This is a genomic window from Anaerostipes stercorihominis, assembly GCF_057535655.1.
The window spans coordinates 57,672-115,342 of record NZ_BAAJCL010000005.1 but is presented as its reverse complement, the minus strand read 5'-3'; the positions used below and the strand labels follow the sequence as shown (position 1 = coordinate 115,342).

Sequence of the window (57,671 nt, the reverse complement as noted above, 5' to 3'; positions counted from 1 at the left end):
GTTTCAGATATTTCCCCAATACGATGCAGGGCAATTTCAAAAGAAGGATACAACGATGATTGTAAGCAGAGGATTGGGAAATCATTCAGTGAAAATTCGTCTGCTGAATCAGCCCGAGATCTCCTGTATTACATTAAAGAAGAAGGAGAGAAAGCATGGCTCTTGATATTAAACTGAATATATTTGAGGGACCACTGGATCTTTTGATGCATCTGATTGAAAAGAATAAAGTTGATATCTATGATATTCCGATTTCCGAAATTACAGAGCAATATTTAGAGTATATTCGAGCAATGGAAAAAGAAGATTTGGATATTATGAGTGATTTTCTTGTGATGGCGGCGACACTTCTGAAAATTAAGGCCAAGATGCTTCTTCCGGCGCCGGAGGAAGAGAAAGAAGAGGGAGATCCAAGAGAGGAACTGGTTCGCAGGCTCATTGAATATAAGGTCTTTAAATATGCTTCCGGAAAACTCAAGGAGAGAGAGCGGGAAGCTATGAAAAGCTTTTTCAGATCATCGGATCTTCCGGATGAGGTTCTGGCATATCGTGAGGAGATAGATCCAATGGAAATCCTTGGCGATGTAACTCTTTCTCAGCTCAGTGAAGTTTTTTCTTTTGTGATGCGCAAACGTCAGGATAAACTGGATCCGATTCGCAGCCAATTCGGGGAAATCAGGCAGGAAGAAATTAAATTAGAAGATAAGATGACGGAAATTGCGAACTATATAAAAGAAAAAAAGTCAGTTAGTTTTCGGATTCTTTTGGAAACGCAAAGGACAAAGGAGTCGGTCATAGTCTCCTTTTTATCAATTCTTGAATTGATGAAAATGGGTCGGGTTCGGGCAATGCAGACCGACATTGGCGAGGATATTTTAATACAGGCACTGGAGTAATGCATATGAAACAAAAACAGGCAATGATTGAAGGGATTTTATTTTCTATGGGCGGAAGTGTCACAAAAAGACAGTTAATGGAAGCTTTAGAAATTGAAGAAGACCTTTTAGTATATTTAATTGATCAATTGAAGCGCGAATACAAAAGAGAAGAAAGAGGTATTCAGCTTTTGGAACTGGACGGCGCATATCAGCTTTGTACAAAGCCGGAGTTTTACGGATCGTTGATTCGGATCGTTAATCATCCGAAGAAACCGAAGCTTACAGACGTGATGCTTGAGACTCTTTCGATTATCGCTTACAAACAACCGGTGACAAAGCAGGAGATTGAAGCGATTCGAGGCGTGAAGTGTGATCATCCGGTAAATAAACTTTTAGAATATCATTTGATTTGTGAAGCAGGGCGGTTAGACGCTGTGGGTCGTCCGATTTTATTTCGCACGACAGAAGATTTTTTACGCTGCTTTGGAGTAGAATCTATCAAAGATCTTCCAGTTGTCGAAGAAAATCAAGTGGAAGATTTTAAAATGGAAGCTCAGGAAGAAATAAAATATGTACTTGACGAGTTTAATACAGCAGAAGAGATGGAGGAATCGTAGTATGGGAAAAATGACAGGAAATGAATTTTTAGTAAAAGCGCTGCAGGAGGAAGGTGTAGAGAAGCTTTTTGGCTATCCGGGGGCCTGCGTCATTGATATTTTTGATGAGATTTACAAGCAGGACCAAGTGGAGCTGGTTCTTCCCAGACACGAACAGGGATTGATTCATGCGGCAGACGGATATGCTCGTTCCACCGGAAAAGTTGGAGTCTGTCTTGCTACCAGCGGTCCCGGTGCAACAAATCTGGTTACCGGAATTGCAACGGCAAATTATGACAGCGTGCCGCTTGTGTGTTTTACAGGGCAGGTTGCAACGAATTTGATTGGCAATGATACATTTCAGGAAGTAGATATTGTAGGAGTTACAAGAAATATTGCTAAATTTGTGATTGTTGTGAGAAAAAGAGAAGATTTAAACCGCCTAATCAAGGAGGCGTTTTATATTGCCAGAACCGGAAAACCGGGACCGGTTCTTTTGGATTTGCCAAAGGATGTTATGGCGGAGCTTGGAAGTGATGAATATCCGGAAGAAGTTAACATTCGAGGATATAAACCAAATACAAAAGTACATCATGGGCAGATTTTGCGTGCAATGAACATGATGTATGAGGCAAAAAAGCCCTTATTCTTAATTGGCGGAGGCGCTAAGATTTCCGGGGCTTTTGAAGAAATGACGAAATTAATGGAAACTGTTCAAATTCCGGTGGTTACAACGATTATGGGCAGGGGGATTGTGCCGACAAATCATCCGCTATATTTTGGAAATATTGGGATGCATGGAAATTACGCCGCAAATGAGGCAGTAAACAGCAGTGATCTGCTGATTTCCATCGGTACGAGATTTAATGATCGAATTACCGGAAAATTGGGAACTTTTGCGGCAAAGGCAAAAATTATTCATATTGATATTGATACTGCGGCAATTTCTAAAAATGTCAATGTGGATGTTCCGCTGGTGGGCGATGCAAAGGAAGCCATTTCTTTGATGCTTTCTTTGGCAGAAAATGAAGGGCGATGCAGGACTCAAGACTGGTTGGAGCTGCTGAACCGGTGGCATGAAGAAAAACCTATTATAATGGAAGAAAAGGATAAATTGGTGCCGAAACAAATTATTGATGCTATCAATGATTTTTATGATGAACCGATTGTTACTACAGATGTCGGTCAAAATCAGATGTGGACCACACAATTTCTGGAGCTTTACGGGAAACGCCAAATGCTGACCTCCGGAGGGCTGGGAACGATGGGATATGGATTTCCGGCAGCAATCGGAGCGGCAATTGGGAACCCGAATCGTGATGTCATCTGTGTGGCAGGAGATGGGGGATTTCAAATGAACTCTCAGGAAATTGCCACAGCAGTGATACAGGAGCTGCCGATTACCGTGTGTATTTTAAACAATGGTTATCTGGGAATGGTAAGACAATGGCAGGATCTGTTCTATGACAAAAAATATGCGGGAACCTGTTTGCGTAGAAGAAAAAGCTGTGAGCATCATTGTGATGGAGATTTTTCAAAATGTCCGCCATATACACCGGATTTTGTAAAATTAGCAGAGAGCTATGGAGCACAGGGAATTCGTGTTTTCAAAAAAGAAGAGATTTTTTCAGCTTTTGAGAAAGCGAGAAGGAAGAAGGATGGACCAACCATCATTGAATTTGTGATTGAAGACGAAGAACTTGTGATGCCAATGGTAAAACCAAATGGATCAATAACAGATTTGATTTTGGAACGATAGGAGGAGAGAGACATGGAAAATCATATGGAAAGAAGATGGCTGTCTTTGTTTGTGGAAAATCGTGCGGGGGTTCTTGCCAGAATTTCCGGATTGTTTTCGGGAAAAGCCTATAATATACATAGTCTTACCGTGGGTGAGACAGAAGATCCGACGATGTCTCGTATGACAATCTGTATTGATGCGGATGAAAAAACTTTTGAGCAGGTAAAGAAGCAATTAAACCGAAGTGTGGAAGTCATAAAAGTGATTGATTATACGGATACCTCGATCCGCACAAAAGAGATTATGTTTATAAAGGTAAAAAGTCTCAATGAAAAACAAATGGCGGAGATTTTTCAAATGGCGGAGGTTTTTCGCTTTTTAATTAAAGATATGGGAAAAGACAGTCTTTTAATAGAAGCAATCCGTACAGAGACAAAGAATGATTCTATTTTAAAGGTGTTCAAGGAACGATATACTAACATTGAGGTTGTCCGCGGCGGACCGGTGGCAATCGACTGCATTAGCATGCAGGATCGCTGAGGATTGTTTCGATACAGTTTTAAATTTCAGGAAGAAAAAAATTGGGAATGATTTTTTTCTTCCTTTTTTAATATGCAGGAAGATTCTTACGATTCCCTATAGTTCGATAAAGGGAAAGAATGCCTTCCGTAGAAGGCAGAACAGCCTTCAAATAATATATATGGAGAATATAAATATACTTATTTTATAAAAATTGTTATTTTTTTCACGAAAATATCTTCGGTTTTTTTAAAAAAATGCCGAAAAGTTATCAATTCTGTTTTCTGCGGTTATGAATACAAAGACATTGTGTTAAAAAAAATACAATTTGAGCGATGTATTGTATACACTAAAAAACTACGTATTTATGCGGGTTGTGGCGTTTTAAAAAAAACAAGGATCTTCTTTTTGGAAATTATGAATTGAAAAAAAGAAAAGATTGTGATACTATTAACATATCGGCGGATAAAGAGAACCGATGACTAAAAATTTAGAATAATATGGAGGAAAATTGATATGGCAAAGAAAGTAGTTATTGCAGGTGCATGCCGTACAGCGATCGGAAAAATGGGCGGAGGATTAAGCACAACTCCGGCAGCAGATTTAGGGTCCATTGTAATTAAAGAAGCACTGAACAGAGCAGGAGTTCCGGCAGATCAGGTTGACCATGTATATATGGGTTGTGTTATTCAGGCTGGCTTAGGACAGAACGTAGCTCGTCAGGCTTCCATTAATGCAGGACTTCCAATTGAAGTTCCGGCAGTAACAGTAAACGTTGTATGTGGTTCCGGTCTTAATTGTGTTAACATGGCTGCACAGATGATTCAGGCAGGCGATGCTGACATCGTAGTTGCAGGTGGTATGGAAAACATGTCAATGGCTCCATTTGCATTACCAAACGCACGTTTCGGATATCGTATGAATAACGGAACATTGGTAGATACCATGGTAAATGATGCATTAACAGATGCATTCAATCATTACCATATGATGATTACAGCAGAGAACGTTGCTGAGCAGTGGAATCTGACTCGTGAAGAATTAGATGAATTTGCAGCAAGATCTCAGCAAAAAGCAGTTGCAGCTCAGGAAGCTGGAACATTTAAAGAAGAAATCGTTCCTGTAGAAGTAAAACAGAGAAAGAAAACAGTAGTCGTTGATACAGATGAGGGACCAAGAGCCGGAACAACAGCAGAGTCTTTGGCCGGATTAAGATGCTGCTCAGGAAAAGAAGGCGGAGTTGTAACAGCAGGAAATGCTTCTGGAATCAATGATGGTGCAGCGGCAGTTGTTGTTATGAGCGAAGAGAAAGCAAAAGAATTAGGAGTGACACCGATGGCTTCTTATGTTACAGGAGCTCTTGGAGGAGTTGATCCTAAGATCATGGGAGTCGGACCTGTTGCCTCTACAACAAAAGCATTAGCAAAAGCAAATCTTACAATCGATGACATGGATTTAATTGAAGCTAACGAAGCTTTCGCAGCACAGTCTGTAGCAGTGGCAAGAGATTTGAAATTCGATATGGATAAAGTCAATGTAAACGGCGGAGCTATTGCTCTGGGACATCCGGTAGGTGCTTCAGGATGCCGAATCCTTGTTACGTTGCTCCATGAGATGCAGAGAAGAGACGCGAAGAAAGGTCTTGCAACTCTTTGCATCGGTGGTGGAATGGGCTGCACAACAATTGTTGAGAGAGACTAGGAAACGGAGTATTTTTGTGAAAGGAGAATTCTTTTATGGAATTCATTACATATGAACAGGATGGTTTTGTAGGTGTTGTTACAATCAATCGTCCCAAAGCTTTAAACGCATTAAACAGTGACGTATTGAAAGAAATTGAAGCGGCATTTGACGCGATTGATTTAAATGAGACAAGAGCTGTTGTATTGACAGGAGCCGGAGATAAATCCTTTGTTGCAGGTGCTGATATCGGAGAAATGAGCACATTGACAAAAGAAGAAGGAGAAGCTTTCGGTAAAGTTGGAAACGATGTATTCCGTAAGATTGAAACATTCCCTATTCCTGTTATTGCAGCAATCAACGGATTTGCTTTGGGCGGAGGATGTGAAATCTCCATGAGCTGTGACATTAGACTTTGCTCAGAAAATGCGATTTTCGGACAGCCGGAGGTTGGTCTGGGAATTACTCCTGGATTCGGAGGAACACAGAGACTTGCACGTATTGTCGGTGTGGGAAAAGCAAAAGAGATGATCTATACAGCTTTTAATATTAAGGCAGAGGAAGCTTTGAGAATCGGTCTTGTCAATGCGGTTTATCCTCAGGACGAACTGCTTGCGGCAGCAAAGAAGATGGCGGCAAAAATTGCGTCAAATGCACCGATTGCAGTTCGTGCATCAAAGAAGGCGATCAACGATGGTCTTCAGGTTGATATGGACCAGGCTATTGTAATTGAAGAAAAAGCGTTTGGAAGCTGCTTTGAGACAGAAGATCAGAGAGCGGGAATGGGAAACTTCCTTGAAAAAGATAAAGCGAAGAAACTGAAAGTAGTTCCGTTCCAAAACAAATAAGAGTCAGTCATTGATTTCCTGTATGCAGGAACTTCTGCATACAGGGTTACATTATTAATATTTTATCAGGAGGAAATATCATGAAAGTTGGAGTTATCGGCGCTGGAACAATGGGCAGCGGAATTGCACAGGCATTTGCTCAAACAGAAGGATTTGAAGTATGTCTTTGCGACATTAATGAAGAATTTGCAGCAAATGGAAAAGCAAAAATTGCAAAAGGCCTTGAAAAACGTGTTGCAAGAGGAAAGATGGAGCAGGCGGCTGCAGATGCAATTCTTTCTAAGATCACAACAGGTGTGAAAGATATTTGTACAGATTGCGACCTGATCATTGAGGCAGCAATCGAAAATATGGAAATTAAAAAACAGACATTTAAAGAATTGCAGGAAATCTGTAAAGCAGATGCTATTTTTGCAACCAATACTTCTTCTCTGTCAATTACAGAAATCGGTGCAGGACTGGATCGTCCGATGATTGGTATGCATTTCTTCAATCCGGCTCCGGTTATGAAGCTTGTGGAAGTTATTGCAGGAATCAATACACCAAAAGAAACGGTTGAAAAGATCAAAGAAATCTCTGAAGCAATCGGTAAAGTGCCGGTACAGGTAGAGGAAGGCGCAGGATTTGTAGTAAACAGAGTCTTAATTCCGATGATTAATGAGGCTGTTGGAATTTATGCAGATGGAGTTGCATCTGTAGAAGGTATTGATACAGCTATGAAATTAGGTGCAAATCATCCGATGGGACCATTAGCTCTGGGAGACCTGATTGGTTTGGATGTATGTCTTGCAATTATGGAAGTTCTTTACAATGAATTTGGAGATACAAAATATCGTCCGCATCCATTATTAAGAAAAATGGTTCGTGGCGGATTATTAGGTCAGAAGACTGGTAAAGGATTCTACGATTACAGCAAATAAGAAAAGAGCTTTTCTTCTGTATTCGCGGAATGGTGAGCTGCGGATACAGAAGATCACTTTATAGAAATCAATATGGAGGAATAAAGAATGGATTTCACATTAAGTAAGAAACACGAGATGGCAAGAACTCTTTTCAAAGAGTTTGCTGAAAATGAAGTAAAGCCTCTTGCACAGGACGTGGATGAAAATGAACAGTTCCCGGTAGAGACTGTGGAAAAGATGGCAAAAGCAGGATTCTTAGGTATTCCGGTTCCGAAAGAACTTGGCGGACAGGGATGCGATCCGTTAACATACGTTATGTGTGTTGAAGAATTATCAAAAGTTTGTGGAACAACAGGTGTTATTGTATCTGCACATACTTCTCTGTGCATTGATCCGATTCAGACTTTTGGTACAAAAGAACAGAAAGAAAAGTATATCCCGGATTTAGCTTCAGGAAAAAAATTGGGAGCTTTCGGTCTTACTGAGCCGGGTGCAGGTACAGACGCACAGGGACAGCAGACAAAGGCTGTATTAGATGGAGATGAATGGGTATTAAACGGATCTAAGTGCTTTATCACAAATGGTAGCTACGCAGACGTTTATATCGTAATCGCTGTAACAGGTATTGTTGAAAAACGCGGAAGAAAAATGAAAGAAATTTCTGCGTTCATCGTGGAAAAAGGAACTCCAGGTTTCACATTTGGAACAAAAGAAAAGAAAATGGGTATCCGCGGATCAGCTACATATGAATTAATTTTCGAAGACTGCCGTATTCCAAAAGAAAATCTGTTAGGAAAGCAGGGAAAAGGTTTCGGTATTGCAATGCATACTCTTGATGGAGGTCGTATTGGTATCGCTTCTCAGGCTCTTGGACTTGCAGAAGGTGCATTAGAAAGAACAATCGAATATGTTAAAGAAAGAAAACAGTTCGGACGTACAATCGGACAGTTCCAGAATACACAGTTCCAGTTAGCTGATATGGCAACTAAAGTAGAAGCTGCAAAACAGTTGGTATATAAAGCAGCAATGGCAAAAGCTACACAGAAGGTTTACAGTGTAGAAGCAGCAATGGCAAAATTATATGCGGCAGAAGTTGCTATGGAAGTGACAACAAAAGCTGTTCAGTTACATGGTGGTTACGGATACATCAGAGAATACGATGTAGAACGTATGATGCGCGATGCTAAGATCACAGAAATCTACGAAGGAACATCTGAAGTTCAGCGTATGGTTATTTCTGGAAGCTTATTGAAATAAGGGAGGTACTTACCGTGAAAATAGTTGTTTGTGTAAAACAGGTACCAGATACAAAAGGCGGAGTTAAATTTAATCCGGATGGTACATTAGACAGAGGTGCAATGCTTACAATCATGAATCCAGATGATAAAGCTGGACTGGAAGCGGCACTTAGATTAAAAGATGAATATGGGGCAGAGGTTACCGTTGTAACAATGGGACTTCCAAAGGCAGATGAAGTGCTTCGTGAAGCGATGGCAATGGGTGCAGACAAGGGTGTGCTTGTAACAGACCGCGTCTTAGGAGGAGCTGACACATGGGCAACTTCTACAACTCTTGCAGGAGCAATCAGAAACCTTGAGTATGATCTGATCATTACAGGCCGTCAGGCAATTGATGGAGATACAGCTCAGGTTGGACCTCAGATTTCTGAGCATTTGGATATTCCGGTGATCTCTTATGCAGAGGACATTAAGATTGACGGGGACAGTGTCATTGTTCAGCGTCAGTATGAAGATAGATACCACATCGTAAAGGCAAAAATGCCTTGCTTAGTTACTGCTTTAGCAGAGTTAAATGAGCCAAGATATATGACACCGGGCGGAATCTTTGATGCATATGATGCGGAAGTAACAACATGGGGAAGAAAAGACCTCAAAGATGTTGATGATTCTAACCTTGGTCTTGCGGGATCTCCGACAAAGATCGCAAAAGCATCTGATAAAGTAAGAAAAGGTGCTGGGGAAAAAGTTACACTTGACCCAGAAGAGTCAGTACAATATATCATGGATAAATTAGCTGAAAAACATGTAATTTAGTGAAAAGGAAAAGTGGTGAATAAAATGGGTTTAGAAGAATATAGAGGCGTATACGTCTTTGCACAGCAGGTAGATAACGAATTAAGCGGCATCGCATTCGAATTACTTGGAAAAGCAAAAGACTTAGCAAAAGACTTAGATACAGACGTAACTGCTGTTCTGATTGGTTCAGATGTCAAAGGACTGGCAGATGATCTTGCAGTATATGGTGCAGACAAAGTTATCGTTGTAGATGATCCTGAATTGAAGGATTATAGAACAGAGCCATATACACATGCGTTAGCATCTGTAATCAATGAATACAAACCGGAAATCATGTTAGTTGGAGCAACTGCAATCGGTCGTGATCTTGGACCTCGTGTTTCTGCACGTGTTCAGACAGGATTAACAGCTGATTGTACAGTTCTTGAAATTGGTGATTTCCCATTAAATCCGATTCCGGGAAGAGAGCAGAAACACAATCAGTTACTAATGACACGTCCTGCTTTCGGTGGAAACACAATCGCGACAATTGCTTGTCCGGACAATCGTCCTCAGATGGCAACTGTACGTCCTGGTGTTATGCAGAAGATTGATCCAATCGAAGGTGCAAAGGCTGAGGTGATTGAGTTTAATCCAGGATTTACTCCGGATAACAAATATGTTGAAATTATGGAAATCGTTAAGTCTGTAACGGAAACAGTTGATATTATGGATGCTAAGATTCTTGTATCCGGTGGACGTGGCGTTGGAGAAGAAGGATTTGGAATGTTAAAAGAATTAGCGGAAGTTCTCGGAGGAGAAGTCAGCTGTTCTCGTGCTGTTGTAGATAATGGATGGCAGCCAAGAGATATTCAGGTTGGACAGACAGGAAAAACAGTACGTCCGAACGTTTACTTTGCAATTGGTATTTCCGGTGCAATTCAGCATGTTGCAGGTATGGAAGAATCTGATATCATTATTGCAATCAATAAAGATGAAACTGCTCCGATTTTTGATGTAGCAGATTATGGAATTGTTGGAGATTTGAATAAAATTGTTCCAGCTTTAACAGAAAAATTAAGAGCCGTTGTGAAATAAGCAGCTTTTAAGATAAGAATTTAATCCATAAAAATCCCATGGTAAGCACTATGGGATTTTTTTCTAAAAAAGGTTGACATAGGAAAAAGAATATAGTATCATTTAACATGTAAGTAAACTTCATAATATTCATCGGGCAAACCTGTTGAAAGACAGGGACGCAAAGCCAGAAGGGTCTAAGGTTCATAAGAACTATGACAGCCGGTTGCCGCATTATTTTCAATGTGATATGGATATACTCTATATCTGTAAGAAGCAATCGTTGACAGGAGAAATTCTGTGAGCGGTTTTTTTATTTCAATGACATAATAGGACTGACGGAGGGTTTCTTGGAATTAGGGACTTCAAGAAAGATTGAAAGAAATAAAAGTAAGTTTTAGAAAAACTCCGGCGCGAATCGTCCGCTGAGTATGAAGAAAAAGATTTCCACGATTCCCAATCTTATGAAGGGGTTCTTAAGAGCATGAATCAAAGGGGTCTGTGATATTGCAGATCTGTGGAAAACGTACGGGGATTTTTTATATGTAGAAGCCATATGGGATTAGGGAACCTTGGCTTCTTTTTTTGTGTGATATGGGAAAATTCTCACTTTCCTATATCATAAAAACACTCCTCAGGATGAGACAGTGGAAGAAAACTTGTCTGATTTGTTCTGCTTAAGAATGCCTTGAAAATGCTTTTTTTTGTTGTTAAAATGGGAAAGAGAAAAATATGATGGAAAAAGGAGAATGAAATGTTAAAGATACAGCGGGATGATATTATCATTCGAAAGGGTATTTTACATATTTTAGACAGTCACACAGGATATCTTGGATTGTCCAATCAGTTGTTGGAAATGGGACCGGATTTAATGGAATTCGTAAGAGGGCATATTTTTAAAATTTTGGAAAGTGATGATGCGAAAAAATGTCAGTTTGACGGAAGCGTCTCGCCGATTTTAAGCTTGCTGGAAAGTATGGAGGAACCGGATGATGAAAGCTTTATTGATGCTACCCGGACTTTGGCAGAGAACTTATTTGATATTATGTGCGACAGTGTGACGATCCCTGCGGCGGATTTGCTTTGTGTTACGTTTCAGATACAAAGCGTTGTTCATCTGGCTTTGTTAAAAATGAATTATAAGGTTACGTATGTCCATCGTCAGGAGGAAGAAGAAGCCAATGATATTGTGAAGCAAAGGGTAATGCCGACGGATTCTGCGAAGCTGACCGAAGCGATGATTGTTGATTTAACAGAGTATAAAATTCAATTGGTGGAAAAGAAATATGAGATGCTAAATGGGGATAAAATCAACTACTTATCAGAACGGTTCCTGCAGTGCTATGCAGATTTGGCACCAAAAAAGAAGTTTCAGATTCTCAATAAGGTGATCAATGACATCAGCAATCATTATCCAGAGGACGGAATGGCAAAGCGGCTGGAGCTGAAAAGTCGTTTACGGGAGGAGTTTTCCCAAAACCAGGCATTTAAGATCAATGAAATCGGAGATAAACTATTTGGAGATCATCAGGGGAAAAAGCAGGAATTTGATGAGAAGATTGAGCGATATGATATGCAATATGATACGTTTACGGTAGCAAAAGAAAATACAGTACGAAAATTGGAATATCAATGGCTGGAGACGGACACCGGAATTGAGATTAAAATTCCGATGGAGGAATATAATACGAAACAGAATGTAGAGATTATTGAGGAACCGGACGGTGGAAGTACAATTATTATTAAAAATATAGATCAGGTAAAAATACGATAAAAAGACCTTCTCTGATGCGTTGTCAGAGAAGGTCTTTTTTTGCAGTTATGTAGATATTATTTATTAGATCTTCTCCAAATATGTGCGGCTTCTGCATCCTTGATCAACTGATCTCTGAAATCAGGATGAGCAATTTGAATTAATGCTTCTGCGCGCTCCCAGGTGGAAAGTCCTTTCATATTTGCCATACCGTATTCTGTAACGATATAGTGGGCGTTGGCACGAGTATCAGTGACAATGGATCCGTTATGGAGTGTTGGAAGAATTCTTGAGAATGTTTCTCCTTTTTTATTGGTAAAGGTAGAAGACAGACATACGAAACTTTTTCCGCCGTTGGATAGATAAGCGCCCATCACAAAATCCAACTGTCCGCCGGCACCGCTGATCTGACGAATACCTGAAGATTCGGAACTGATTTGTCCATAAAGGTCAACGTCAACAGCATTGTTGATAGAGATAAAGTTATCCAGTGATGAGATTGTGGCAATGCTGTTTGTGTAGTCCACCGGCGCGCTCATACATTCCGGATTATTGTCGAGATAATCGTATAATTTTTTTGTCCCGGCAGCAAAAGCATAGGTTTGACGATACCGGTCAATGGTTTTGTTTGCGCCTGTAATTTTTCCTGCTTTTGCGATATCAACAAAAGCATCCACATACATTTCGGTGTGGACACCAAGATTTTCTAAGTCAGATTCTGCAATTAGAGATCCTACGGCATTTGGCATTCCACCGATTCCAAGTTGAAGACATGCACCATTTGGAATCTGGTCAACGATCAGTTTTGCAACGGCTTTGTCTACATCCGTTGCCGGACCGCCTCCGCCTAATTCTGCAATGGAAGGATTTTCGCCTTCAACAATCATATCAACTTTAGAAATATGAATTCCTTCTTCAAATCCGCCGAGACAACGAGGCATATTTTCGTTAACTTCTACAATCACGCAATCTGCCTTTTCAAGCATAGCAGCGGTATGCGAAGCACTTGGTCCAAAATTAAAGAAACCGTGTTCGTCCATTGGCGCAACCTGCATCATTGCAACATTCGTTCTTGGAAGGCAACTACGATAATAGCTTGGCAGTTCAGAATAGCGGATTGGAGCATAGAAAGAAAATCCTTCGTTGATCCATTTTCTTTCCAGCCCGCTCATGTGCCATGAATTCCATGTAAAGTGATCAGCAGGGTTTTCAATCTGGGTAATTTCCAGCGGCCACATAATAATACCGCCGTGAATCTGGATATTTTCAAGTTCCGGCATACGTTTTGCCAACGCCTTATCCAGTGCAACTGGAGTTGTAACGCACCAGCCATATTCCAGACGATCCCCAGATTTGATAACTTTGACTGCTTCGTCAGCCGTGGTTAATTTTTTCTGGTAGTCTTGAGTGAATGACATAATAAGTCCTCCTAATTTGATAATTATTTTTAGTTAACACACTAAATACATTTTATCATTCTACAGCCAGAAAGACAAGGGGAATGTTAAAAAATTATCAATCTATTTATGTAAAATAGAAAAAGAATAGGTAAAATATGGATTAAGAAAAATACAAAAAAAGTGTAGTTATTTTAACTAATGTGTATTATAATAGGGAATTGTATCTAGGAGGTATTTAGGCAAATGGAAAAGAAAAAATTAACATGGAAACATGGGGCGGGGATTGCTGCAGGCATTCTAATTGCAGGTTACTGTTTGGCAGCATTCTATTTCAGTCATAGGTTTGTATATGGGACAAAAATAAATGGAGTGAATGTTTCCGGAAAGACAGCGAATGAAGTGGTGGAGATTTTCAATAAAAAAGCAGAAAATTATTCCCTGATGATCAAAGAACGTAAGAATCAGCGAGAGGTTTTAACGAATCGTCAGATCCAGGCAGCGTTTGAAGGCGCAGAAGAAATTCAGAAAATTAAAGAAAATCAAAATTCATTTTTATGGTTCAAAGGTTTTTTTGGCGGAGAGTTATATGATGATGTAACGATGTATTCTTATAATGAAAAAACTTATAGCGCTGCTTATAAACAACTAAATGCTGTGAATCGGAAAAAAATGATTCAGCGCGTCAATGCAAAACCGGTTTATAAAGACGGGAAATTTGTAATTCAGAAGGAAGAAGAAGGAACTCAGCTGGATACGCAGCGAACAGCAAAAAAAATAGAGGAATATGTAAAAAACGGAATTTCTGAAATTTCTCTGGAAAAGGAAAACTGTTACTATGACCCGGAATATAAAAGCAAGGATCAGAAAGTCATTGATTTGACAAAAAAAATGAATGATTCTTTGAAGGGAAGTATTACATATAAATTTGGTAAAAGAACCGTTGTGCTTGATAAAAATACATATTGTAAATGGTATAAGATTAAAAAAGACTATTCCGGTTATACCGTAGATAAGGATGCTTTGGAAAACTGGGTTTTGAAATTTATCTATAAATATAATACTCAGTATGGATGGCATAAATTTAAGACTCACGATGGACGAATCAAAAAGATTTATGGCGGTCCGTATGGCTGGCGGATCAGTAAAGACAAGGAAGAAGCCGCAGTGATGAAGATGATTGCCGAAGGAACGAAGGAAACCAGAGAGCCTTATTGGAGACAAAAAGGAAAAGTATACGATGGTGTCAACGGTGATATCGGGGATACTTATTTTGAAGTTGATATGGGAGCACAGTCTGTGTATTATTATAAAAACGGGAAGTTGAAATTCAGTACATCCTGTGTCACTGGAAAAATGACTGCAGATCGCAAGACGCCGGAGTGTGTGGCATATATTATGTATAAGCAGCCAACTGCAACGTTAAATGGACAGGGCTACAGTTCTCCGGTAAAATATTGGATGCCGTTTGTGGGAAATGTAGGATTTCATTCTGCATCGTGGAGAAGCTCCTTTGGAGGAAGTGAATATATTTCCAATGGTTCTCATGGATGTATTAATCTTCCGGAATCATCTGCTGCAATTCTCTACAAATATGCCAAACCGGGGGATCCCGTCGTAACTTATTATTAGGAATCGAAAAGATGCGGATAACGATCACAGAGTGGATTCATAAAGTATTAGAGTCTTTTATAAACGAAGGAGATCATTGCATTGACGCTACCATGGGAAAAGGCGGTGACACGGTCTTCTTATGTAAAAAAGTTGGTGTCGCAGGAAAAGTTTGGGCTTTTGATATTCAAAAAGAGGCATTGGAGCGGACAAAAGCGAAACTGGCAAAGCATGAGCTTTCGGCAGAGCTTATTTTAGACGGACATGAAAAGATCGGAACATATTTTCGGGAAGGAACCATTTCCTGTATTATGTTTAATCTGGGATATCTTCCGGGCGGAGATCATAGTCTGGCTACGAGACCGGAAACTACGATCCGGGCAGTTGAGGAGAGTCTTAACTTATTGAAACCCGGTGGTGTTCTGAGCATTTGTATCTATAGCGGCAAAGATAGTGGCTTTGAAGAGCGGGATCGAGTGCTGGACTATTTGCAGACATTAGATGATAAAAAGTATTTTATCATCCGTCAGGACTTTATCAATAAGGGGAATCATCCGCCGATGCCGGTTTTTCTCATAAAGTTATAGACATAAAGAAATTATTTTTTTCATATACTCATAGAGTACGCAGTGATAAGAATATGGCGGAAGGATGGGGAAATGATGAGAAAAATAATTTCTTTTCTTTTATTGTTGGGAAGTTTACTGGGAACTTGCGTAAATACAGAAGCAGAGGAATTAAAGTTATATGGGAAAGCGGCTATTTTAATGGAAGCAGAATCAGGGAAAGTTTTGTATAAAAAATCAGAAAAGACCATAATGCCCAATGCCAGTACTACAAAAATTATGACCTGTCTTTATGTTTTAGAGCATTGTCGGTTGGATGATATTGCAAAGGCATCCAAGAAAGCAGCTTCCCAGCCGCAGGTCCGTCTGGGCGTTCGAGAGGGAGAATCTTATCGTGTTCGAGATCTTCTCTATGGACTGATGTTAGAATCTTATAATGATTGTGCTGTTGTTTTGGCAGAGCATGCAGAGGGGTCCGTGGAACAATTTGAGAAAAAAGTAAATGCTCAGGCAAAGAAATTGGGGGCAGAAAACACACATTTTGTTACGCCCAACGGATTGGATGGAACAGACTCCAGGGGGGCGCATGGGACAACTGCTTATGATCTGGCAAAGCTTATGAGTCAATGCATCAAAAATAAAAATTTTTTGGAGATTACACAGACACAAACGTATTCTTTTCATGATGTGTCCGGTAAGCGAAGTTTTACATGCAGGAATCACAATGCGCTGTTATCTTCTATGGAGGGTGCTGTTTCAGGAAAAACCGGATACACATCGAAAGCAGGATATTGTTATGTAGGAGCCGTAGAGCGAAATGATATGAAATTTATCGTGGTAACTCTGGCAAGCGGATGGCCGCCTCATAAAACATATAAGTGGGCGGATGTGAGAACTCTGGTAGATTACGGAACAAAGAATTATGAGCGAAGAGAAATTTTGGCGGATACCAGTAAAATAACTGGCGTTTCGGTAGAAAATGGGGTCTTGCCCAAGATTTCTCTCGAAGTGAAAAACAGAAAAGTGAAAATCCTTTTGAAAAAAGGCGATCAGGTGAAGATAAAATGCAGTCTGCCCGACCATATACAGGCGCCTGTAAAAAAAGATCAAAAAGTGGGAGAAATCCGTTTTATGATCGGTGACACATGTGCGGCAGCGCTGCCGATTCGATCAAAGGATGCTGTAGTGAAAAAAGACTTTTGGTGGTACTTGGGGGGAACCATCAAAGAATTTATTTTAGAGAGTACATAAAATCGAAAGATGCATAACTTTGTTTTTCGGGAAATTTATGATATGATGAAACCAGTCAAAAAAATTTGTAATAAAATCAAAGGAGAAGGGAAATGTTATTTTTAGAATATCCAAAATGCAGTACATGTAAGAAAGCAAAAAAATGGCTGGATGAGCATCAGATCTCTTATGAGGATCGTCATATCGTAGAAGAAAATCCGAAAGCAGAGGAATTAAAAGCATGGCACGAAAAAAGCGGACTGCCGTTGAAAAGATTTTTTAATACCAGTGGAATGAAATATAGGGAGCTTCAATTAAAAGATCGTTTGCCGCAAATGACGGAGGAAGAACAGTATCAGTTATTGGCGACAGACGGAATGTTGGTAAAACGTCCTTTGGTAATCGGGGATGATTTTGTTCTGGTCGGGTTTAAAGAACAGGAATGGAAGGAGACATTATAAATGGAAAGAAAAAATGCATGGACAACCTATGAGGAAGCAAACCTAAGGCAGCTGAATATGCTGGCTGAAGATTATAAAAGATTTTTATCCAATGGGAAAACAGAAAGGGAATGTGTTTCCTTCTCTGTGGAGCTGGCTGAAAAAGCGGGGTATGAGAATTTGGAAGATAAGATTGCTTCGGGTACTACGTTAAAAACAGGAGATAAGGTTTATCGGACCTGGATGGATAAAACCATCGTATTGTTTCAGATTGGACAGGAACCGCTGGAGAAAGGAATGAATATTTTAGGGGCGCATATTGATTCCCCAAGATTGGATCTAAAACAAAATCCTTTGTATGAGGACACAGAATTTGCACTTTTGGATACACATTATTATGGAGGTGTGAAAAAATATCAGTGGGTCACGCTGCCAATGGCGCTTCATGGGGTTGTTTTTAAAAAGGATGGTACCAAAGTGACGATCAACATTGGAGAAAAAGAGGAAGATCCGGTGGTTGGAATTACGGACCTTTTGATTCATTTATCTGCAAAACAGATGGAGAAAAAGGGAAGCGTCGTTGTAGAAGGTGAAAATCTGGATGTATTAATTGGAAGCAAGCCGTTAAAAGGAGAAGAGAAGGACGCTGTCAAAAAACAAATATTGGAACTGCTTTTGAAAGAATATGCCTTGGAAGAAGAAGACTTTTTATCGGCAGAGATTGAGGTTGTTCCGGCGGGAAAAGCAAGAGACTTCGGGTTGGACCGGAGTATGATTATATCTTACGGACAGGATGACAGAGTTTGTGCCTATACTTCCCTGGCGGCAATGCTCAATGTAGAGCAGCCCAAAAGAACTTCCTGCTGTATCCTTGTGGATAAAGAGGAAATCGGGAGTGTGGGAGCAACGGGAATGCAGTCTAAATTTTTTGAAAATACAGTAGCAGAACTCCTTGCATTAACAGGGGATTACAGCGAGCTGGTTTTAAGAAGAGCACTGCAGAATTCCTATATGCTGTCATCTGATGTCAGTGCTGCGTTTGATCCCAACTATCCAAGTGTTATGGAAAAGAAAAATGCAGCTTATTTTGGGAAAGGTCTGGTCTTGAATAAATACACAGGCGCTAGAGGAAAGTCGGGCTCTAATGATGCGAATCCGGAATATATTGCAAAGCTTCGGAGAATTTTTGATGACCATCAGGTGGCATTTCAGACAGCGGAGCTGGGAAAAGTTGATGCAGGAGGAGGCGGAACCATTGCATATATTCCGGCTGCTTACAGTATGAATGTAATTGACTGTGGAGTGGCGGTTTTAAGTATGCATGCGCCGTGGGAGATTACGAGTAAATCTGATTTGTATGAAGTAGAAAAAGGTTACGAAGTATTTTTAAAAAACTGTGAATAGTACGCAAAAAACCATAGGAGATTTTAAGTTTCCTATGGTTTTATTTGTAAGAACGATGTATTTTGGATATCTAGTTTATTTTGGAGGAATAATTTCAATCCAGTAGCCATCGGGATCCTGAATAAAATAGATTCCCATATCTGGATTTTCAAAGCAGATACATCCCATTTTCTGATGAAGTTTATAAGCCTGATCAAAATCCTTGGCAGTGAGAGCTAAATGAAATTCTTCATCTCCCAGATTGTAAGGTTCTTTCTGATCACGCATCCATGTCAGCTCCAGAAGAAAGTCCGTGCTTCCGTCTCCGAGATAAACGATTTTAAAGCTTCCATCGGAGGAATCCTTTTCTCGAACGATGTCAAGATTCAAGGCTTCTTTGTAGAATTTTAAGCTTTTTTCCAAGTTTAATACATTAAAATTAAAATGGTTAAATTGAAACATAGAAACTCCTTTACAAAATTATTAAGATTTTTTTAAATCTATCATATCACAAATTTAATTATTTACAAGTTGAAAATGGGAAGATATAATAAATAAGAAGTAAATCAAGGAAGGGGAAATCATGAAAAGAGCATTATTAAGATGTAAGAAATTATGCGCAGCCGTATTGATGTTTGTTATGGTATTTGGAGTATTATTTGCAGCTCCGAAGGCTGTGCAGGCGGCAAATACAAAATATTGGATTAAAGTAAATAAGCAGGCAAATGTTGCTACAGTCTATCAATTAAAAGGGGGAAAATATAAACCGATCAAAGCGTTCCTGGTCTCCTGCGGAGGATCCAATACTCCGTCCGGTACATATTATACACCGGCGAAATATCGCTGGCACACGTTACAGGGACCGAGTTATGGACAGTATTGTACAAGAATTCATGGCGGAATTTTATTCCATTCTGTGTGGTATTACGCTCCGAATAATAAGGCAAGCCAGTCTACCGTTCAGTTTAATAAGCTCGGAACAACAGCGTCCCATGGCTGTGTTCGGTTGTCTGTGGCAGATGCAAAATGGATTTACGATAATTGCAGCCTCGGTACCAAAGTAACAATTTACAGCAGTAAAAATCCGGGACCTCTGGGGAAACCAAAAGGAATTAAAGTTTCTACATCCAGAAGGATGTACTGGGATCCGACAGATCCTGATAAGAAAAATCCATATCGCAGGAAAAAAGCGAAGATTACAGTATCTTCTAAGAAGAAGAGAACCGTAGAATATGGAAAATCTTACAATATAAAGTCAGGAGTTACAGCAAAGGATCAGATTACAAAGAAGAGTTTGACAAAAAAAATCAAGTATTCTGTGACAAAGTATCGGAAAGGAAAATACAGAAAAGCAAAATTCAGCACAAAATCGCTTGGAACCTATCGCATTAAGTATTCTGTGAAATCCTCGCTCGGAGCAACAACAACGAAACAGAGCACAGTCAGAGTGGTTGATACATTAGCTCCGACGATTCAGGCGAAGAATCGAACTGTCAAGATCTATTCTTCCAATGCAGTGTCCGGGGTTACAGCAAAGATGAGAAGCGGAACCAGCAGAACCAGTGCTGTAACTGTCAAGATAAAAGCACCGGGAGCGAAAACTTATGTCACATACTCCTATGCCAAGGCAAAAGCTTATAAGTTTACAAAATCAGGAAAGTATTCTGTTCAGTATATTGTAAAGAATAAGAATAAACCATATCGTTCTGCCAAGAAGACCGTTACAATTACTGTTTTAGGAAATGCACAGATCCATAACAGTAAAGTGACTGTGGAAAACGGAAGTTCAGATGCAGATATTCTGAAGGCAGTCCGCAATGCGGTCACGGTGAATGATAACGGAACGGTGATTAAGGGAACCGATACTGCCAAGGTTCAAGTAACATTAGTGAAGGGAGCTGACAACAAGGTCACAGGTGCGTCCGTTTCCTATAAGGGAAAAAATGGGGTGACCGTGAAAAAGACAGTTGCAGTGGAATTAAGACAGCCGGCAGTTACAACAGAAACAAAAAAGATTACGACAGAGCAGCCTGCTTCTGTGCAGCAGGAGACCACACAGCAGACTGTGGAAGAGTAAACAATTTCATTTCAATATGTAAATCATATGATACAAAGGGGGATGTAGTTTTTCAGCTGCATTCTCTTTTTATATGATAAGAAGCAGTGAATATAATTTACAGAGGGCGTTTTGTTTCATTTTCTGTGGTCTGGAGTTGACACTTTTTGTCAGTGTGATAAAATAAATAAGATTAGAAATTTAATCATATACACTCTGTAAGGAGCGGGAGAGAATTTGTGGGAAAGTGATCTGTATTGCAGTCAAAGTCTTCTGTGAAACTTTACAGGTGGGTCATGAATAGATGAATACGACCAGGAGGAGAGAAAATTATGGCAACACCTTATAATCATAAGGCAATTGAGCAAAAGTGGAGAAAACATTGGGAGGAACACCCGGTAAATGTAAACGATGGGAAGAAACCAAAGTATTACTGTCTGGATATGTTTCCGTACCCGTCAGGAAGCGGACTTCATGTGGGACATTGGAGAGGATATGTGATCAGTGATGTGTGGAGCCGATATAAACTGCTCAATGGATATTACATCATTCATCCGATGGGATGGGACGCTTTCGGACTTCCGGCAGAAAACTATGCCATTAAGATGGGAACTCATCCGAGAATCTCAACGGAAGCCAATATTAAAAATATTAAACGTCAGATCAATGAAATCTCGGCAATTTATGACTGGGATATGGAAGTGAATACAACAGATCCTGAATTTTACAAATGGACACAGTGGATTTTTGTAAAGATGTTTAAAAAGGGTCTGGCATATGAAAAGCAAATGCCAATTAATTGGTGTCCTTCCTGCAAGACGGGACTTGCCAATGAAGAAGTGGTCAATGGAAAGTGTGAGCGCTGCGGAGCAGATGTCACGAAGAAAAACCTGCGTCAGTGGATGCTGAAAATTACAGCTTATGCAGATCGTTTGTTAGAAGATCTTGAAAAACTTGACTGGCCGGAAAAAGTAAAGAAAATGCAGGCGGAATGGATCGGAAAGAGCCATGGTGCGGAAGTTGATTTTAAAGTTGACGGAAAAGACGAGAAGCTTACTGTGTATACTACTCGTCCGGATACACTGCATGGCGCGACATTTATGGTACTGGCTCCGGAACATAGGCTTGCCAAGGATCTTGCAACCGATGAGACAAAAGAGGCTGTGGAACAGTATATTTATCAGGCTTCGTTAAAATCATCGGTTGACCGTATGCAGGATAAGGAAAAGACCGGAGTATTTACAGGAAGTTATGCAGTAAATCCGATCAATGGGAAAAAAGTGCCGATCTGGCTGTCTGATTACGTTTTAGCTGATTATGGTACAGGAGCGATTATGTGCGTGCCGGCTCATGATGATCGTGATTTTGAATTCGCAAAGAAATTTAATATTCCGATCGTTCAGGTCATTGCAAAAGACGGCAAAGAAATCGAACATATGGAGGAAGCTTACACGGAGGCTTCCGGAATCATGATTAATTCCGGAGAGTGGAATGGAAGAGAATCCGGAGAATTGAAAGAAGCGGCGCCGGAAATCATTGAGAAAATGGGCGTTGGAAGAAAGACAACCAACTATAAATTGCGAGACTGGGTTTTCAGCCGTCAGCGCTACTGGGGAGAGCCGATTCCAATCGTTCACTGTCCGGACTGCGGGGCTGTTCCGGTACCGGAGGAAGAACTGCCGCTTACCTTACCGGAGGTTGAAAAATATGAACCCACAGGAACCGGAGAATCTCCGTTGGCAGACATCGAAGAGTGGGTAAATTGTAAGTGCCCGGTCTGCGGAAAGCCGGCGAAACGTGAGACGAATACAATGCCGCAGTGGGCAGGCTCCTCATGGTATTTCTTAAGATATATTGACAGCAAAAATAAAGAGGAATTGGTATCCAGAGAGAAAGCAGATCAATACCTTCCGGTTGACATGTATATCGGAGGTGTAGAGCATGCGGTCTTACATCTTCTGTATTCTCGATTCTATACGAAATTCCTGTGTGATATTGGAGTTGTGGACTTTGATGAGCCATTTCATAAGCTGTTTAATCAGGGAATGATTACCGGAAAAAACGGTATCAAAATGAGCAAATCCAAAGGAAATGTTGTTTCCCCGGATGATTTGGTAAGAGATTACGGATGTGATTCTCTCCGAATGTATGAATTATTTGTAGGACCTCCGGAACTGGATGCAGAATGGGATGAAAGAGGCATTGACGGAGTTTACCGATTCCTCACAAAATTCTTCAAGCTGGTAATCGATCAGAAGGATGCAAAAGTGAAGGAAACAAAAGAACTCTTAAAAGAACGTCATAAACTGATTTATGACATTACAACACGTCTGGATAATTTCAGTTTAAATACTGTGGTGAGTGGTTTTATGGAACATACCAATACGCTGACAGCTATGGCAAAGAAAGATGGCGTGGACCGAGCGACATTGGAAGCTGCGGTGATCTTGTTAGCGCCGTTTGCGCCTCACATTGCGGAAGAACTTTGGGAAACCTTAGGGCATGAGGACAGTGTCTTTGCACAGGCTTGGCCGGTTTATGATAAAGAAGCCATGAAGGAAGATGAAATTGAGCTGGTAGTTCAGATTAATGGAAAGGTGAAAGGCAAACTGATTGTCGGAGCAGAAGAAGCCAAAGAATCTGTTCTTGCCAAAGCGAAAGAAGTATTGGGAGATAAATTATCCGGAACCATTGTAAAAGAAATCTATGTTCCGGGAAGAATTGTAAATATTGTGCAGAAATAGGCAGTGCAGATAACGGAAAAGATGAACTTATCCTGTTTACAGGAATAAGGACATCTTTTTTGTTATCTATAGGGCGCATGCCAATCAAGCGAAATGCAGCAAAGTGGAATCGAGCTTGTGAGCACAGCCGCAGCAAGAAAGTGCTTGGACATATTTCAAGAAGCCATGAAAGGAATAGCGCAGATCGTAGAGATATTGTCTGCGTTATTTTTATGAGGAACGATGTAAATACTTACAAATTATGGTATTATGAGAATGTAAACAAATGGGAAGTTTTGGAGGTCAAAGTATGAAATTATTTGATAAGTTTAAGAAAAAAGAAAAAGTATTAAAACAAGATACCAATCAAATTGAAAAGTAAGGTTGCTGGATTTGCACCTAAAAAATATATGGTGCATTTTGAAAAAGATAATAAAGATGTTTCGCCACAGCTGATGATTACAAATTGTACAAAAATTAAGAAACCTATTATGGATGATATTTCTAGAAGTCAGTTGTGGAATTGTCCGAATGGTAACGATGTGCTTGATTTGTGTAAATATCAGGTTATTGCAACAGATATGTTGGCAGCAGATTTAGATTACAAGGGAAGAGCTGAAATGTTAGTGAATTATATTGATGCTTTGGTTGAGCTATATCCGACTTGTAAGGCAGTTGTTTTCGAGACATCGAAAAAGATGCTTATGAGAGAAGATATTATAAATTGTAAAATGCCGAAAGAAATGCGTTTTATCTATTATGCTGTAAATGTCAGGGTCTTGAATATACAGGGAACAGATGATATGATTGTTGATTCATTGGGTATGAGCACATTGTCTTTACCAGATTTGCAGTATCATTTTCATGGAATGGATCCTGATGGATCAAGATGTACAATGGAATGTTCAATATGAAAATTCGTTGATACAGCCTGCCAGAGAAGTAATAGATATTAATATGCAAGAGTATGCTGCAGGCAATAGATAGCTGCGGAATGCCCAGAATACAACTTGGAAGTTGAGGAAAAGAAAGAATGGAAGATAAAAAGATATTGCTTGATAATATTGATAAAATTCATACAACCGAAATGGGAATTGATAGAATTAAAAGAAACCTAAAAATAGATACAGCAGATGTTGTTGAGTATTGCAAAAATAAGGTATTAGATAAAAATTGCAATATATACAAACAGGGTAAAAATTGGTATTGCGAGGTTGAAAATATCAAAATTACCATCAATTCATATAGCTATACAATCATTACAGCACATATTGTTAAGTAATTTTCAGTTTGTGTAACAGGAAAATTAGAAGTTGTGGAGGTGTATTTAATGAAATTGGCAGATTTATCAACGGGACCAGATTGGATTGTATGGATTATTTTTATAATATTGGCTATACTTTCCATTGTTTTAATTTCTGGACATGGGAGTTGGCTTATTTCTGGATACAATACGGCTTCAAAAGAGGAAAAGTCAAAATATAATGAAAAAAAACTATGTCGAACAATGGGAATAGGAATGTCCATTATAGCAATTCTTCTTTTGATTATGGAGTTGTTGGAAAATATTTTACCAGCGTTTTTTATATATGTTTCACTGGGGATTATTTTGGTTGATGTCGTGGTAATTATCATCTTAGGAAACACAATATGCAAAAAGTGACAAATTCCCAGTTGTAGCGGACAGTTTTTGATAGGATTGTCTGTTTTTCCTTATTGATTATAATTGATAGCAGTGTGGTATAAATGGCTGAAATACCAATGCGAAAGGGCTTGAAAAGAAAATAGGGTACCGATATAATAAAAATTGAGTGCTTCAAGGTTGGAAGAGAATTTTTTCGTATAGAAGGAGGTCGTGTGGATGGAATTCAGTGAGGAAAGATTACGGCAGCAGATGAAATTTTGCAGGGAAATTGACAAAGAGAAGTTTATAAAACGTCAGACCTATTGTACGGACGCAAAAACGAAGGAAAATGATGCAGAGCATGCATGGCACATGGCAGTTATGACGTTGATTTTAGCAGAATATTCCAACGAAAAGATTGATGTTCTAAAAACCATTGCGATGCTCTTAATTCATGATTTAGTGGAAATTGACGCCGGAGATACTTATGCATATGATGAAGAAGCAAAGAGAACGCAGGCTGAGCGGGAAAAGCAGGCAGCGGATCATTTGTTTTATCTTCTGCCGCAAGATCAGGCCGAAAAATTATATCAGCTTTGGATAGAATTTGAGGAGGAAAAAACACCGGAAGCAAGGTTTGCCCATACCATGGATAATTTTCAGCCGGTGATGCTCAATGCAGCCACCGATGGAAAAGCGTGGGAGGAGCGAAAGATTCATCTTTCTCAGGTACTACAGAGAAATGAAAATACAGCGCATGGATCAGAGGTTTTATGGAATTATTGTTACAAAAATTTTATAGAACCTAATGTGAGGGCAGGAAAACTAAAAAATGATGGATGTTTTTTGTGATGGACAAGAAAGGCGTGAAAGAATGTATACGTTTGAAAGCAGAATTCGATACAGCGAGACAAATCAAAGAGGACAATTAGCAATTGCGCATCTGGTAGATTATTTTCAGGATTGCAGTGTATTTCAGTCAGAGGAACTGGGACTGGGAGTGGAATATTTGGCGTCGAAGAAAAGGGCGTGGATGCTCAATGCCTGGCAGATCGTAATAGAGCGGTTGCCTCAGGAAGGTGAGTCAGTGACAGTAGGTACATGGGCTTCAGGGTTTCAGAGATTTCATGGCACCAGAAATTTTATTATGGATGCAGAAGATGGCGAGCGGCTTGCATATGCCAATTCCATTTGGGTGTATCTGGATACAAGTTCAGGAAGGCCATCAAAGCCGGGAGAAGAAGAAATTTTGCGATATCATCAGGAGGAACCGCTTCTTATGGAGTATCGTCCCAGAAAAATCAGACTCCCTAAAATTTGGGAGGAACGGGAACCTATTCGAGTGAAAAAGGGGTGGATTGACAGCAATACTCATGTCAATAATAGTCAGTATGTGAAAGCTGCATTGGATGAACTTCCCGATGGAATCGAGATTGGTCAGGTTCGGGTAGAATATCAGTGTCAGGCAAAAGAAGGAGAGGTTTTATATCCGAGAGCTGCCAGAGAGGAAGGACGGAGGGTGATAGCCCTGTGCAGCAAAGAGAAGAAGCCCTATGCGATAGTGGAAATAGAGGAAAAAAACAGATAACAGAGTACGAGACGGAAAGGAAGAGCCCATGAAAAAACGTAAGATTGTAATTTTAGGAGCCGGACATGTGGGAAGCCACTGCGCACTGAGCCTGATGTTTCAGGGATTAGCGAAAGAAATTGTTTTGATTGATCAGGACCATCAAAAGGCGACAAGTCAGGCATTGGATTTGGACGATATGGGAGGATATCTTTCTGCGAAAACGATTGTGCGTGCCGGGACATACGAAGATCTTAAAGATGCTGCAATTTTGGTGAATGCCGTTGGCAGAAGCCGCCGACCGGGTGAGACGAGACTGGATATGTTTGAAGATTCTGTAAAGCGTCTTATGGATATTATTCCCAAAATTCAAAATACAAATTTTCAGGGAATTCTGATTAGTATTACAAATCCGGCGGATGTGGTCGGAGAACTGCTCCGGAAAAAACTTGGATTGGATCGATCCAGATGCTTTAGTACCGGAACCAGCTTAGACAGCCTGCGTATAAAGCGCATTTTAGAAGAAAAAACCGGATACAGCAGACGTTCGATTGAGGCTTTTTGCATGGGAGAGCACGGAGATTCTCAGATGGTGCCGTTGTCTCATGTGCGGATCGGAGGAACATCCTTTGATTCATTGCAGAAGGAACATCCGGAGACGTTGGGAGACATAACTCTTTTGCAATTGCAGCAAGAAGTTCGGGAAGCAGGAATGACGGTAATTGAGGGAAAAAAAAGCACGGAATTCGGAATCGGAATTGCATTGAGTGAAATTGTAAAAAGTATCTTTTTCGATGAAAAAAGGGTATTTCCTTTATCTGTACATTTAGAAGGAGAGTACGGACAAAATAAGGTTGCGGCAGGAGTTCCGGCGGTGGTAGGAGAACAGGGAATAGAAGAGATCCTCCAAATCGAGTTGGAAAAAGAGGAAATGGAAGAATTTATATCTTCCTGTCATGTGATTCGGGGATATTTGGAACGGGCAGAAGAATTATACTGTATCGAGCAAAATGTATCTGACCGATAAGATGGTGTGTCAGAGCATGTTTGATTTGGAAAAGAGCAATTTGGATCAGTGGCGCCATACTGAAAGCAGTGTGGCGCCATCTTATGACTTCATAGTACAAAGTTACATGATCATACCCCGGAGCATATCGACTCTCTGTTGTTCTTCGGAGCTCATGCCATCTTTTAAAGCGTCTATGATGATGGAAGTTTCCTCATTTGTAAAACTAAGCCCTTGTTCTGATAATCGGCTGGAAGCCGCCATCAGATCGGGAAGAATCGTTTCTAAAGACTTTCCCTGACATTGGCTCACTAATAATTCCATAATTTCTAATTTTTTTGGATTGATGGAGGTTAATCCGGGATGATTTTTCCAGGTTTGATCCATAAGAACTCCTTTATTTATTTAAAATTTGATTTAGCTGATTCATAAAGTCAGAATTTGGTGCAGAGGCTGTCTTTTGATTTTGCGACATAAAGAGAGGCATGAGTTTTGAAAAAGTATCATTTTCTGTACCGGACGGCATAGATGATACTGCTTCAGGGTTGGAGTTAACGAAGTTTTGATAATTTTGATAGAGCTTCATCATTTGTGTCATCTGAAGAATCTGATCAATTTGCGAGGCTGTTTCTTTTGGAGCTCGAAGTTTCATGGCATTTAAGAGCATTTCCATGGACGCATGGTCCTGATCCAGACCGCAGGCAGACAATGTCTGCTCATTGTCAAAATCTTTGGCAATTTTAGTGAGCTCTGTCAGTTTAATATACATTGCAGCAGTTTTTTTTAAAACAGGAGGGAGATACGGAAGAGCATCTTCTAACATGTTGGAAGAGTCATCGCGAAAAAAGTTTTCCCATGAATTATGATTTTGTTCCATTTTGTCACAACCTTTGGATTTATTCTCATATCCTATAGTATTAGGAGGTGAAACAAAATATGAATGAAATTTTTGTGGAAGAGGAAAATACGGTTTATGAGATTGACGCAGAGTGCTTGCGCATGAAAGAACAGCAGAAGAAACAAGAGATGCAGAAAACAATGAAGGATGGTTATAAAGCACAGGAGTTTTGTGGAAACAGTTCATTGCTTTGGGCTGTGTGCATTTTATGTATTTTGAAATAAGATGTTTGACAAATAACGGAAAACAGTAAACAACAATCGTTTTTTCTATCATAATCACCGGAAGTGCCAGAAGGCACATTCCGGGATTGTAAGCGATCATCAAGGTTTCGGGCAAGCCCGGACTTTGGTTTATTGCTATTGCAAAAAGGTGCCATAGAAAAATCTATGACACCTGAGGAACATTGTAAATTCAGATGATTAACATCCGCATCCGTTTCCACCGCCGAATCCGCCATTTCCACAGCAGCTAAACAGGATGATGAGCCAGATCAGACTCTCACATCCGTTTCCGCAGCCAAATCCGTCTCCTCCTCCGCAGCAGCAGAGAAGTACTAAAAGAATCAGACAGTTGTTTCCTCCAAATAATGATGAACCACAAGAATTTCCGCAGCTTGTTGCAGCTAAATCGCTCATGTTAAACCCTCCTAAATTTTCTTTACAGTGTATAATATTCGATGATGGAAAAGATGTGAATCCCAACGTAAAAAAATTTAGAAAAAAGATATTTTTTCATTTTTCTGCGGTTTGTGGTATAATTCGTTAAAGAAGAAAGAAGGTAGAAAAATGCAGGAAATAAATTGTGAAGAAATTTTAAAAAAAGTACATGCCTTTCCGTCAATGGTTCACTGTATTACCAATTATGTGACGGTGAATGATGTTGCCAATATAATTTTGGCATCCGGAGGCTCACCGATTATGGCAGATGATGAAGAAGAGGTGGAAGAAATTACGAGTATCTGCACATCGCTGGTTTTAAATATAGGAACATTAAACCACAGAACGATTCAATCTATGATTCTTGCGGGGAAAAAGGCCAATCGGTTAGGCCATCCGGTGGTGTTTGATCCGGTGGGAGTCGGAGCATCTGAATTTCGTACAAAGACTGCAAAAAAGCTGCTTCAGGAGGTTCGATTTTCGGTGATTCGGGGAAACGCTTCTGAAATGAAAACGCTGTGCGCAGAGAGTGCAACCACAATGGGGGTAGATGCAGATGAAGCAGATACAATAACGGAAGAACACATGGATGATGTTTTGAGTATGGCAAAAATGTTTTCGGAAAAAACGGGTGCTGTGATTGTGATCACCGGAGCCATTGATCTAATTGTTGACTCAAAGCGTTCCTATGCGGTTTATAATGGGGACCCGGCAATGTCGCGGATTACAGGAACCGGATGTATGCTGGATGGGGTAATTGCAAGTTTTATCGGATCGAATCCAGAGCAAATTTTAGAGGCAGCTGTAACGGCAGTTGCCGCAATGGGACTATGTGGCGAGTATGCAAAACAAAAATCTAAGGGAACCTCATCTATGAGGATGTCTCTGATTGATGCAATGAGTTGTTTGAATGCAGAATGGATGAAAAGAGGAAGTAAAATTGAAAGTAAATAAAGAGGCGATGCAGTTATATGCTGTGACAGATAGGGCATGGACAGGAAAACAGACATTGGTGGAACAGGTGGAAGAAGCGTTAAAAGGTGGAATTACGTTCCTTCAGTTAAGAGAAAAAGAACTATCAGAAGAAGAATTTCTGGAGGAAGCAAGAGAAATGAAAGCCTTGGCGAGTCAATATCAAGTTCCGTTTGTTATTAATGATAATTTGGAAATCGCAAAGTTATCGGATGCCGATGGAGTGCATCTTGGTCAGGATGATCTTCCGGTGGAGGAAGCGCGCAGAATGATTGGAGAGGAGAAGATCATCGGAGTATCGGCTCATACGGTGGAAGAAGCCAGGACTGCACAGCAGAAAGGTGCAGATTATCTTGGAGTCGGAGCAGTTTGCCGTACGGCAACAAAATCAGATGCCACGATAGTTTCCTATGAAGAAATCCAAAAGATTTGCGATGCGGTATCCATTCCAGTGGTTGCCATTGGCGGAATTCATCAGGAGAATATCAAAGATCTGAAAGGAACTCATGTGGATGGAGTTGCGGTTGTTTCAGCAATTTTTGGCGCGGAAGACGTGAAAGAAGCATCGAAAGAACTGTTGAAGCGTTCCAAAGAAATGACAGCATCGAAATAGGAGCTTCAAAATTAGAATTGCATTATTTTGAAACCGTGTTATACTAGAAAACGGTATGAGAGAGTCAAAAGATAATTAGGAGGAAAATACCAATGATGAATTTCATTGCCGGCGGAGTATTGCCGATGACGGCGTTTCTTGGTGTCATTTTTGCATTTGCATTTACATGTATTCTCACTTCGGTGCTGCATGATTATCTGCCAAAGGATATCGGACGGGAGTTTGCACATAATGGAAAACTTTCGGCAGGAAAGCCAAGGGGCGCAGGAATTATTTTTATTTCAGTTTTTACTGCCGCTGCGTTTTTGTTTGGAGAATTATCCGTAGAAATGGTAATTTATCTGATTCTTGTATTTGTGGAAATGCTGACAGGATTCATGGATGATGCGGCAGAGGAACCATGGGGAGAATATAAAAAAGGAATCTTAGACTTTTTGGTTGCAGCAGTTGCTGCAGTGAATTATATGCATTTTAATTCGACTCGGATTGAGATTGCAACCCTTGGAATTAAAATAAATATTCATCCGGTCCTGTTTTTTATTTTAACTATCATCCTTGTCTGGGCCGCAATCAATGTGACTAATTGTTCCGATGGTGTGGACGGACTTTCCGGAACTTTAACCATCATTACGTTAATGACGATTTACGTTATTGATCAGGTGAAGACAAGCGGAGAAAACTTTTCTTACGTCATTTTACTGTTTGTTGTCTGTATTTTAGGATACCTGTGGTATAATGCAACGCCGAGCCGTCTGATGATGGGGGATGCAGGATCTCGTGCGATGGGAATTTTCATTGCGATTGCGGTGCTGAAGACGGGAAGTCCTTTTCTGTTTTTGCCAGCGGCATTTGTGCTGATTGCTGACGGAGGTCTGGGGTTAATCAAGGTAGCATTGCTGCGGTTTTTGAAAATTCACATTTTCAAAAATACAACAATGCCGCTGCATGATCATGTGAGAAAGAAGATTGGCTGGTCCAATACACAGACAGTTTTTCGGTTTGCGATTATTCAGATCGTAATTTCCATTGCCGCGGTATATTTATTGCTGATTTAGAAAAATGGAAAAGACAGATTTCAGTGAAGGGATTTAAGATCCACGGATATTGAAGTCTGTCTTTTTTTCTTTTCTAAAGTCATAGATTATGATATAATTACTAGAAAAAGTATTGCAGGAGGACAGAGACATGATTCAGTTATTTTCAGAAGGTGCATATCTTGTCAACGGCACAACCTTGATCAAAGAATCTGAAAAAGAACAGCTTCATACGTTGGTCGGAGAAATTGCGACAAAAGAAGAAGCAGCAAAAAATACCATTGCTTATGGAATTTTAAAGGAACATAATACATCTGGGAATATGGAGAAACTTCAAATTAAATTTGATAAATTAACGTCCCATGATATTACATTTGTAGGAATTATACAAACAGCCAGAGCATCAGGAATTGAAAAGTTTCCGGTGCCTTATGTGCTGACTAACTGCCATAATAGTCTATGTGCGGTGGGCGGAACCATCAATGAAGACGACCATATGTTTGGGCTAACTGCGGCTAAGAAATATGGGGGAGTGTACGTACCTCCGCATCAGGCAGTGATTCACCAGTTTGCCAGAGAGATGCTGGCGGGCGGCGGAAAGATGATTCTTGGTTCTGACAGCCATACGCGTTACGGCGCACTGGGAACGATGGCAATGGGAGAAGGCGGTCCGGAGCTTGTAAAACAGCTTCTTAACAGAACCTATGACATTAACATGCCGGAAGTTGTGGGAATTTATCTGAAAGGAAAACCGGCAAAAGGTGTCGGACCTCAGGATGTAGCGTTGGCGATTATCGGTGCAGTTTTTGAAAAAGGCTACGTAAATAATAAGGTAATGGAATTTGTAGGACCGGGAGTTTCTAATTTAAGTGCAGATTTTCGGATCGGTGTGGATGTCATGACCACAGAGACAACCTGTCTGTCTTCTATTTGGAGGACCGACGACGCCATCAAAGAATTTTATGAGATTCATGGACGAGTGGAAGAGTATCAAGAATTAAATCCCGGAGCGGTTACATATTATGATGGAATTGTGGAGGTGGATTTAGATCAGATCAAACCGATGATTGCGATGCCGTTCCACCCAAGCAATACCTATACCATCGAAGAAGTAAATGAGAATTTAGAGGACATTCTTGCGGATGTTGAGAAGCGCGCCCTGGTCAGCCTTGATGGTGCGGTTGACTATTCGCTAAAAGATAAAGTGCGCAATGGAAAATTGTATGTAGATCAGGGAATTATTGCCGGATGCGCCGGAGGAGGTTATGAAAATATTTGCGAGGCGGCGAATATCTTAAAAGGCGCAAGCATCGGAGCAGATGAATTTACCCTAAGTGTATATCCGGCAAGTACGCCGATTTATATGGAGCTTGTGAAGAATGGAGCGGTGGCAGATCTTATGGCGACCGGAGCCATTGTGAAAACAGCCTTCTGCGGTCCGTGTTTTGGCGCCGGGGATACTCCTGCTAACCATGCGTTTAGTATTCGTCACTCTACAAGAAATTTCCCGAACCGTGAGGGATCCAAGCTTCAGAGCGGACAGATTTCTTCCGTGGCATTAATGGATGCCCGCTCTATTGCGGCAACAGCGGCAAGGAAAGGTTATTTGACCCCGGCAACAGATGTGGAAGCCAGTGATTTTGTTCCGAAGTATCATTTTGATAAGTCCATTTACGAAAATCGTGTTTTTGATAGCAAAGGGGTTGCGGATTCATCCGTAGAACTTCAATTTGGACCAAATATCAAAGACTGGCCGGAGATGTCTGCGCTTCCGGAAAATATGCTGCTTAAGGTAGTATCCGAAATTCATGATCCAGTCACAACCACAGACGAATTAATTCCGTCTGGAGAAACTTCTTCTTATCGTTCTAATCCACTGGGATTGGCTGAATTTACTCTTTCAAGAAAAGATCCGGCATATGTCGGACTTGCAAAAGAAGTTCAAAAAGCGCAGAAAGCGATCGAATCCGGTGTGTGTCCGATGGAAGTTTTGCCAGAGGTGAAAGATATTTTAGAAACCGTCAGAGAACAATATCCTCAGACTGGAGAAGGCAATTTAGGCATTGGAAGTACAATTTTTGCAGTGAAGCCGGGTGATGGCTCTGCGCGTGAGCAGGCGGCATCCTGTCAGAAAGTGCTTGGAGGATGGGCCAATATTGCCAACGAGTATGCGACAAAGAGGTATCGTTCAAATTTAATTAACTGGGGAATGCTTCCGTTTACAATTGGAAAAGGAGAGCTTCCGTTTAAGAATTTAGATTATATTTTTATCCCGGATGTGAAAAAGGCAGTGGAGGACAAGCTGCATGAAATTCCGGCATACGTTGTCAATGAAGATATGCGTCCTATCACCCTGATTTTAGGCGATTTGACAGATGATGAGAGAGAGATTATTCTCAAAGGATGTTTGATAAACTATTATAGAGATTAAGGAGTAAACACAAATGACAGGTACATTTTGGGCAATTCTTCCGCCGGTGATTGCCATTGTTTTAGCATTGATAACCAAGGAGGTTTATCTGTCACTGATGGTTGGAATTGTATCAGGTGCACTGATGTTCCATGGATTTCACCCGATCAAAGCTATGGATACGATTTTTGAGATTATGGGAGAGAAGATCGGAGGAAATTGTGATATTTTAATATTTTTAGTTCTTTTGGGAATCCTGGTGGCTCTGATTACAAAATCAGGAGCCTCCAGGGCATACGGCAAATGGGCGGCTCAGGCGATCCGGACAAAGCGTCAGGCATTATTTGCAACGGTATGTTTGGGAGTTGTTATTTTCGTGGATGATTATTTCAATTGTCTGACCGTCGGAACTGTCATGCGCCCTGTGACAGACAAATATAAAGTTACAAGAGCAAAGCTTGCATATGTAATTGACGCCACCGCAGCTCCGGTCTGCATTATTGCGCCAATTTCCAGTTGGGCAGCAGCTGTGGGATCATCCCTTCCGGCAGGAAGCAATATTGACGGATTTACACTGTTTTTAAATGCAATTCCATTTAATTATTACGCGCTTCTGACTCTTGTGTTTTTGACTTTTTTGATTATAACAAATATTGATTTTTCAAAGATGAGGCAATATGAAAAAGAAACGTTTTTGGCAGAGCAAAAAGAACAGGATCATGAGGACGTGCCGATCGTAGGGCATGGGCAGGTCAAAGATTTGATTTTGCCGATTTTCTTTTTGATTGTTTCCTGCATTGGCTTTATGCTTTATACAGGAGGTTTTTTTAACGGTGCAGGGATTGCAGAGGCATTTGCAAATTGTTCCAGTGCAAGAAGTCTGGTGCTGGGGTCTTTTCTGACTTTGATTTTTACGTTTCTATTGTATATTCCAAGAAAGATTCTTGCGTTTGTTGATTTTTGCGGAAGTTTTGCACAGGGATTTAAGGCGATGACATCCGCAATTATGATTTTGTGCCTTGCATGGTCCCTCTCCGGAATTTGCGGTGAGGAATATTTAAATATTCAGGGCTTCGTAAGGGATGCAGTGGGAGGAAGTACGATGGCAGTGATTGTGATGCCGATCTTATTCTTTGTGATCTCTTTGGGCCTTGCTTTTGCTACGGGAACTTCATGGGGGACGTTCGGAATTCTGATTCCTATTTCTGTAACGGTTTTAAGTGGAGATTATATGATGATGTCTGTCTGTGTCGGTGCAATTCTGGCAGGTGCAGTCTGCGGTGACCATATATCTCCGATTTCAGATACAACGATTCTTTCTTCTGCGGGAGCACAGTGCAGACATATTGACCATGTTGCAACGCAGATGCCATATGCAATGATTGTAGCAGCCTGTGCAAGTGCAGGTTATATTGCGGCAGGCCTGACCTCCAATGGATATTTGGGACTTCTGACAGCAGCTGTTGTGCTTGCGGCAGCGATGACAGTGATTGTAGTATTAGAAAAGCGGAGATGATAGAATGGAAGAGCTTTTGATGTGTAAAAAATCAGAAATGGCAATGAGAGAAATTCGCAGAGTAATTCTTGGGAAAGATTTGACGATTCGTCAGGTGATGACAGCCATTCTTGCCGGAGGTCATATTTTGATTGAAGATATTCCCGGTGTAGGAAAGACAACCCTTGCGTTGGCGTTTTCCCGGGTTCTGGGCTTAGAGTACCAAAGAATTCAATTTACGCCGGATGTTATGCCGACAGATATTGCGGGATTTTCTGTTTACCGGCAGGAGACAGGAAGGTTTGAGTATCAAAAAGGCGCGGCAATGACCAATCTTTTGCTGGCAGATGAGATAAACCGGACATCACCGAAGACTCAGGCGGCGCTTCTGGAAGCGATGGAAGAGGGGAAAATCACAGTGGATGGTGAAACCAGAGAGCTTCCGAAGCCTTATATTGTAATTGCAACACAGAATCCTCTGGGGTCGATCGGAACACATTCTCTTCCGGAATCTCAGCTGGATCGTTTTATGATTCAAATCTCTCTGGGGTATCCTGATCGGGAAAGTGAGGTGGCAATGCTGCGGCAGGGCAGTGTTAATGTCACGATTGATGAGATTCGGGAACAGATTTCCATGGAAGAGCTTCTGACGATCCGCCAAGAAGTAGAAACAATTTTTGTTCATGAGGATATTTTAAGGTACATTGTAGAGATTGCAAATCGAACAAGAACTGCCAAGGATTTGGAGCTTGGCATCAGTCCGAGAGGGACGATCGCGCTTTTGCAGATGGCAAAGGCCAATGCCTATCTCTCCAATCGCAATTACGTTATTCCTGAAGATGTAAAAGAAGTGTTTTTGGCTACAATCGGACATCGCGTGATCAAAAGCAAGGAAGCGCGAATTCAGAAAAAAAACAGAAAAGAAATTCTGAGAGGAATTTTGAGAACCGTTCCGCTGCCGAAGGGAAATCAGAAAGGTTAGATATGTATTTTTTTGTTATTGTACTGGGAATTGTTTATTGGGTCATTTACGGGAATTGGATTGGAGGATGCCTTTCGGCATCCTTATTTCTTATTCTTTTGTTTTCTGTTTATTGCTGCAGAAAAGAAAAGGACCAGGTAGATATGATGATGGAAACTGAGGAGCAAATCATTACGGAAGGAGAAGCAATTCGGCTGTATTTTAAGGTTTCCGGCGTACAATTTATGAATTCCAGATCTTTTGAACTGGATTACACGGTGGAATCTATGCTTCGAGGGAAAAAGAAGAGAAAGACAATGCGGTTTGCGTTCGGAAAGCAAGAACCGGAGGTTGTCTTTGTAAAGAACATGAAGCTGTGTGACGGATACCGAATACGGGTTACAACGCTTCGTTGGAAGGATTTAACCGGACTCTATCAGCAAAAAAAAGAGATGCAAAAGGAAGTTCAGATTCTTGTTATGCCCAAGAGATTTTCCATGGAGACAATGAGTAAAAAACTGACAGAACAAAAGCTGTGTGAACAGGGATTTGAATACGATGGAATCCGACCGTACCGGGAAGGGGATAGAATTTCCAGGATTCATTGGAAACTGTATGCCGGAAAAGGAGATCTTCTTGTTCGCAAGGAGGAGGAAGATTGGAATCCGACAGAAATATGTGTTGAGATATCGGGATTGAAAGAAAAGGATATTTCCAGCTATTTTTCGGCGTTTTATTCTGTTTCGGGATTTTTGCTGGATGAAGGAATTTCACAGAAAATTTATTTTGGAAACAGCTGTTTTCAATTATCACATATGGAACAGTATGAAGAGCTGTTTACAAAAATATTTCAGGAAGATCTGAAATATCCGGTATCAAAGAGCCATCCGGAGGCATTAAAGATTGATATCGGAGATGGAAAACAGGCAATGGAAGATTATTTATATGATATGGAGATAGAATGATAGGCGTTAAGAAGAAAGTAATAGAATATCTGATGCTGGCACTGATTTTTGCATCTGTAATTCAGAGTATTTTTGCTGGATTCCAGATTCGCCAGTACCACGTGGTTTTGGTATTCATAAGCGCTGCGATTCTTTTGAGCAGCTGTATTTTGATGGATTGGACCAAGTGGACGTTTGTGGGGTATGGAATCATCTGCGCGATCTTTTGGCTGGCAGGGAAAACAGAACTGATGAATGGATTTCGAGTCATAAGCAATAAGATGGCAGATGCAATTAACCAGAGTATGGACTTGGGTTTTTATTATTATGTGTCAGTGAATTTTGAACATAGCCGGAGAGACAGCGTTCTGGCGATTTTATTTTTCTTTTTTGCAGCAGGGATTTTGCTTGGCCTCCTTCGGTATAAACCACTTCTTTTGTTTTTGGTAACCGGAATATTTGAATGTGCGGTTTTGATACTTGCCCCGTATGGGATTTCTTCTGCTTTTTTTGCTTTTTTAGGAGCCTGGATGGCATATTTCGGACTGAGAAAGAAAAAAATGTATTTCGGCTTCAGCTTGGCGGCATTTTTTTTGCTGGCGGCAATCCCTTTATATTTTTATGACCAAATACAGACGCCAGAGGATACATGGATCAAAAGAGAAGCATTGATACAGGTGCGGCAAATCACACAGGGAGAAGAATACAGTGCGGCGGGTGGAATTGGAAATGGCGAGATTGGAAGAGTGGGGCAAGTTTCTCCGTCCGGTACAAAGCTGTTTCAAGTTTATGCCCAGGAGAAAGGAACTCTTTATTTAAAAGGTTATACCAGCGGAAATTATAAGAATGGAATTTGGAAAGCATCAAAAGAAGAACCTTTGATTTATGGAGGGGAAGCCGCGTTGGATCTTCCGTTTTTATTTCCGGATCTTCGGCTGGACGAGTTGGTAACACCGAAGAAGCGGTGGTTTTTGAATGATCAGGATCTGTCAATTCATTATCAGAAAAAGCAGGATCAAAATCTTTTAATGCCGTATTTTTCGGAAATAAATGGAGTCGAAGGAGTTGCAGCCGGGGATACCAATCTTGTGAGAAATGGACAGAGTTTGGATGTTCAGGTTCATTATTATCCAATGAACAATGTACAGAAAATGCTAAAACTTGATGGATTGGTATCGGAAAAACTGCTTTTGGGACAGCAGGAGACGCCTTTAGAGGAAAATTATTTTCGGGCAATGGAGGAATATCAGTCGTACATTGAGGAGCGGTATTTACAAGTGCCAAAAGACATCAAACATTTCCTCGAAAAAAAGGGTCCGAAACGAAAGAACGGGGCATCTCTTGCAGAAATTTCCTCAGGAATCATTCGATATTTCAAGACGCAATATTCTTATACATATCGTCCGGGACTGACTCCGGAGGGAAAGGACCCGGTATTATATTTTTTGGAAGAACAAAAAAAGGGGTTTTGTACACAATTCGCATCAGCTGCAGTTTTTCTGTTTCGCGAAGCGGGAGTTCCGGCAAGGTATGTGGAGGGATATAAGATTCAAAGCAGTCAGTGGGAGGAAGGAGTGGCTCAGGCAACAGATTACGACGCACATGCATGGGCAGAAGTATATGTAAAAAACGTGGGGTGGGTCCCGGTGGATGTATCCGGTGAGACATCCGGACTTCAGGGATACAAAAAAGTTCAGAGAATGGAAAAGAAACAGAATTTAAAACAGAATCGGGAAAATGTTGTAACAAATGTAAGAAATTTTGTGTTTCTTCTTGCGGGAGCAGGAATGGTTGGATGTGCGGTCTATATTATAAAAATGTTACGAAAAAAACAACAATGGAAACTTTGGAATAATCGAGAAAAAGTTTTATACTATAAAACACTTATAAAGAAATATGACAGCAACTGGGAGAATTCTCCGAAAAATAAGGAAACTGCTGATCGAATTGCATTTGAAATTATTAGAAAAGCGGAATATAGTTCTTTTGATCTGGAGGATCGGGAGGTGAATCTGGTGAAAAGGCGTTTAGACGTGTTAAGGAGAAAAAACAAAAATGTTACAAAAATATTAAACAGAATGAAATAATTTTAAATAATTATTGACAAATATGTATTTGTGGTGTAGAATGTTAAAAGATCAAAGATAGAAATGAAATAAATAATAGAATTGATAATTAACAGGAGACATTATGAAACAGGTAATTGTAAGACTATTCGTATGTATGTTGGTAGCAGGAGCAGCATTTACAATGACGGTACATACAAAAACATCAGAAGTTCAGGCGGCAGGCAAAGGACAGAAAGTTGTAAGATATGCAAAGAAGTTTGTAGGTAATAAGTATCGTTACGGCGGAACAAGTCTCACAAGAGGAGCAGATTGTTCAGGTTTTACAATGGGCGTATATAAGAGATTTGGAAAGAGACTTCCACATTCTTCCAGAGCTCAGAGAAGGTATGGAAAAAAAGTAAAAAATCTGAAAAAAGCAAAAGCAGGAGATTTAATTTGCTACAGTGGTCATGTGGCTATTTATATGGGAAACAATAAAATTGTTCATGCAAGTAATTCAGCCCCGTATCCAAGAGGCGGAATTAAAATTTCCAATAACGCGAAATATCGTAAAATTATTACGATTCGGAGAATTGTAAAATAAAAAATTCGGAAGCATTTCAAGAGGGAAATGCTTCTTTTTTTATGACAGCGATGAGCCAAAGTCCGGGCCTGCCCGAGATCCTGGTGATCGCTTACAATCCCGGAATGTGCCTTTTGGCACTTCCGGTGATTACATGATCAAGGTAAGTCGTTATTACCCTGCGGGATACGTAGAGAAAAAACTGATGAGGAGGGTAGATGAATATGGAACTTCGGGTACTGGAATATTATCTGATGGTGGCAAGAGAAGAAAATATAACAAAAGCGGCGGCATTGCTTTACAATTACTCAGCTAATTTTATCCAGACAACTAGTGCAGATGGAAGAGGCATCAGTTTTTATCGCCGTTGATGAAATGTTTTATAGAATTTTTGAGAAATGCTGAAAAGGCTATGAGTCGGTTCAAAAGAATTTTATTGCTGGGAGTATTTGGGGTGGCTGTCATTTTGTCAGGCTGTCAAAATCAGGAGTCGGATGAAAAAAACAAAGCAGATCATCAGGAAACAAAGAATAAAAAAGAGTCCATGGAAAAGACGAAAAAAGATCGGAGGAAGAAGATGAGAATTCAAATAGAATCCAACGGCAAAAGAACGGTGTTTGAATTAAATAACAGTCGGGCGGCAGGACATTTAGCAAGCCCCCCCCCAGTGGAAATCAAATTCCCGCAGAGGAAGAACGGATCAGGTTGCTGCCGGCAAATATGATTCCATGGAGCAGCAGTATTTGCTGATTGTAAAAAGAGTACGGGATCTGGCTGAAAAATATCAATGCAAGATCTCTCAAATTTCTCTTGCGTGGCAGTGGGCAAAAGGAGTGACAGCTCCGATTTTAGGTTCTGCAAAAGCTCGATATTTTGATGATGGGGCTGGAGCATTGAATGTAAAGCTTACACAGGAAGATCTAAATTATCTGGAAGAGCTTTACAAGCCGCGTCCGATTGTGGGAGCGATTGATAAAAATCCAAAACAGAATGTTATGCTTTTGGATGAAAAAAATAAAGTCGTTTTTTGTTTTATACGTAGATTTGAAGAGCAGCCATTTTAGTATCGGCACAAAACTCTCCTTTGGGACATAACTTGACATAGGGAAACTTAACATATTATAATTTTAAAAAAGAGTATGTTAAGAGAATAAAAGGAGAAAATAATGAAGATAAGTCCAAGAGTGAAAGATTTTCTGTGTTTAACAGCACACCCGCAGGGATGCAGGAAAAATGTTGCAGATCAGATAGCCTATGTCAAAGAAAAAGGGTCAATTCCCGGAAATGCAAAAAATGTGCTTGTGATTGGATGCTCTACCGGTTATGGGCTTGCCTCTCGGATTGTGGCAGCCTTCGGAGGTCAGGCAAAGACACTGGGCATCATGTTTGAACGTCCGTCCAATGGAAAAAAAACGGCGAGTCCCGGATGGTATAATACAGCAGCATTTGAGGACTTTGCTCGGGAAGAAGGCTTATATGCAAAGACGATCAACGGAGATGCTTTTTCAGAGGAAATTAAGAATCAAACCATTGAGACCATTCGGAAAGATTTCGGGAAGGTGGATTTGGTAGTGTATAGTCTCGCTGCCCCAAGAAGAACTGCTCCGGATGGAGTAACCTATCGCTCCGTATTGAAAACGACGGGAGATATTTTTACAAATAAAAATTTAAATCTGAAAGATCAGACCATTGAAGAGAAAAGTATTCCAGCTGCTACTGAGGAAGAAGTGCATGATACGGTAAAAGTCATGGGCGGAGAGGACTGGAAGCTTTGGATTCAGGCGCTGAAAGCAGCAGATGTGTTGTCCGACGATGCAGTGACTGTTGCATATTCTTATATTGGTTCAGAGCTTACCTATCCAATTTATTTTGAAGGAACCATTGGAGCTGCAAAAAAACATCTTCATGCTGCAGCGGATGAAATTCAAAAAGAGTGGAATGTGCGTGCCTTAATTTCAGTCAACAAAGGGCTGGTAACTCAGGCGAGCGCCGCAATTCCTATTGTTCCGCTTTACATGTCGCTTCTCTATCAGGTAATGAAGGAGAAGGGGCTTCACGAAGGATGCATTCAGCAGATCGAGCGATTGTTTCAAGAAAAGAAATTAATGGCGGATACCGAGGTGGACGAAAACGGATGGATTCGTCTGGATGACTGGGAACTTCGCAGGGATGTTCAGGATGAAGTAAAACAGCGTTGGGAAGAAATTTGTTCTGAAAATGTAAAGCAATTGGCAGATCTTGACGGATATTGGAAAGATTTTTATCAAATGTTTGGATTTGAAGAAGAAGGAATTGACTATGATGCAGATGTAAATCCGATTGTGCCGATTTCCAGCGTGGAAGATTAAATGACAGATACAGAAATTATTATTACAAAAATTGAGGGTTTTCTAGTGAGTACCTATATGTCTTTTGGAAAACCAGTAGAATTCCAATGCATTTCTCCAGAGGAAGACTGTCAGGTTGGAGATATTTACCTTGGGGTTGTTAAAAATATTGTAAAAAATATTAAAGGTGCGTTTGTTGAATTTCATGACAAACAGATTGGGTTTCTTCCAATGCGACATAGAAATTTAAAAGCAGGGGATGAGGTTGTCGTTCAGATCAAAAGAGAGGCAACCAAAGAAAAAAAGCCGATGCTTTCTGATCGGCTGGAGTTGTCAGGAAAATATTTGGTACTGACATCAGATAAAACTGCAGTGGGGATTTCAAATAAAATTCGAGAAAGGCAAAAGCGGGAAAAATTAAAATCTATGGCACAGCCTTTGACTACGGAGGAATATGGCTTTATCTTAAGAACCAGTGCAGCTCGTGCATCGAGAGAAGAGGTCGAAAGAGAAGCACAGGAACTCTCGGAGAAGTATCATCAAATTCTTGCAAAGAAAGAATATCGGTCACCGGGGCAGCTTTTAGAAAATAACCGAAGGCTTTCGGATCATTTGTTATTTGGCTTTGGGGCAGAAGATGCTGTAGCTGTGGTGACGGATCAGCAGGCGCTTGCAGAAACCTTGCATGAGGAAGGTTATACCGTGCAGTGTCTTAACAGCGAATCCGGAGATATTGAACGGCGTTATCGGATTCGTCATTATTTAAGAGAGGCTTTAAGCCGAAAAGTTTATATGAAGTCAGGCGGGTTTTTATATATTGAACAAACAGAAGCGATGGCAGTGATTGATGTAAATACCGGAAAATCCATCGGAAAAGACGGGAAGGAAGAACATATCCGCAAGATCAATTTGGAGGCTGCAAAAGAAATTGCCAGACAGATTCGGCTTCGGAATTTATCGGGAATTATTATGGTTGACTTTATTGATATGCAGTCTGAGGCAGATCAGCAAGAACTTCTTCACAGAATGCAGGAATATCTCAATCAGGATTCTAAGAAAGCTGTGGCAGTGGATATTACAAAGCTGGGACTTATGGAAATTACGAGAAAAAAGCAAAGAAATCCAATTTTTCAACAAATAAATCTTGACATCTTGAATGAATCCTGATATCATAACAAGGTATGCCGCACAGCGAGGTTTAAGTATGGAAATCACCGAAGCTGGCGAGATTGATAATAGGAGGTGCCGTGATGTACGCAATTATCGCAACAGGTGGAAAACAGTATAAAGTAAGTGAAGGCGATGTGATCAAAGTAGAGAAACTTGACGCTGAAGTCGGAGCAAAAGTTACATTTGACGATGTGCTTTTAGTTGGCGGAGATACTGTAAAAGTTGGAACACCTGCCGTTGATGGAGCGAAAGTTGAAGCTTCTGTTGTAAGCGAAGGCAAAGGAAAAAAAGTCATTGTTTACAAATATAAGAGAAAAACTGGATACCATAAAAAGAACGGTCATAGACAGTTATTTACGCAGGTTAAAATTGATCGTATCGTTGGATAGGATCTGAGGATAGAGTGATGACAAAGATAACATTCTATCAGCGCGGAGATGGAACTTTTCAGGGGTTTGATTCGCGAGACCATGCCGGATATGGCGAAGAAGGACAAGATCTTGTCTGTGCTGCAGTATCCGCCTTGGTTATAAATTTTGTGAACTCACTGGATGAACTGACAGAAGATCAGTATCAGATCGAGGTGAACCAGGAGACAGCAGAAATTAACGTAGTATTTACGGAAGAACTTTCTTTGGAAGGAAGTTTGTTATTAAGATCACTGATTCTTGGTCTGACTTCCATTGAGAAGGAGCAGGAACAGTATTTAGATGTAATCTTTAAGGAGGTGTGACTAAAATGATGAAAATGAACCTTCAATTTTTCGCTCATAAAAAGGGAATGGGTTCTACAAAAAACGGTAGAGACTCAGAATCTAAGAGATTAGGTGCGAAAAGAGCTGACGGACAGTTTGTAAAAGCTGGAAATATTCTTTACAGACAGAGAGGAACAAAGATTCATCCTGGCGTTAATGTTGGACGCGGCGGGGACGATACTTTATTTGCACTGGCAGATGGTATTGTTCGTTTCGAGAGAAAAGGTAGAGATAAAAAACAGTGTTCTGTACATCCGGTTGCGTAATTGCAAAGGTAGTACAGATCCGCAGAGATTCAGCAATCGCGGCTTCAAATTCATATTTGGAGCCGTTTTTATATAATTAGAGTTAAAGCGAAGCAGATCCCAGAAGTAAAATTGAGGGATGCAGCAATTCAGTGGACTTGTTCGCTTTGTTTTGATATAAAAAATTTTCCTGAAGAAGAAAGGATAAAGGAATGTTTGCAGATAGAGCTAATATTATTCTCAGATCCGGAAAAGGCGGCGATGGCCATGTTAGTTTCCGAAGAGAGCTGTATGTGCCGAATGGCGGACCGGACGGCGGTGACGGCGGACGCGGCGGCGATGTTATTTTTGTTGTAGATGAAGGAATCAATACGTTATCCGATTATCGCCATAAACGAAAATTCAAAGCCGGGGATGGTCAGGAAGGCGGCAGAAGAAGATGTCACGGAGCAGACGGCGCTGACATTATTTTAAAGGTTCCGGCAGGGACTGTGGTAAAAGAGAAGGAATCAGGAAAAGTAATTCTGGATATGTCAAATAAAAAGGAGCCGGTTGTTCTCTTAAAAGGCGGACGTGGAGGAAAAGGAAATCAACATTATGCAACTCCCACAATGCAGGCTCCCAAATATGCTCAGCCGGGCGGAAAAGCACAGGAGATCGAGGTTACGCTGGAATTGAAAGTGATTGCGGACGTAGGGCTGGTAGGTTTTCCGAATGTGGGGAAATCTACATTCTTGTCAAGAGTTACCAATGCAAATCCGAAGATTGCCAATTATCATTTTACCACCTTGAATCCCAATTTGGGTGTGGTTGATATGGACGGTCAAAAAGGATTTGTCATTGCTGATATTCCGGGGATTATTGAAGGGGCGTCAGAAGGTGTTGGGCTTGGATTTGAGTTTTTGCGCCATATTGAGCGAACAAAGGTCATGATTCATATGGTAGACGGAGCCTCTGTGGAAGGACGAGATCCTATTGCCGACATTCATGCAATTATGGATGAGCTGAAAAAATACAATGAAGAAATTTTGGAACGCCCTCAGGTCATTGCGGCCAATAAGATGGATGCAATGGCACCGGAAGATCGGGAAATAGTTATAGATCTTTTGAAAGAGGAGTTTGAACCAGAAGGAATTCAAATCTTTCCAATTTCTGCAGTCAGCGGAGAGGGCGTGAAAGAACTCTTGTGGCATGTGCAGGGATTATTGGAAACGCTGCCAAAGGGCGCTACAGAATTTGAACAGGAATACGAATTAAACTTTGGAGAAGAAGAAGGTGGAATTATCGTCGGACATCCGGAGGAAGGGGTATATACGATTGAAGGACCGAAAGTAGAAAGGATGCTTGGATATACCAATTTGGAATCGGAACGGGGATTTGATTTCTTCCAAAAATTTATGAAAGAAAATGGTGTCATTGAACAGCTGGTAGAACTGGGAATCGAAGAAGGCGATACGGTGCGTCTCTATGATTTGGAGTTTGATTATTACAAATAGGGAGGAAACCATGACAAGTAAACAAAGGGCGTATTTAAAAAGTCTTGCTATGAATATCAATCCGATTTTTAATATCGGAAAAGGAAGTATTTCACCGGAATTGGTGGATGGTGTAAGAGATGCTTTGGAAGCCAGAGAGCTGGTAAAAGTAGGAGTTCTTCAAAATTGTATGGATGATCCGAAAGATTTGGCGCAGATACTTGCAGAGCGCACAAGATCACAGGTAGTTCAGGTGATTGGGAAAAAGATTGTGCTATACAAAGAATCAAAGCAGAATCGAAAAATTGAATTGCCAAAGGCTGAAAAATAAGAACTGGGAGATGAAATGAAAAAGATAGGAATTCTCGGAGGAACCTTTAATCCCATTCATTTTGGGCATCTGATTCTCGGACAATCTGCCAAAGAAGAGTTTGCTTTGGATCAGGTTCTTGTGATGCCGACAAAGAATCCGGCATATAAAACAATTTCCGGAAAAGTTACGGAGCAGAATCGAATTGATATGATAAATCTTGCGATTTCGGATTTTCCGTATTTTACATTCAGTGATTTAGAATTAAGGAGAGCGGGGACTACTTATACAGTGGATACGCTGCGGGAATTAACGCAGAAAAATCATGACAGTAAATATTATTTTATTATGGGAGCGGATTCCTTATATCAGATTGAAACATGGAAGGATCCGGATCAGATTTTATCTATGGCGGATATCTTAGTTGCCACGCGCAATGATTCCAGAAGTGCTCTGGATGCACAGATTGACTATTTGGAGGATAAATATAATGGAAAAATTTATCATTTAAATAGCCCAAGCATTGAAATTTCATCCCATCAGCTGAGAAAGCGAAGAAAGGCAGGGCAGAGCCTTCATTTCTTCCTGCCGGAACAGGTAATCGAATATATAGAAAGAAATGATTTATATGAAGGTAATGGAAATAGAGAAGAAGCTTAAAAAAATTTTGAAACCGGAACGTTACCGGCATACTCTGGGAGTCGCCTATACGGCAGCTTCTATGGCAATGGTTTTTGACGAAGATCTGGAAAAGGCATATCGCGCCGGTCTGCTGCATGATTGTGCAAAAGGATTTTCGCTGGAGGAACAAAGGGATTTATGCCGGAAGTATGGTCTTTGCCTGGAAGGGGCTCTGACGGACAGCCCCCAGCTGATGCACTCGGCACTGGCTCCTTTTCTTGCGAAGAGTGAATATGGAGAACATGACTCAGAAATTCTCAGTGCAGTGAGATACCACACGACAGGGAGAATGGCGATGTCGCTTTTGGAACAGATTGTATTTATTGCAGATTATATTGAGCCCAACCGTAAGATGATTCCAGGGTTATCTGAGATTCGGAAACTTGCGTTCTGTGATCTTGAGAAATGTACTTATAAAATCTTGACCCGGACAATCGCATATTTGAAACAATGCGGACAGAAAATAGATCAGGGAACAGAAGAGACCTGTCAGTATTATGAGATGAAAACAAGGCATGAGACAAAAGGATGGTGAAATTATGGAACAATCATTAAAAATGGTAAAAATCGCATATAAAGCATTGGACGACAAATTGGCAGAAGATGTGAAAGTAATTGATATTCGTGGAATTTCAGTGGTTGCGGATTATTTTATAATTGCGGATGGCACGAATAAAAATCAGGTTCAGGCAATGGTGGATAATGTTCAGGAAGAACTGTTTAAGGCAGGGTATGAAATGAAGCAGATGGAAGGATACCGACAGGGAAATTGGGTGCTTCTGGATTTTTCTGATATTATCATTCATATTTTTGATAAAGAAAATCGTCTGTTCTATGATTTAGAGAGAATTTGGAGAGACGGAAAAGAAATTTCTCTGGGGGAATTGAATTTGAATTTATAGATGCACATGTATGGTTGCCATACGTTGTAAAAACGATTGTACAGACGGGATTGAAAGAAAATGGGGAGAAAAAAGTAAAAATGTCTTATATTTTTTAATAGGAGCGATTCTATTGGAGTTGATTGCGACCAGTTTGTTAAAATATATGGAAGGCTTCACAAAACTTTATCCTACCATGGGCTGTATTGTTCTCTATACCATTTGTTTTGCGTGCTTGGCAAAAGCGATTCCCAAATTGAATCTCGGGACTGCCTATGCGACATGGTTCAGAGTCGGAATTGTTGTGACAACATGCATTTCTGTGTTCGTATTAAAAGAACATATGTCTCCGGTCGGTGTGTTGGGAATTGTACTGATTGTAATTGGAAGTGTAATTCTAAATCTATTTGGAAATGTTCATTAGAATTTTTATAAAAATTACAGAGAAAAAGCGAAAAAATCATGGATTGTTTTATCCATGATTTTTGCACGTTTGGAATATAGTTTCGTATAATGTGATAAAATTACTTCATAGAACGATATAAGCCGACAACTTTTCCGATAATTGATATTTTGTCGGTAAGAATCGGTTCCATGGCGTCATTTTCAGGCTGCAGTCTGTAATATCCGTCTTCTTTATAAAATGTCTTAACTGTGGCGGAATCATCTATCATAGCCACTACAATATCCCCGTTCTCTGCAGTATCCTGTTGTTCCACAATTACCATATCGCCGTCATAGATACCGGCATTGACCATACTTTCCCCCCGGACATGGAGCATAAAAGTATCTTTGTTGCTAATAAAGTCAGGCTGCATCGGAAAGTAGTCCTCGATTTGCTCCACTGCCAGGATCGGCTGTCCGGCAGTGATGGTGCCGACAATCGGAATATGTACGATCTCACGTCTTGATAAATTAAAATCCTCATCTATAATTTCAATCGCTCTCGGTTTGGTGGGATCTCGCCGAATATATCCTTTTCGTTCCAGGGTTTCCAAGTGAGAATGGACAGAAGAAGTAGACTTTAATTGAACGGCTTCGCAAATCTCACGAACGGCCGGCGGGTACCCTTTATCCAGAATGCGGTGTTTGATAAATTCTAAAATTTGCTGCTGCTTGCTGCTTAACTGTTCTCTTGCCATAAGATCCTCCGTATTGATGTCTGGAATCCGGCAGGATTTTGATACATCTGCAAGACTCCGTAATATTTCCTATTTATATATAAACTACGATTATCATACCATAGATTTCCTTGAGAAACAAGTGTTCCCGAACAAAGTTTCGGAAAAATGATTGACAAACGAATGTTCGAGCATTATAATGGTAATAGAAACAAATGTTCGGCTGCACAAAGGAGGAATTCAGAAATGAGTATGAAATGGAAGTTTGCAGTTATTGTATTATTGACGTTGGTCATGTTTTTGGCGGCGGGGTCCGCAGTTTTTGGAAATCGTTCTGTTGTGGATGCAAAAGGAAGTGCGCAGAAGAGGTTTACAAGCATTCAGGTTCAGAGAGGAGATTCCCTCTGGTCGATTGCCAGAGAATATATGGGAGATGAATATGGCACTGTTGAAGATTATATACAAGAGGTCTGTGATACCAATCATATTTATGATGAGCAGATACAGGAGGGAATGTACTTGGTAATCCCATATTATGAAATGAAGTAAGAGGAAAAAACCGATCCCGATGATATCAGCCTTTGAGTCTGATTTTTTGGGATCGGCAGATTGACCGGATGATTTTATGTATCAGCGCTTGGATGGATATTTATGGAAGGAAGCCACAGCACTGTTATATACAGCTTTTCCATAGTTGGATAAATTTGCGTTCATCTTCTTTGCTTCAGACTTATTGGAGATAAATCCGATTTCTGTCAATGTGGAGGCTGTCTTCGTATGGCGAAGTACTGCCAAGCCGGTTCGGTTTACCAGTCCACGGTTTTTAAAGCCTGTGGCAGAGCGAATATACGGATGGATTACAGAAGACCATCTGTAGCTGGTAAGACCGGAAGTGGATTTGTAGCCTTTTGAGTTGTAAAGCGTTTCTGTACCGGTTGCACTGGAGCCTGCAGAGTTGATATGTACACTGTAAAATCTGTCTGCTCCCACGTTATTTGCAAGATCGGAGCGTTCAGTCAGACTCGGGTAAGTATCGGACAGACGCGTGTAATATACTTTGATGCTCGAATCCTTATCAAAATATCGTTTTGCTTCCTGTACAATTTTTAATGTCATGTTTTTTTCTTTGTATCCATAAGAGACTGCACCGGAATCAGACCCGCCATGACCGGCGTCCAACACAATAATTTTGCGGTAAATAGATTTTGGAGAAGCATAGCGAACTTTGATATAGTCATTGGTTTGTGTAACTTGGTATGCTTTGATTACTTTTTTTCGAGGTCGAATATAGATCTTCGTGTATCCTCCGGTATATTTTACCGAATAGGAATAGAAATCAGAATCCGGGGTAATATAGCGGTTTTGAGAATTTGAATAAAAAGAAGAATAATTCCCTTTTATATTTACAATAAGCCGCCGATTGTGATAATCATCTGTCGTTGTAATACTGTTGGAGGACAATCCGGAAGGTTTTGACAGCCGAACGTATTGCTCACCTTTGTTCGCTGCGGTGGAGGAATTTGAAGAAGAGCCTCCTGTGTTTTTTATAGAAAAACTTCCGGTATAAGATCTACTGTTCCATGAATATTGGAATCCTAAATGTTTGGCACAGAATTCTCCGGGAACATAGATGTAGCTTTTTTTCTGACGGTAAGAATAGACTTTGCGAGCCGGAGTCGGCATTTTTGTTTTTTTACCATTCACATAAGCGTATTTGCTGCCGCGTTTCATAGTGATTTTTTTGGAGCCGCGTTTTAAGGTAATATTCCATGTTTTGGATGAATAAGAGTAGGAAACGCCCAACCCCTTTTTGAAAACATAGTGGGCAGAATACATGGATGTATTTGAACGAACGAAGCCAGGTGCTTTGGTTTTCAAAGTCTTTCCTTTGTACATGGCCCCGCGAGCTTTCTTTTTTTGCTTTTTTCCTGCAATTTTTAGAGTATAGGTTCTTTTTGCAGTTGCATATGGCGCCGCAGACACCTGGGCCGGAGATGCCATACCTAAGAGTGATACTATAGATAATCCTGTGATAAATAGCTTTTGTAATTTCATTTTCATCTTCCTTTCCGATAAATCGTAACATATTTGTAATACTATTGCAAGAAAAAAGAACCTCAAAAGAGAGATTCTTTTTATATTGTTCCGTTAATAATTGTTTTGCTTTATTAGAAAGAATGACAAATTGCCTGATAGAGATTTGAACCAATGGTGGAAGTTCTGGAGTTGATTCTGGAAGCTTCGGTTTTATTGGAGATAAATCCCATTTCAACCAGTGCAGTAGTCATTTTTGGTCCATTCAGAACTGCCAGATCTGTACGATATTTCAGCCCGCGATTGTAGGAACTGCTCTTAGAGTAACCCATTCCCTGCAAAGCATAGGTCTGAATGGTATTTGCATAAGTTTTATAAGTTTTATACAGTGTTTCCGTACCCTTTGCACTGGAGCCTGCAGAGTTAATATGTACGCTAAGGAAACGGTCTGCACTCACCTCGTTTGCCATTTTGTAGCGATACGACAAACTTGGATACCAGTCAGATAATCGAGTGTAATAAACTTTGTAGGTAGAATTTTTATCAAAGTTGGCTTTGATGCTTTGTACGATTTTCAGTGTCATATTTTTTTCATAATAACCGCTTCCGACTGCGCCGGAATCAGAACCGCCATGTCCGGCATCGACGACGATTACTCTCTGAAACATACTTTTCGGTGCTGCATATTTTACATAAATGTAGCTGGATGTCTGTGTTACGCTGAATCCTTTGATAGATGAAGTTTTTAAATCAATATAAGTTTTTCCGCCGCTGTAAGAAACACTGTAGGACAAACTATCTTTGATGGTTCGGTTTGCAGAAGACGAAAAATGAGTTTTATAATTTCCGCTGATGATCAGGCGAAGCCGTTTGTTCCAATAATCATCATCCGCAGTAACTTTAGAATTACTTAATTCGCTTGGCTTTTTAATCCGAACGGAATAATTACTGGAAGAGGCCGTTATTTTTGTTTTGCTGCCCAATGTAATAGAAGAACTTCCGCTGCTGGAGTTGCTGCCGGATGAGGAGCTGCCTCCGCTTGAAGTTGGTTTTGTAATGAGCCCTGATAACAGGCGGTTATTCCAGGTATAGTTTAATCCTAATTTTTGACAAACAATTTCTCCGGGAACCATAATATAGTTTTTCATTCGGTTATAGGAATAAACTTTTCTGGGAGCCACCGGGAGTGTGAAAGATTTTCCATTTAACGTTGCTTTCTTGCTGTCCAGAGTCATTACAACTGTATTGGAACCTCTCTTTAGAGTGATCTTCTTTGTCTTGCTGCTATAGCTGTACTTTGTTCCCAGTGAAGAACATTTCCCAAAGATCCAATATGCGGAATACATCGAAGTCGATCCGTCAAGAAATCCTGGCATGTTTGTTTTGATTACAGAGTTATTATAACGTGCATTGAGCGAGGTTTTATTGTAAACCTTGTTGGTGCTGGTATATTTAATTTTAATAGTTCCTCCGGCAGTCTCAGAAGATGGAAGATAAAAATTTCCGGTCTGTTTGCTGGAATTCCATGTATATCCCAGTCCGAGATATTTTGCACAAAAAGCTCCCGGAACATAGATATAATTTTTTTTCTGAGCGTAAGAATAAACTTTACGAGCCGGAGTCGGAAGTGTCTTTTTGCTTCCATTAACATAAGCATACTTGCTGTCCAGAGTAAATACAATTTTTTTGGAACCGCGATTTAAAGTCACCTTTTTTGTTTTTGATGAGTATTGATAGGAAGTTCCGAGTGCTTTTGTCTTTTTAAATACATAATAGGCAGAATACATGGATGTATTAGAGCGGACAAATCCAGGAGCTCTTGTTTTAATTGTAGAACCCTGGTATGCTGCAGCTCGTGCTTTTTTCTTTTGTTTTTTGCCGGCAATTTTTAACGTATAGGTTTTACCAACAGAAGCATAGCCTGCCGCCGTGATTGGAAGGGCTACAGATAAAATTAAGACAGCTGCAAGTAAAAATGATAAAACTTTTTTTGATTTCATTCGATAAGTCTCCCCTTTCTTCGTTTAAATTGTAGCATATTTGTAATAATATTGCAATAAACTTAAAAATAATTTAACAAAAAGAGGATATCGATCTGAGGAGAGGTGATTTTATTACAAGATTTGCAATGGGATGAAATGAAGTGTAGTTCTATTTCATCCCATTTGCAGATAGAAGAGAGATGTTGCATAGAATTAAAAAGAATTGCAAATTGCCCGATAAAGGCTTGTACCGATGGAAGTGGTGCGGGAATTAATTCTGGAAGCTTCGGTTTTATTAGAAATAAATCCCATTTCTACCAATGCGGTTGTCATCTTTGGTCCATTTAACACTGCGAGATCGGTTCTGTATTTTAAGTTACGATCATAAGATCCGTTTTTTGCATATCCCATTGCTGATAAGGCTTCGGTTTGAATGGTTTGTGCGTAGGTTTTATAATTTTTGTAGAGTGTTTCTGTTCCTTTTGCTGCCGGATTCTCAGCGGAATTAATATGTACGCTTAAGAATCGGTCAGCATTTACCTCATTCGCCATTTTATAGCGATAAGAAAGAGACGGATACCAGTCGGAAAGTCTGGTGTAGTAGACCTTATAAGTACTGTTTTTGTCAAAGGATGTTTTCATGCTTTGGACAATTTTTAAAGTCATATTTTTTTCAGCGAATCCAGAACCTGTTGCTCCTGAATCCGAGCCACCATGACCTGCATCAATGACAAGAACACGTTGGAACATGGATTTCGGTGCAGCATATTTGACATATATATAGGAAGAAGTTTGTGTGATGCTAAATCCTTTGATGGAGGAAGTTTTTAGATTAATATAAGTTTTTCCGCCGCTGTAGGAAACACTGTAAGTCAGAGGTTCCCGGATGGTACGGTTGGAAGCGGAAGAAAAATGCGAACGGAAATCTCCATTGATGATAATCTGCATTCTCTTGTTCCAATAGTCATCGTTAGCGGTAATAGATGAGGCATTTAAGCCGGAAGGCTTCTTGATTCGGATGGAATAATTGGATTCAGAAGCCGTGATCTTTGTGCCAGGTCCGGAATTGGAAGGAGTGGATGGAGCCGGTGTATTATTGGAAGTATTGCTGCTGTTTCCAGATGGTTTAGAAATCAGTCCGGATAATAAACGGTTATTCCAGCTATACTGGAGCCCTAGTTTTTTTGCTATAATATCTCCTGGCACCATAATATAATTTTTCTTTTTTGCAATATAACGAATTTTCCGAGGGGCTGCCGGAAGAGTAAATTTTTTTCCATTTAATGTGGCAGTTTTTTTATTAAGCGTCATTACGACAGTGTTAGAGCCTCGTTTTAAAGTAATACGCTGATTTTTTCCTGAATAAGAATATTTTGTGCCAAGGGAAGAACAGCGCCCAAAAATCCAATATGCAGAGTATAAAGAAGTGGAACCGTCAATAAAGCCCGGCATATTGGTTTTAATAATTTTGTTGTTGTAACGAGCGTCAATGGCTTTTTTGGAATAAGATTTTTTATTGTGAGTGTATTGAATTTTGAAAAACTTTCCCGCTTTTACTGCTGCCGGAGTGGTGGCAGTGCCGGAAAAAAGAATCAGGACGGAAAGTCCAAAACATAGTAATTTCTTTTTTAACATAATGAATCCCCTATCATTTATTTTTTTTCATTATATTATGTTTTTCGCAGGTTTTCAACGAAAAGATAGATTTACCATTAGTTTCATGAAATTTTATTTCCATTCTGTCAATAAATGTGTTATTCTATTATATAAGTTCGATTTTTGGAGATTATTGTAATTTTGTCCAGAGATCGAATTATTTTGAACTCTAGGAGTATGAAATGAAAGCACATGATGATTTTCGACAGGGATTGGTGGATGGAATTCCCATTGGATTGGCATATGTTGCGGTGTCTTTTGCCTTCGGAATTGCGGGATCGTCAAAAGGAATTCCTGTTTGGGCCTTAACCCTGATTTCAGCCACCTGTCTGACATCTGCAGGGCAGTTTGCGGCAATTATTTCCATGACAGCAGGAGGGAGTCTTGTCGAGCTGATTTTATCGCAGATTATTATTAATTTAAGATATTCTATTATGTCCATCGCGATCGGACAGAAATTGGTGGAAAGCGCCACGAACTGGAACCGATGTTCCATGGCGTTTGCGGTTACAGATGAAATTTTTGCGGTTTCCTGTGGAAGACCGGGAGAAATTACACCGAGATATTTTTACGCTTTGATGTCAATTCCCTGGATTAGCTGGACAGTGGGAACTTTCCTGGGCGCCACAGCCAGTGAAATTCTTCCGGTGGTCATAAGAAATGCGCTTGGAGTCGCAATTTACGGGATGTTAATTGGAATTATCGTTCCTCCGGCAAAAACCAACCGTCCGATTGTGGCGGTGATCTTAATTTCTGTGTTGATCAGTCTGATGTTTCAGTATCTTCCAGGATTATCTCAGGTTTCCAGCGGTTTTGTGATTATTATCTGCACACTGATTGCCGCATCCATTGGGGCCATTTTATTTCCGGTAGAAGGAGAGAAGACGGATGAAGATTAGTACGCTTTTGTTATATATAGCAGCGACGGCAATTTCTACTTATCTAATAAGAGCAATTCCGTTGGCAGCAATCCAGAAAAAGATTGAAAATCGTTTTTTTCGGTCGTTTTTATTCTATGTTCCATATGCTGTCCTGGCATCTATGATTATACCGGCAGTTTTTTATGCGACGGGAGATATGGTGGCATCAGCAATTGGATTTGCAATTGCTGTGATTTTTGCATATAATGAAAAAAATATCGTAACAGTTGCATGTGCCAGCTGCCTTGGAGCACTTTTGGTTTTGCTGTTGAGAGGCTGAGTATGACGAGTTGCGATATATTGATATAAGAAAGTATGATAGAAAAGGAGGACGATATGAATTGTAATTTAGCAGTGATCAAAGGAGATGGAATTGGTCCGGAAATTGTTACAGAAGCTATGCGTGTTTTAGATGCGGTTGGAGAGGCATTTGGACACACTTTTTCTTATAAGCAGATTTTGATGGGCGGAGCTTCCATTGATATTCACGGGAAACCATTAACAGAAGAAGCATTAGAGATTGCCCGAAGCAGTGATGCGGTGTTGATGGGATCGATTGGCGGGAATACCAGCACATCGCCATGGTATCAATTGCCGGCAGAGTTAAGACCGGAAGCCGGTCTTTTGAAGCTTCGCAAATCTTTGGGATTGTTTGCCAATATACGTCCGGCATATTTGTATGATGAGTTGAAGCAGGCATGCCCGCTAAAAGATGAGATCATAGGTGATGGTTTTGATATGGTAATTATGAGAGAGCTCACTGGAGGACTTTATTTTGGGGAGAGATCCACGAAAGAAGTTCATGGGGTGAAGACAGCCGTGGACACTTTGTCCTATAATGAGAAGGAGATTCGCAGGATTGCAGTGAAAGCTTTTGACATTGCAAGGAAACGCAAACGACATGTGATTAGTGTTGACAAAGCCAATGTTTTGGATTCCTCCAGACTTTGGAGAGCTGTGGTGGAAGAGGTTGCAAAGAATTATGAGGATGTGACGTATGAACATATGCTGGTAGATAATTGTGCAATGCAGCTTGTAAATAATCCGGGGCAATTCGATGTGATTTTAACAGAAAATATGTTTGGGGATATTTTGTCCGATGAGGCAAGTATGATCACAGGTTCCATCGGAATGTTGCCTTCTGCGAGTCTGGCGGAAGGAAACTTTGGTTTGTATGAGCCAAGTCATGGATCAGCACCGGATATTGCCGGGAAAGATATTGCCAATCCGATCGCGACGATTTTATCTGCTGGGATGATGCTGAGATATTCGTTTGATCTGGATGCGGAAGCAGATGCTGTAGAAAAAGCAGTGAAAGAAGTTCTTGCGGAGGGATGGCGTACCGTTGATATCATGTCTGAGGGAATGAAGCAGGTTGGATGTAAAGAAATGGGTGAAAAAATCATTGAAAAAATTAAATAAATTTTGCTGATAATTAGGAGGTAATTATGGGAAATACATATACAGAAGGAGAAGCATTTGCTCCTCAGAGATCATTGTTTCATGCATTAGGCTATACAAAGGAAGAGATGAGGAAACCTCTTGTTGGGATTGTTAGTTCGTATAATGAAATTGTACCGGGACATATGAATCTTGACAAAATTGTGGAAGCTGTTAAAATGGGTGTGGCAATGGCAGGCGGAACACCGGTAGTATTTCCGGCAATTGCGGTCTGCGATGGAATTGCGATGGGGCATATCGGCATGAAGTATTCTTTGGTGACTCGTGACCTGATTGCCGATTCCACAGAATGTATGGCATTGGCGCATCAATTTGATGCACTGGTTATGGTACCAAACTGTGATAAAAATGTACCGGGGCTTTTGATGGCTGCGGCCCGTGTCAATGTACCCACAGTGTTCGTCAGTGGCGGACCAATGCTCGCA

General features: G+C 40.4%; 62 protein-coding genes, 1 pseudogene and 1 riboswitch (2 of these 64 cut by a window edge). Of the genes and pseudogenes, 54 read left to right on the top strand and 9 right to left on the bottom strand.

Annotated elements, in window-relative coordinates:
- The 12 genes from AC27EF_RS07330 to AC27EF_RS07275 all read left to right on the top strand — a co-directional run.
- On the top strand, positions 1-166 hold the 3' portion of the coding sequence (locus AC27EF_RS07330) for a metallophosphoesterase (protein WP_487109987.1). It extends 734 nt beyond the left edge of the window; the window shows 166 of its 900 coding nt (coding positions 735-900); its start codon lies off the left edge, out of view; the stop codon is at positions 164-166.
- Entirely contained in the window at positions 156-896 is a 741-nt protein-coding gene (locus tag AC27EF_RS07325; RefSeq protein ID WP_487109985.1) for a segregation and condensation protein A, read from the top strand. Before AC27EF_RS07330 ends, AC27EF_RS07325 begins: the two co-directional genes overlap by 11 nt.
- A gap of 5 nt (positions 897-901) precedes the next feature.
- Complete coding sequence (scpB, locus tag AC27EF_RS07320; RefSeq protein WP_487109983.1) at positions 902-1,495, top strand: SMC-Scp complex subunit ScpB; 594 nt, start codon at positions 902-904, stop codon at positions 1,493-1,495.
- Position 1,496: 1 nt separating this feature from the next.
- Positions 1,497-3,233, top strand: a complete 1,737-nt coding sequence (ilvB, locus tag AC27EF_RS07315) for a biosynthetic-type acetolactate synthase large subunit (protein ID WP_487109981.1) — start codon at positions 1,497-1,499, stop codon at positions 3,231-3,233.
- A 12-nt stretch (positions 3,234-3,245) separates the two neighbouring features.
- Entirely contained in the window at positions 3,246-3,755 is a 510-nt protein-coding gene (gene ilvN / locus AC27EF_RS07310; protein ID WP_487109979.1) for an acetolactate synthase small subunit, read from the top strand.
- A 495-nt stretch (positions 3,756-4,250) separates the two neighbouring features.
- The gene (locus AC27EF_RS07305; protein ID WP_487109978.1) at positions 4,251-5,435 is read left to right on the top strand and encodes an acetyl-CoA C-acetyltransferase; all 1,185 of its coding nucleotides are present in this window, start codon (positions 4,251-4,253) and stop codon (positions 5,433-5,435) included.
- A gap of 35 nt (positions 5,436-5,470) precedes the next feature.
- Complete coding sequence (locus AC27EF_RS07300) at positions 5,471-6,262, top strand: enoyl-CoA hydratase-related protein (protein ID WP_487109977.1); 792 nt, start codon at positions 5,471-5,473, stop codon at positions 6,260-6,262.
- 80 nt (positions 6,263-6,342) lie between these two features.
- A complete protein-coding gene (locus AC27EF_RS07295) occupies positions 6,343-7,182 on the top strand; it encodes a 3-hydroxybutyryl-CoA dehydrogenase (protein ID WP_487109975.1) in 840 nt (279 codons plus the stop codon).
- A gap of 87 nt (positions 7,183-7,269) precedes the next feature.
- Entirely contained in the window at positions 7,270-8,421 is a 1,152-nt protein-coding gene (locus AC27EF_RS07290; protein ID WP_487109974.1) for an acyl-CoA dehydrogenase, read from the top strand.
- Between the two features lie 14 nt (positions 8,422-8,435).
- Positions 8,436-9,218 (top strand): electron transfer flavoprotein subunit beta/FixA family protein, encoded by a 783-nt coding sequence (locus AC27EF_RS07285; protein ID WP_487109972.1) that lies wholly within the window; start codon positions 8,436-8,438, stop codon positions 9,216-9,218.
- Positions 9,219-9,242: 24 nt separating this feature from the next.
- Positions 9,243-10,277 (top strand): electron transfer flavoprotein subunit alpha/FixB family protein, encoded by a 1,035-nt coding sequence (locus tag AC27EF_RS07280; protein ID WP_487109971.1) that lies wholly within the window; start codon positions 9,243-9,245, stop codon positions 10,275-10,277.
- A 125-nt stretch (positions 10,278-10,402) separates the two neighbouring features.
- A riboswitch (cyclic di-GMP riboswitch) is annotated at positions 10,403-10,490 on the top strand.
- Between the two features lie 520 nt (positions 10,491-11,010).
- Positions 11,011-12,030, top strand: a complete 1,020-nt coding sequence (locus tag AC27EF_RS07275) for a nucleoid-associated protein (RefSeq protein ID WP_487109970.1) — start codon at positions 11,011-11,013, stop codon at positions 12,028-12,030.
- A 56-nt stretch (positions 12,031-12,086) separates the two neighbouring features.
- On the opposite strand, the gene AC27EF_RS07270 is transcribed toward AC27EF_RS07275, so the two are convergent.
- Entirely contained in the window at positions 12,087-13,427 is a 1,341-nt protein-coding gene (locus tag AC27EF_RS07270; RefSeq protein WP_487109968.1) for a butyryl-CoA:acetate CoA-transferase, read from the bottom strand.
- A gap of 225 nt (positions 13,428-13,652) precedes the next feature.
- Here AC27EF_RS07270 and AC27EF_RS07265 point away from each other — a divergent pair, with 225 nt between their 5' ends.
- The 5 genes from AC27EF_RS07265 to AC27EF_RS07245 all read left to right on the top strand — a co-directional run bounded on the left by AC27EF_RS07265 (position 13,653) and on the right by AC27EF_RS07245 (position 18,657).
- A complete protein-coding gene (locus AC27EF_RS07265; protein WP_487109966.1) occupies positions 13,653-15,038 on the top strand; it encodes a L,D-transpeptidase family protein in 1,386 nt (461 codons plus the stop codon).
- 11 nt (positions 15,039-15,049) lie between these two features.
- Positions 15,050-15,604: a tRNA 5-(aminomethyl)-2-thiouridylate-methyltransferase MnmM gene (mnmM, locus tag AC27EF_RS07260; RefSeq protein WP_487109964.1), complete on the top strand. Its 555-nt coding sequence runs from the start codon at positions 15,050-15,052 to the stop codon at positions 15,602-15,604.
- A gap of 72 nt (positions 15,605-15,676) precedes the next feature.
- The gene (locus AC27EF_RS07255) at positions 15,677-16,834 is read left to right on the top strand and encodes a D-alanyl-D-alanine carboxypeptidase family protein (protein ID WP_487109962.1); all 1,158 of its coding nucleotides are present in this window, start codon (positions 15,677-15,679) and stop codon (positions 16,832-16,834) included.
- A gap of 92 nt (positions 16,835-16,926) precedes the next feature.
- The gene (locus AC27EF_RS07250; RefSeq protein ID WP_487109961.1) at positions 16,927-17,274 is read left to right on the top strand and encodes an arsenate reductase family protein; all 348 of its coding nucleotides are present in this window, start codon (positions 16,927-16,929) and stop codon (positions 17,272-17,274) included.
- Positions 17,275-18,657 (top strand): aminopeptidase, encoded by a 1,383-nt coding sequence (locus tag AC27EF_RS07245; RefSeq protein ID WP_487109960.1) that lies wholly within the window; start codon positions 17,275-17,277, stop codon positions 18,655-18,657.
- Positions 18,658-18,732: 75 nt separating this feature from the next.
- On the opposite strand, the gene AC27EF_RS07240 is transcribed toward AC27EF_RS07245, so the two are convergent.
- Positions 18,733-19,098 (bottom strand): VOC family protein, encoded by a 366-nt coding sequence (locus AC27EF_RS07240; RefSeq protein ID WP_487109959.1) that lies wholly within the window; start codon positions 19,096-19,098, stop codon positions 18,733-18,735.
- 121 nt (positions 19,099-19,219) lie between these two features.
- On the opposite strand from AC27EF_RS07240, the gene AC27EF_RS07235 reads away from it, so the two are divergent.
- From AC27EF_RS07235 to AC27EF_RS07200, 8 genes are all read left to right on the top strand, one after another.
- Positions 19,220-20,713 (top strand): L,D-transpeptidase, encoded by a 1,494-nt coding sequence (locus tag AC27EF_RS07235; RefSeq protein WP_487109958.1) that lies wholly within the window; start codon positions 19,220-19,222, stop codon positions 20,711-20,713.
- Positions 20,714-21,024: 311 nt separating this feature from the next.
- Positions 21,025-23,436 carry a leucine--tRNA ligase gene (gene leuS / locus AC27EF_RS07230; RefSeq protein WP_487109956.1) on the top strand — a complete coding sequence of 804 codons (2,412 nt, stop codon included), beginning with the start codon at positions 21,025-21,027 and terminating at the stop codon, positions 23,434-23,436.
- Between the two features lie 350 nt (positions 23,437-23,786).
- Positions 23,787-24,329: a hypothetical protein gene (locus AC27EF_RS07225; RefSeq protein WP_487109955.1), complete on the top strand. Its 543-nt coding sequence runs from the start codon at positions 23,787-23,789 to the stop codon at positions 24,327-24,329.
- 119 nt (positions 24,330-24,448) lie between these two features.
- Positions 24,449-24,697, top strand: a complete 249-nt coding sequence (locus AC27EF_RS07220) for a DUF3781 domain-containing protein (protein ID WP_005921256.1) — start codon at positions 24,449-24,451, stop codon at positions 24,695-24,697.
- Between the two features lie 48 nt (positions 24,698-24,745).
- Entirely contained in the window at positions 24,746-25,078 is a 333-nt protein-coding gene (locus tag AC27EF_RS07215) for a DUF3784 domain-containing protein (RefSeq protein WP_487109953.1), read from the top strand.
- Between the two features lie 198 nt (positions 25,079-25,276).
- Positions 25,277-25,891 carry an HD domain-containing protein gene (locus AC27EF_RS07210; protein WP_487109951.1) on the top strand — a complete coding sequence of 205 codons (615 nt, stop codon included), beginning with the start codon at positions 25,277-25,279 and terminating at the stop codon, positions 25,889-25,891.
- Positions 25,892-25,913: 22 nt separating this feature from the next.
- Positions 25,914-26,627 carry an acyl-[acyl-carrier-protein] thioesterase gene (locus AC27EF_RS07205; protein ID WP_487110019.1) on the top strand — a complete coding sequence of 238 codons (714 nt, stop codon included), beginning with the start codon at positions 25,914-25,916 and terminating at the stop codon, positions 26,625-26,627.
- A 28-nt stretch (positions 26,628-26,655) separates the two neighbouring features.
- Positions 26,656-27,633, top strand: a complete 978-nt coding sequence (locus tag AC27EF_RS07200; RefSeq protein ID WP_487109949.1) for an L-lactate dehydrogenase — start codon at positions 26,656-26,658, stop codon at positions 27,631-27,633.
- Between the two features lie 102 nt (positions 27,634-27,735).
- On the opposite strand, the gene AC27EF_RS07195 is transcribed toward AC27EF_RS07200, so the two are convergent.
- On the bottom strand, positions 27,736-27,999 hold the full coding sequence (locus AC27EF_RS07195) for a hypothetical protein (protein ID WP_487109947.1): 264 nt from the start codon (positions 27,997-27,999) through the stop codon (positions 27,736-27,738).
- A 10-nt stretch (positions 28,000-28,009) separates the two neighbouring features.
- Positions 28,010-28,489 (bottom strand): hypothetical protein, encoded by a 480-nt coding sequence (locus AC27EF_RS07190; RefSeq protein WP_487109945.1) that lies wholly within the window; start codon positions 28,487-28,489, stop codon positions 28,010-28,012.
- Positions 28,490-28,548: 59 nt separating this feature from the next.
- On the opposite strand from AC27EF_RS07190, the gene AC27EF_RS07185 reads away from it, so the two are divergent.
- Positions 28,549-28,734, top strand: a complete 186-nt coding sequence (locus tag AC27EF_RS07185) for a hypothetical protein (protein ID WP_487109943.1) — start codon at positions 28,549-28,551, stop codon at positions 28,732-28,734.
- Between the two features lie 198 nt (positions 28,735-28,932).
- Here AC27EF_RS07185 and AC27EF_RS07180 read toward each other — a convergent pair whose 3' ends face one another.
- A complete protein-coding gene (locus AC27EF_RS07180; RefSeq protein ID WP_487109941.1) occupies positions 28,933-29,148 on the bottom strand; it encodes a chorion class high-cysteine HCB protein 13 in 216 nt (71 codons plus the stop codon).
- Between the two features lie 150 nt (positions 29,149-29,298).
- On the opposite strand from AC27EF_RS07180, the gene thiM reads away from it, so the two are divergent.
- From thiM to AC27EF_RS07065, 23 genes and pseudogenes are all read left to right on the top strand, one after another.
- Positions 29,299-30,123 (top strand): hydroxyethylthiazole kinase, encoded by an 825-nt coding sequence (thiM, locus tag AC27EF_RS07175; RefSeq protein ID WP_487109940.1) that lies wholly within the window; start codon positions 29,299-29,301, stop codon positions 30,121-30,123.
- The gene (thiE, locus tag AC27EF_RS07170) at positions 30,110-30,754 is read left to right on the top strand and encodes a thiamine phosphate synthase (protein ID WP_487109938.1); all 645 of its coding nucleotides are present in this window, start codon (positions 30,110-30,112) and stop codon (positions 30,752-30,754) included. The genes thiM and thiE overlap by 14 nt, the downstream gene beginning before the upstream one ends.
- A gap of 92 nt (positions 30,755-30,846) precedes the next feature.
- On the top strand, positions 30,847-31,809 hold the full coding sequence (locus AC27EF_RS07165) for a phospho-N-acetylmuramoyl-pentapeptide-transferase (protein WP_487109937.1): 963 nt from the start codon (positions 30,847-30,849) through the stop codon (positions 31,807-31,809).
- A 130-nt stretch (positions 31,810-31,939) separates the two neighbouring features.
- Entirely contained in the window at positions 31,940-34,219 is a 2,280-nt protein-coding gene (locus AC27EF_RS07160) for a hydratase (RefSeq protein ID WP_487109935.1), read from the top strand.
- Between the two features lie 13 nt (positions 34,220-34,232).
- Positions 34,233-35,714, top strand: a complete 1,482-nt coding sequence (locus tag AC27EF_RS07155; protein WP_487109933.1) for a Na+/H+ antiporter NhaC family protein — start codon at positions 34,233-34,235, stop codon at positions 35,712-35,714.
- A gap of 4 nt (positions 35,715-35,718) precedes the next feature.
- A complete protein-coding gene (locus AC27EF_RS07150; RefSeq protein WP_487109931.1) occupies positions 35,719-36,675 on the top strand; it encodes an AAA family ATPase in 957 nt (318 codons plus the stop codon).
- 2 nt (positions 36,676-36,677) lie between these two features.
- Entirely contained in the window at positions 36,678-37,619 is a 942-nt protein-coding gene (locus AC27EF_RS07145) for a DUF58 domain-containing protein (RefSeq protein WP_487109929.1), read from the top strand.
- Complete coding sequence (locus AC27EF_RS07140) at positions 37,616-39,685, top strand: transglutaminase domain-containing protein (RefSeq protein ID WP_487109927.1); 2,070 nt, start codon at positions 37,616-37,618, stop codon at positions 39,683-39,685. Before AC27EF_RS07145 ends, AC27EF_RS07140 begins: the two co-directional genes overlap by 4 nt.
- A gap of 103 nt (positions 39,686-39,788) precedes the next feature.
- Positions 39,789-40,250 (top strand): C40 family peptidase, encoded by a 462-nt coding sequence (locus AC27EF_RS07135; RefSeq protein WP_487109925.1) that lies wholly within the window; start codon positions 39,789-39,791, stop codon positions 40,248-40,250.
- Positions 40,251-40,453: 203 nt separating this feature from the next.
- Positions 40,454-40,577, top strand: a pseudogene (locus AC27EF_RS07130) (LysR family transcriptional regulator); the annotation flags it as partial.
- Between the two features lie 64 nt (positions 40,578-40,641).
- On the top strand, positions 40,642-40,953 hold the full coding sequence (locus AC27EF_RS07125) for a hypothetical protein (protein ID WP_487109924.1): 312 nt from the start codon (positions 40,642-40,644) through the stop codon (positions 40,951-40,953).
- 19 nt (positions 40,954-40,972) lie between these two features.
- Positions 40,973-41,293, top strand: coding sequence for an aldo/keto reductase (locus AC27EF_RS07120; RefSeq protein WP_487109922.1), 321 nt, complete (start codon positions 40,973-40,975; stop codon positions 41,291-41,293).
- Positions 41,294-41,395: 102 nt separating this feature from the next.
- Positions 41,396-42,577 carry an enoyl-ACP reductase FabV gene (gene fabV, locus AC27EF_RS07115; protein ID WP_487109920.1) on the top strand — a complete coding sequence of 394 codons (1,182 nt, stop codon included), beginning with the start codon at positions 41,396-41,398 and terminating at the stop codon, positions 42,575-42,577.
- Positions 42,578-43,723 (top strand): ribonuclease E/G, encoded by a 1,146-nt coding sequence (locus tag AC27EF_RS07110; RefSeq protein WP_487109919.1) that lies wholly within the window; start codon positions 42,578-42,580, stop codon positions 43,721-43,723.
- Between the two features lie 83 nt (positions 43,724-43,806).
- On the top strand, positions 43,807-44,115 hold the full coding sequence (gene rplU, locus AC27EF_RS07105; RefSeq protein ID WP_487109917.1) for a 50S ribosomal protein L21: 309 nt from the start codon (positions 43,807-43,809) through the stop codon (positions 44,113-44,115).
- A gap of 17 nt (positions 44,116-44,132) precedes the next feature.
- Positions 44,133-44,459 (top strand): ribosomal-processing cysteine protease Prp, encoded by a 327-nt coding sequence (locus tag AC27EF_RS07100; protein WP_487109915.1) that lies wholly within the window; start codon positions 44,133-44,135, stop codon positions 44,457-44,459.
- 5 nt (positions 44,460-44,464) lie between these two features.
- Positions 44,465-44,746, top strand: a complete 282-nt coding sequence (gene rpmA, locus AC27EF_RS07095; protein WP_487109913.1) for a 50S ribosomal protein L27 — start codon at positions 44,465-44,467, stop codon at positions 44,744-44,746.
- 191 nt (positions 44,747-44,937) lie between these two features.
- Positions 44,938-46,221, top strand: a complete 1,284-nt coding sequence (obgE, locus tag AC27EF_RS07090; RefSeq protein WP_487109911.1) for a GTPase ObgE — start codon at positions 44,938-44,940, stop codon at positions 46,219-46,221.
- Positions 46,222-46,231: 10 nt separating this feature from the next.
- Entirely contained in the window at positions 46,232-46,531 is a 300-nt protein-coding gene (gene yhbY / locus AC27EF_RS07085; protein WP_487109910.1) for a ribosome assembly RNA-binding protein YhbY, read from the top strand.
- 15 nt (positions 46,532-46,546) lie between these two features.
- Positions 46,547-47,170, top strand: coding sequence for a nicotinate-nucleotide adenylyltransferase (gene nadD, locus AC27EF_RS07080; RefSeq protein ID WP_487109908.1), 624 nt, complete (start codon positions 46,547-46,549; stop codon positions 47,168-47,170).
- Complete coding sequence (gene yqeK / locus AC27EF_RS07075) at positions 47,130-47,726, top strand: bis(5'-nucleosyl)-tetraphosphatase (symmetrical) YqeK (protein WP_487109907.1); 597 nt, start codon at positions 47,130-47,132, stop codon at positions 47,724-47,726. The genes nadD and yqeK overlap by 41 nt, the downstream gene beginning before the upstream one ends.
- A gap of 4 nt (positions 47,727-47,730) precedes the next feature.
- A complete protein-coding gene (gene rsfS / locus AC27EF_RS07070; protein WP_487109906.1) occupies positions 47,731-48,093 on the top strand; it encodes a ribosome silencing factor in 363 nt (120 codons plus the stop codon).
- Between the two features lie 10 nt (positions 48,094-48,103).
- On the top strand, positions 48,104-48,496 hold the full coding sequence (locus tag AC27EF_RS07065) for a DMT family transporter (RefSeq protein WP_487109905.1): 393 nt from the start codon (positions 48,104-48,106) through the stop codon (positions 48,494-48,496).
- A 100-nt stretch (positions 48,497-48,596) separates the two neighbouring features.
- Here AC27EF_RS07065 and lexA read toward each other — a convergent pair whose 3' ends face one another.
- Positions 48,597-49,214: a transcriptional repressor LexA gene (lexA, locus tag AC27EF_RS07060; RefSeq protein ID WP_487109904.1), complete on the bottom strand. Its 618-nt coding sequence runs from the start codon at positions 49,212-49,214 to the stop codon at positions 48,597-48,599.
- A gap of 225 nt (positions 49,215-49,439) precedes the next feature.
- On the opposite strand from lexA, the gene yneA reads away from it, so the two are divergent.
- On the top strand, positions 49,440-49,742 hold the full coding sequence (gene yneA, locus AC27EF_RS07055; protein WP_487109902.1) for a cell division suppressor protein YneA: 303 nt from the start codon (positions 49,440-49,442) through the stop codon (positions 49,740-49,742).
- Positions 49,743-49,823: 81 nt separating this feature from the next.
- Here yneA and AC27EF_RS07050 read toward each other — a convergent pair whose 3' ends face one another.
- The 3 genes from AC27EF_RS07050 to AC27EF_RS07040 form a co-directional block, all read right to left on the bottom strand.
- The gene (locus AC27EF_RS07050) at positions 49,824-51,248 is read right to left on the bottom strand and encodes an N-acetylmuramoyl-L-alanine amidase (protein ID WP_487109900.1); all 1,425 of its coding nucleotides are present in this window, start codon (positions 51,246-51,248) and stop codon (positions 49,824-49,826) included.
- A gap of 113 nt (positions 51,249-51,361) precedes the next feature.
- Positions 51,362-53,227 (bottom strand): N-acetylmuramoyl-L-alanine amidase, encoded by a 1,866-nt coding sequence (locus AC27EF_RS07045; RefSeq protein WP_487109898.1) that lies wholly within the window; start codon positions 53,225-53,227, stop codon positions 51,362-51,364.
- Between the two features lie 195 nt (positions 53,228-53,422).
- Complete coding sequence (locus AC27EF_RS07040; protein ID WP_487109896.1) at positions 53,423-54,844, bottom strand: N-acetylmuramoyl-L-alanine amidase; 1,422 nt, start codon at positions 54,842-54,844, stop codon at positions 53,423-53,425.
- Between the two features lie 203 nt (positions 54,845-55,047).
- Here AC27EF_RS07040 and AC27EF_RS07035 point away from each other — a divergent pair, with 203 nt between their 5' ends.
- The 4 genes in view from AC27EF_RS07035 to ilvD are tightly spaced (at most 56 nt apart) and all read left to right on the top strand, a layout consistent with a single transcriptional unit that may run on beyond the window.
- Positions 55,048-55,764: an AzlC family ABC transporter permease gene (locus tag AC27EF_RS07035; protein WP_487109894.1), complete on the top strand. Its 717-nt coding sequence runs from the start codon at positions 55,048-55,050 to the stop codon at positions 55,762-55,764.
- On the top strand, positions 55,754-56,065 hold the full coding sequence (locus AC27EF_RS07030) for a branched-chain amino acid transport AzlD family protein (RefSeq protein WP_487109893.1): 312 nt from the start codon (positions 55,754-55,756) through the stop codon (positions 56,063-56,065). The genes AC27EF_RS07035 and AC27EF_RS07030 overlap by 11 nt, the downstream gene beginning before the upstream one ends.
- 56 nt (positions 56,066-56,121) lie before the next feature.
- Positions 56,122-57,207 carry a 3-isopropylmalate dehydrogenase gene (gene leuB, locus AC27EF_RS07025; protein ID WP_487109891.1) on the top strand — a complete coding sequence of 362 codons (1,086 nt, stop codon included), beginning with the start codon at positions 56,122-56,124 and terminating at the stop codon, positions 57,205-57,207.
- A 26-nt stretch (positions 57,208-57,233) separates the two neighbouring features.
- Positions 57,234-57,671, top strand: partial view of a dihydroxy-acid dehydratase gene (gene ilvD / locus AC27EF_RS07020; RefSeq protein ID WP_487109889.1) — the 5' end (the start) only. 1,230 nt of this gene lie beyond the right edge of the window; the window shows 438 of its 1,668 coding nt (coding positions 1-438); the start codon lies at positions 57,234-57,236; its stop codon lies beyond the right edge, outside the window.

Coding starts and splice junctions, on each gene's coding strand:
- AC27EF_RS07135 (WP_487109925.1), top strand. CDS start 39,789: ATGAAACAGGTAATTGTAAGACTATTCGTATGTATGTTGGTAGCAGGA.
- AC27EF_RS07140 (WP_487109927.1), top strand. CDS start 37,616: ATGATAGGCGTTAAGAAGAAAGTAATAGAATATCTGATGCTGGCACTG.
- AC27EF_RS07040 (WP_487109896.1), bottom strand. CDS start 54,844: ATGTTAAAAAAGAAATTACTATGTTTTGGACTTTCCGTCCTGATTCTT.
- fabV (WP_487109920.1), top strand. CDS start 41,396: ATGAAGATAAGTCCAAGAGTGAAAGATTTTCTGTGTTTAACAGCACAC.
- AC27EF_RS07305 (WP_487109978.1), top strand. CDS start 4,251: ATGGCAAAGAAAGTAGTTATTGCAGGTGCATGCCGTACAGCGATCGGA.
- yqeK (WP_487109907.1), top strand. CDS start 47,130: ATGATTTATATGAAGGTAATGGAAATAGAGAAGAAGCTTAAAAAAATT.
- AC27EF_RS07240 (WP_487109959.1), bottom strand. CDS start 19,098: ATGTTTCAATTTAACCATTTTAATTTTAATGTATTAAACTTGGAAAAA.
- AC27EF_RS07185 (WP_487109943.1), top strand. CDS start 28,549: ATGAATGAAATTTTTGTGGAAGAGGAAAATACGGTTTATGAGATTGAC.
- AC27EF_RS07270 (WP_487109968.1), bottom strand. CDS start 13,427: ATGTCATTCACTCAAGACTACCAGAAAAAATTAACCACGGCTGACGAA.
- ilvN (WP_487109979.1), top strand. CDS start 3,246: ATGGAAAATCATATGGAAAGAAGATGGCTGTCTTTGTTTGTGGAAAAT.
- AC27EF_RS07155 (WP_487109933.1), top strand. CDS start 34,233: ATGACAGGTACATTTTGGGCAATTCTTCCGCCGGTGATTGCCATTGTT.
- ilvB (WP_487109981.1), top strand. CDS start 1,497: ATGGGAAAAATGACAGGAAATGAATTTTTAGTAAAAGCGCTGCAGGAG.
- AC27EF_RS07145 (WP_487109929.1), top strand. CDS start 36,678: ATGTATTTTTTTGTTATTGTACTGGGAATTGTTTATTGGGTCATTTAC.
- lexA (WP_487109904.1), bottom strand. CDS start 49,214: ATGGCAAGAGAACAGTTAAGCAGCAAGCAGCAGCAAATTTTAGAATTT.
- rplU (WP_487109917.1), top strand. CDS start 43,807: ATGTACGCAATTATCGCAACAGGTGGAAAACAGTATAAAGTAAGTGAA.
- AC27EF_RS07245 (WP_487109960.1), top strand. CDS start 17,275: ATGGAAAGAAAAAATGCATGGACAACCTATGAGGAAGCAAACCTAAGG.
- AC27EF_RS07160 (WP_487109935.1), top strand. CDS start 31,940: ATGATTCAGTTATTTTCAGAAGGTGCATATCTTGTCAACGGCACAACC.
- AC27EF_RS07100 (WP_487109915.1), top strand. CDS start 44,133: ATGACAAAGATAACATTCTATCAGCGCGGAGATGGAACTTTTCAGGGG.
- obgE (WP_487109911.1), top strand. CDS start 44,938: ATGTTTGCAGATAGAGCTAATATTATTCTCAGATCCGGAAAAGGCGGC.
- AC27EF_RS07195 (WP_487109947.1), bottom strand. CDS start 27,999: ATGGATCAAACCTGGAAAAATCATCCCGGATTAACCTCCATCAATCCA.
- AC27EF_RS07180 (WP_487109941.1), bottom strand. CDS start 29,148: ATGAGCGATTTAGCTGCAACAAGCTGCGGAAATTCTTGTGGTTCATCA.
- AC27EF_RS07050 (WP_487109900.1), bottom strand. CDS start 51,248: ATGAAATTACAAAAGCTATTTATCACAGGATTATCTATAGTATCACTC.
- AC27EF_RS07165 (WP_487109937.1), top strand. CDS start 30,847: ATGATGAATTTCATTGCCGGCGGAGTATTGCCGATGACGGCGTTTCTT.
- AC27EF_RS07045 (WP_487109898.1), bottom strand. CDS start 53,227: ATGAAATCAAAAAAAGTTTTATCATTTTTACTTGCAGCTGTCTTAATT.
- mnmM (WP_487109964.1), top strand. CDS start 15,050: ATGCGGATAACGATCACAGAGTGGATTCATAAAGTATTAGAGTCTTTT.
- AC27EF_RS07300 (WP_487109977.1), top strand. CDS start 5,471: ATGGAATTCATTACATATGAACAGGATGGTTTTGTAGGTGTTGTTACA.
- yneA (WP_487109902.1), top strand. CDS start 49,440: ATGAGTATGAAATGGAAGTTTGCAGTTATTGTATTATTGACGTTGGTC.
- AC27EF_RS07220 (WP_005921256.1), top strand. CDS start 24,449: ATGGAAGATAAAAAGATATTGCTTGATAATATTGATAAAATTCATACA.
- AC27EF_RS07125 (WP_487109924.1), top strand. CDS start 40,642: ATGAGTCGGTTCAAAAGAATTTTATTGCTGGGAGTATTTGGGGTGGCT.
- AC27EF_RS07200 (WP_487109949.1), top strand. CDS start 26,656: ATGAAAAAACGTAAGATTGTAATTTTAGGAGCCGGACATGTGGGAAGC.
- rpmA (WP_487109913.1), top strand. CDS start 44,465: ATGATGAAAATGAACCTTCAATTTTTCGCTCATAAAAAGGGAATGGGT.
- AC27EF_RS07275 (WP_487109970.1), top strand. CDS start 11,011: ATGTTAAAGATACAGCGGGATGATATTATCATTCGAAAGGGTATTTTA.
- AC27EF_RS07215 (WP_487109953.1), top strand. CDS start 24,746: ATGAAATTGGCAGATTTATCAACGGGACCAGATTGGATTGTATGGATT.
- AC27EF_RS07280 (WP_487109971.1), top strand. CDS start 9,243: ATGGGTTTAGAAGAATATAGAGGCGTATACGTCTTTGCACAGCAGGTA.
- AC27EF_RS07150 (WP_487109931.1), top strand. CDS start 35,719: ATGGAAGAGCTTTTGATGTGTAAAAAATCAGAAATGGCAATGAGAGAA.
- AC27EF_RS07210 (WP_487109951.1), top strand. CDS start 25,277: ATGGAATTCAGTGAGGAAAGATTACGGCAGCAGATGAAATTTTGCAGG.
- AC27EF_RS07110 (WP_487109919.1), top strand. CDS start 42,578: ATGACAGATACAGAAATTATTATTACAAAAATTGAGGGTTTTCTAGTG.
- nadD (WP_487109908.1), top strand. CDS start 46,547: ATGAAAAAGATAGGAATTCTCGGAGGAACCTTTAATCCCATTCATTTT.
- AC27EF_RS07255 (WP_487109962.1), top strand. CDS start 15,677: ATGATGAGAAAAATAATTTCTTTTCTTTTATTGTTGGGAAGTTTACTG.
- AC27EF_RS07290 (WP_487109974.1), top strand. CDS start 7,270: ATGGATTTCACATTAAGTAAGAAACACGAGATGGCAAGAACTCTTTTC.
- leuS (WP_487109956.1), top strand. CDS start 21,025: ATGGCAACACCTTATAATCATAAGGCAATTGAGCAAAAGTGGAGAAAA.
- AC27EF_RS07235 (WP_487109958.1), top strand. CDS start 19,220: ATGAAAAGAGCATTATTAAGATGTAAGAAATTATGCGCAGCCGTATTG.
- AC27EF_RS07265 (WP_487109966.1), top strand. CDS start 13,653: ATGGAAAAGAAAAAATTAACATGGAAACATGGGGCGGGGATTGCTGCA.
- rsfS (WP_487109906.1), top strand. CDS start 47,731: ATGGAACAATCATTAAAAATGGTAAAAATCGCATATAAAGCATTGGAC.
- AC27EF_RS07295 (WP_487109975.1), top strand. CDS start 6,343: ATGAAAGTTGGAGTTATCGGCGCTGGAACAATGGGCAGCGGAATTGCA.
- AC27EF_RS07035 (WP_487109894.1), top strand. CDS start 55,048: ATGAAAGCACATGATGATTTTCGACAGGGATTGGTGGATGGAATTCCC.
- scpB (WP_487109983.1), top strand. CDS start 902: ATGAAACAAAAACAGGCAATGATTGAAGGGATTTTATTTTCTATGGGC.
- AC27EF_RS07065 (WP_487109905.1), top strand. CDS start 48,104: ATGGTTGCCATACGTTGTAAAAACGATTGTACAGACGGGATTGAAAGA.
- AC27EF_RS07030 (WP_487109893.1), top strand. CDS start 55,754: ATGAAGATTAGTACGCTTTTGTTATATATAGCAGCGACGGCAATTTCT.
- leuB (WP_487109891.1), top strand. CDS start 56,122: ATGAATTGTAATTTAGCAGTGATCAAAGGAGATGGAATTGGTCCGGAA.
- AC27EF_RS07190 (WP_487109945.1), bottom strand. CDS start 28,489: ATGGAACAAAATCATAATTCATGGGAAAACTTTTTTCGCGATGACTCT.
- AC27EF_RS07205 (WP_487110019.1), top strand. CDS start 25,914: ATGTATACGTTTGAAAGCAGAATTCGATACAGCGAGACAAATCAAAGA.
- thiM (WP_487109940.1), top strand. CDS start 29,299: ATGCAGGAAATAAATTGTGAAGAAATTTTAAAAAAAGTACATGCCTTT.
- AC27EF_RS07250 (WP_487109961.1), top strand. CDS start 16,927: ATGTTATTTTTAGAATATCCAAAATGCAGTACATGTAAGAAAGCAAAA.
- AC27EF_RS07325 (WP_487109985.1), top strand. CDS start 156: ATGGCTCTTGATATTAAACTGAATATATTTGAGGGACCACTGGATCTT.
- yhbY (WP_487109910.1), top strand. CDS start 46,232: ATGACAAGTAAACAAAGGGCGTATTTAAAAAGTCTTGCTATGAATATC.